The sequence below is a fragment of the Ruegeria sp. N4 genome (genome assembly GCF_056531425.1).
On sequence record NZ_JBQFLT010000007.1, the window covers coordinates 1 to 54,668 of the forward strand.

At 60.5% G+C, this 54,668-nt stretch carries 65 protein-coding genes (1 of these 65 running past the window's edge); 28 read left to right on the forward strand and 37 right to left on the reverse strand.

The genetic code is table 11. From position 1 onward, the window contains the following. The 3 genes from ACR0LW_RS11990 to ACR0LW_RS12000 form a co-directional block, all read right to left on the reverse strand. A partial coding sequence (locus tag ACR0LW_RS11990; protein ID WP_215675807.1) for a GTP-binding protein occupies positions 1–91 on the reverse strand: 91 nt, incomplete at its 3' end. Between the two features lie 115 nt (positions 92–206). Then, the gene (locus ACR0LW_RS11995) at positions 207–797 is read right to left on the reverse strand and encodes a hypothetical protein (RefSeq protein ID WP_480882784.1); all 591 of its coding nucleotides are present in this window, start codon (positions 795–797) and stop codon (positions 207–209) included. A 96-nt stretch (positions 798–893) separates the two neighbouring features. After that, the gene (locus ACR0LW_RS12000; protein WP_480882785.1) at positions 894–3,242 is read right to left on the reverse strand and encodes a DNA topoisomerase IV subunit A; all 2,349 of its coding nucleotides are present in this window, start codon (positions 3,240–3,242) and stop codon (positions 894–896) included. A 214-nt stretch (positions 3,243–3,456) separates the two neighbouring features. Between ACR0LW_RS12000 and ACR0LW_RS12005 the strand changes: the two genes are divergently transcribed. The 6 genes from ACR0LW_RS12005 (at position 3,457) to ACR0LW_RS12030 (ending at position 7,876) form a co-directional block, all read left to right on the forward strand. Then, the gene (locus ACR0LW_RS12005; protein WP_480708601.1) at positions 3,457–4,104 is read left to right on the forward strand and encodes an SH3 domain-containing protein; all 648 of its coding nucleotides are present in this window, start codon (positions 3,457–3,459) and stop codon (positions 4,102–4,104) included. A gap of 68 nt (positions 4,105–4,172) precedes the next feature. Then, on the forward strand, positions 4,173–5,000 hold the full coding sequence (locus ACR0LW_RS12010; RefSeq protein WP_480882786.1) for an SDR family NAD(P)-dependent oxidoreductase: 828 nt from the start codon (positions 4,173–4,175) through the stop codon (positions 4,998–5,000). Positions 5,001–5,080: 80 nt separating this feature from the next. Continuing rightward, positions 5,081–5,284: a twin transmembrane helix small protein gene (locus tag ACR0LW_RS12015; RefSeq protein ID WP_170454604.1), complete on the forward strand. Its 204-nt coding sequence runs from the start codon at positions 5,081–5,083 to the stop codon at positions 5,282–5,284. Beyond that, complete coding sequence (locus tag ACR0LW_RS12020; RefSeq protein ID WP_170454606.1) at positions 5,285–5,857, forward strand: cob(I)yrinic acid a,c-diamide adenosyltransferase; 573 nt, start codon at positions 5,285–5,287, stop codon at positions 5,855–5,857. 331 nt (positions 5,858–6,188) lie between these two features. Continuing rightward, positions 6,189–6,947, forward strand: a complete 759-nt coding sequence (locus ACR0LW_RS12025; protein WP_170454609.1) for an electron transfer flavoprotein subunit beta/FixA family protein — start codon at positions 6,189–6,191, stop codon at positions 6,945–6,947. Continuing rightward, on the forward strand, positions 6,947–7,876 hold the full coding sequence (locus ACR0LW_RS12030; protein ID WP_170454611.1) for an FAD-binding protein: 930 nt from the start codon (positions 6,947–6,949) through the stop codon (positions 7,874–7,876). Before ACR0LW_RS12025 ends, ACR0LW_RS12030 begins: the two co-directional genes overlap by 1 nt. Before the next feature lie 56 nt (positions 7,877–7,932). Here ACR0LW_RS12030 and ACR0LW_RS12035 read toward each other — a convergent pair whose 3' ends face one another. Beyond that, on the reverse strand, positions 7,933–8,745 hold the full coding sequence (locus ACR0LW_RS12035) for a DUF6473 family protein (RefSeq protein WP_480882787.1): 813 nt from the start codon (positions 8,743–8,745) through the stop codon (positions 7,933–7,935). A gap of 162 nt (positions 8,746–8,907) precedes the next feature. On the opposite strand from ACR0LW_RS12035, the gene ACR0LW_RS12040 reads away from it, so the two are divergent. Further along, positions 8,908–9,783 carry a 3-hydroxybutyryl-CoA dehydrogenase gene (locus tag ACR0LW_RS12040; protein ID WP_170454613.1) on the forward strand — a complete coding sequence of 292 codons (876 nt, stop codon included), beginning with the start codon at positions 8,908–8,910 and terminating at the stop codon, positions 9,781–9,783. A gap of 74 nt (positions 9,784–9,857) precedes the next feature. Here the strand turns inward: ACR0LW_RS12040 and ACR0LW_RS12045 are convergent, their stop codons facing one another. The 7 genes from ACR0LW_RS12045 to ACR0LW_RS12075 are packed head-to-tail and all read right to left on the reverse strand — an operon-like array spanning position 9,858 to position 15,280. Further along, entirely contained in the window at positions 9,858–10,757 is a 900-nt protein-coding gene (locus tag ACR0LW_RS12045) for a lysophospholipid acyltransferase family protein (RefSeq protein WP_170520335.1), read from the reverse strand. A gap of 39 nt (positions 10,758–10,796) precedes the next feature. Next, the gene (locus ACR0LW_RS12050) at positions 10,797–11,066 is read right to left on the reverse strand and encodes an HPr family phosphocarrier protein (protein ID WP_170380425.1); all 270 of its coding nucleotides are present in this window, start codon (positions 11,064–11,066) and stop codon (positions 10,797–10,799) included. 16 nt (positions 11,067–11,082) lie between these two features. Further along, positions 11,083–11,475 carry a PTS sugar transporter subunit IIA domain-containing protein gene (locus ACR0LW_RS12055; protein ID WP_170454617.1) on the reverse strand — a complete coding sequence of 131 codons (393 nt, stop codon included), beginning with the start codon at positions 11,473–11,475 and terminating at the stop codon, positions 11,083–11,085. Continuing rightward, the gene (gene rapZ / locus ACR0LW_RS12060) at positions 11,472–12,353 is read right to left on the reverse strand and encodes an RNase adapter RapZ (RefSeq protein ID WP_170520727.1); all 882 of its coding nucleotides are present in this window, start codon (positions 12,351–12,353) and stop codon (positions 11,472–11,474) included. Before rapZ ends, ACR0LW_RS12055 begins: the two co-directional genes overlap by 4 nt. Further along, positions 12,350–12,820 (reverse strand): HPr kinase/phosphorylase, encoded by a 471-nt coding sequence (locus tag ACR0LW_RS12065; protein WP_480882788.1) that lies wholly within the window; start codon positions 12,818–12,820, stop codon positions 12,350–12,352. The genes rapZ and ACR0LW_RS12065 overlap by 4 nt, the downstream gene beginning before the upstream one ends. A 4-nt stretch (positions 12,821–12,824) precedes the next feature. Further along, positions 12,825–14,543: an ATP-binding protein gene (locus ACR0LW_RS12070; RefSeq protein ID WP_480585383.1), complete on the reverse strand. Its 1,719-nt coding sequence runs from the start codon at positions 14,541–14,543 to the stop codon at positions 12,825–12,827. A 32-nt stretch (positions 14,544–14,575) separates the two neighbouring features. Beyond that, positions 14,576–15,280 carry a response regulator transcription factor gene (locus ACR0LW_RS12075; RefSeq protein ID WP_170454625.1) on the reverse strand — a complete coding sequence of 235 codons (705 nt, stop codon included), beginning with the start codon at positions 15,278–15,280 and terminating at the stop codon, positions 14,576–14,578. A gap of 344 nt (positions 15,281–15,624) precedes the next feature. Here ACR0LW_RS12075 and ACR0LW_RS12080 point away from each other — a divergent pair, with 344 nt between their 5' ends. From ACR0LW_RS12080 to ACR0LW_RS12105, 6 genes are all read left to right on the forward strand, one after another. Next, positions 15,625–17,223, forward strand: a complete 1,599-nt coding sequence (locus ACR0LW_RS12080) for a phosphoenolpyruvate carboxykinase (protein WP_170737684.1) — start codon at positions 15,625–15,627, stop codon at positions 17,221–17,223. Positions 17,224–17,588: 365 nt separating this feature from the next. Further along, positions 17,589–17,879: a hypothetical protein gene (locus tag ACR0LW_RS12085; RefSeq protein WP_170454629.1), complete on the forward strand. Its 291-nt coding sequence runs from the start codon at positions 17,589–17,591 to the stop codon at positions 17,877–17,879. 33 nt (positions 17,880–17,912) lie between these two features. Continuing rightward, positions 17,913–18,455, forward strand: a complete 543-nt coding sequence (locus ACR0LW_RS12090; RefSeq protein ID WP_480626884.1) for a hypothetical protein — start codon at positions 17,913–17,915, stop codon at positions 18,453–18,455. A gap of 235 nt (positions 18,456–18,690) precedes the next feature. Continuing rightward, positions 18,691–20,382 carry an acyl-CoA dehydrogenase family protein gene (locus ACR0LW_RS12095; protein WP_480882789.1) on the forward strand — a complete coding sequence of 564 codons (1,692 nt, stop codon included), beginning with the start codon at positions 18,691–18,693 and terminating at the stop codon, positions 20,380–20,382. 205 nt (positions 20,383–20,587) lie between these two features. Beyond that, entirely contained in the window at positions 20,588–21,142 is a 555-nt protein-coding gene (locus tag ACR0LW_RS12100) for a hypothetical protein (protein ID WP_170454633.1), read from the forward strand. Positions 21,143–21,247: 105 nt separating this feature from the next. Further along, entirely contained in the window at positions 21,248–21,640 is a 393-nt protein-coding gene (locus ACR0LW_RS12105; RefSeq protein ID WP_170454635.1) for an META domain-containing protein, read from the forward strand. On the opposite strand, the gene recO is transcribed toward ACR0LW_RS12105, so the two are convergent. Next, the gene (recO, locus tag ACR0LW_RS12110; RefSeq protein WP_480882790.1) at positions 21,624–22,349 is read right to left on the reverse strand and encodes a DNA repair protein RecO; all 726 of its coding nucleotides are present in this window, start codon (positions 22,347–22,349) and stop codon (positions 21,624–21,626) included. The two genes, ACR0LW_RS12105 and recO, sit on opposite strands and share 17 nt — an antisense overlap. Before the next feature lie 179 nt (positions 22,350–22,528). On the opposite strand from recO, the gene ACR0LW_RS12115 reads away from it, so the two are divergent. Further along, entirely contained in the window at positions 22,529–22,918 is a 390-nt protein-coding gene (locus tag ACR0LW_RS12115) for a VOC family protein (protein WP_480882791.1), read from the forward strand. Positions 22,919–22,927: 9 nt separating this feature from the next. On the opposite strand, the gene ACR0LW_RS12120 is transcribed toward ACR0LW_RS12115, so the two are convergent. The 3 genes from ACR0LW_RS12120 to era form a co-directional block, all read right to left on the reverse strand. Beyond that, the gene (locus ACR0LW_RS12120) at positions 22,928–23,251 is read right to left on the reverse strand and encodes a SemiSWEET transporter (RefSeq protein WP_170454640.1); all 324 of its coding nucleotides are present in this window, start codon (positions 23,249–23,251) and stop codon (positions 22,928–22,930) included. 111 nt (positions 23,252–23,362) lie between these two features. Beyond that, a complete protein-coding gene (locus ACR0LW_RS12125; protein WP_480882792.1) occupies positions 23,363–23,692 on the reverse strand; it encodes a DUF1491 family protein in 330 nt (109 codons plus the stop codon). Continuing rightward, the gene (era, locus tag ACR0LW_RS12130; RefSeq protein WP_480882793.1) at positions 23,689–24,597 is read right to left on the reverse strand and encodes a GTPase Era; all 909 of its coding nucleotides are present in this window, start codon (positions 24,595–24,597) and stop codon (positions 23,689–23,691) included. Before era ends, ACR0LW_RS12125 begins: the two co-directional genes overlap by 4 nt. Positions 24,598–24,755: 158 nt before the next feature. Between era and ACR0LW_RS12135 the strand changes: the two genes are divergently transcribed. Continuing rightward, complete coding sequence (locus ACR0LW_RS12135) at positions 24,756–26,132, forward strand: multicopper oxidase family protein (protein WP_480882794.1); 1,377 nt, start codon at positions 24,756–24,758, stop codon at positions 26,130–26,132. Between the two features lie 118 nt (positions 26,133–26,250). On the opposite strand, the gene rnc is transcribed toward ACR0LW_RS12135, so the two are convergent. From rnc to folK, 9 genes are all read right to left on the reverse strand, one after another. Continuing rightward, entirely contained in the window at positions 26,251–26,931 is a 681-nt protein-coding gene (gene rnc / locus ACR0LW_RS12140) for a ribonuclease III (RefSeq protein WP_170455037.1), read from the reverse strand. Next, on the reverse strand, positions 26,928–27,767 hold the full coding sequence (gene lepB / locus ACR0LW_RS12145) for a signal peptidase I (RefSeq protein ID WP_480882795.1): 840 nt from the start codon (positions 27,765–27,767) through the stop codon (positions 26,928–26,930). The genes rnc and lepB overlap by 4 nt, the downstream gene beginning before the upstream one ends. Positions 27,768–27,798: 31 nt before the next feature. Next, a complete protein-coding gene (gene acpS, locus ACR0LW_RS12150) occupies positions 27,799–28,242 on the reverse strand; it encodes a holo-ACP synthase (protein ID WP_480882796.1) in 444 nt (147 codons plus the stop codon). After that, positions 28,239–28,862, reverse strand: a complete 624-nt coding sequence (locus ACR0LW_RS12155) for a LysE family translocator (protein ID WP_480882797.1) — start codon at positions 28,860–28,862, stop codon at positions 28,239–28,241. Before ACR0LW_RS12155 ends, acpS begins: the two co-directional genes overlap by 4 nt. Continuing rightward, positions 28,859–29,605, reverse strand: a complete 747-nt coding sequence (locus tag ACR0LW_RS12160; protein WP_480882798.1) for a pyridoxine 5'-phosphate synthase — start codon at positions 29,603–29,605, stop codon at positions 28,859–28,861. The genes ACR0LW_RS12155 and ACR0LW_RS12160 overlap by 4 nt, the downstream gene beginning before the upstream one ends. Then, entirely contained in the window at positions 29,598–30,296 is a 699-nt protein-coding gene (locus tag ACR0LW_RS12165; protein WP_480882799.1) for a DUF2062 domain-containing protein, read from the reverse strand. The genes ACR0LW_RS12160 and ACR0LW_RS12165 overlap by 8 nt, the downstream gene beginning before the upstream one ends. 16 nt (positions 30,297–30,312) lie before the next feature. After that, positions 30,313–32,445 carry a RelA/SpoT family protein gene (locus ACR0LW_RS12170; RefSeq protein WP_170454659.1) on the reverse strand — a complete coding sequence of 711 codons (2,133 nt, stop codon included), beginning with the start codon at positions 32,443–32,445 and terminating at the stop codon, positions 30,313–30,315. Between the two features lie 29 nt (positions 32,446–32,474). Continuing rightward, positions 32,475–32,828 carry a DNA-directed RNA polymerase subunit omega gene (gene rpoZ / locus ACR0LW_RS12175; RefSeq protein WP_010437681.1) on the reverse strand — a complete coding sequence of 118 codons (354 nt, stop codon included), beginning with the start codon at positions 32,826–32,828 and terminating at the stop codon, positions 32,475–32,477. A gap of 94 nt (positions 32,829–32,922) precedes the next feature. Next, positions 32,923–33,492: a 2-amino-4-hydroxy-6-hydroxymethyldihydropteridine diphosphokinase gene (gene folK, locus ACR0LW_RS12180; protein ID WP_480882800.1), complete on the reverse strand. Its 570-nt coding sequence runs from the start codon at positions 33,490–33,492 to the stop codon at positions 32,923–32,925. Positions 33,493–33,629: 137 nt separating this feature from the next. On the opposite strand from folK, the gene ACR0LW_RS12185 reads away from it, so the two are divergent. From ACR0LW_RS12185 to ACR0LW_RS12215, 7 genes are all read left to right on the forward strand, one after another. After that, the gene (locus ACR0LW_RS12185; RefSeq protein WP_170520280.1) at positions 33,630–34,205 is read left to right on the forward strand and encodes a LabA-like NYN domain-containing protein; all 576 of its coding nucleotides are present in this window, start codon (positions 33,630–33,632) and stop codon (positions 34,203–34,205) included. 187 nt (positions 34,206–34,392) lie between these two features. Further along, complete coding sequence (gene ispH, locus ACR0LW_RS12190; protein ID WP_170633857.1) at positions 34,393–35,343, forward strand: 4-hydroxy-3-methylbut-2-enyl diphosphate reductase; 951 nt, start codon at positions 34,393–34,395, stop codon at positions 35,341–35,343. Then, on the forward strand, positions 35,340–35,792 hold the full coding sequence (locus ACR0LW_RS12195) for a DUF3429 domain-containing protein (protein WP_170737654.1): 453 nt from the start codon (positions 35,340–35,342) through the stop codon (positions 35,790–35,792). Before ispH ends, ACR0LW_RS12195 begins: the two co-directional genes overlap by 4 nt. Further along, positions 35,789–36,382, forward strand: coding sequence for a class I SAM-dependent DNA methyltransferase (locus ACR0LW_RS12200; RefSeq protein ID WP_480882801.1), 594 nt, complete (start codon positions 35,789–35,791; stop codon positions 36,380–36,382). Before ACR0LW_RS12195 ends, ACR0LW_RS12200 begins: the two co-directional genes overlap by 4 nt. Beyond that, positions 36,375–36,842 carry a ribonuclease HI gene (gene rnhA / locus ACR0LW_RS12205; RefSeq protein ID WP_170454671.1) on the forward strand — a complete coding sequence of 156 codons (468 nt, stop codon included), beginning with the start codon at positions 36,375–36,377 and terminating at the stop codon, positions 36,840–36,842. Before ACR0LW_RS12200 ends, rnhA begins: the two co-directional genes overlap by 8 nt. Continuing rightward, entirely contained in the window at positions 36,839–37,462 is a 624-nt protein-coding gene (locus ACR0LW_RS12210) for a trimeric intracellular cation channel family protein (RefSeq protein ID WP_170633864.1), read from the forward strand. The genes rnhA and ACR0LW_RS12210 overlap by 4 nt, the downstream gene beginning before the upstream one ends. A gap of 66 nt (positions 37,463–37,528) precedes the next feature. Next, positions 37,529–38,125 carry a COG3904 family protein gene (locus ACR0LW_RS12215; protein ID WP_480882802.1) on the forward strand — a complete coding sequence of 199 codons (597 nt, stop codon included), beginning with the start codon at positions 37,529–37,531 and terminating at the stop codon, positions 38,123–38,125. Between the two features lie 2 nt (positions 38,126–38,127). Here ACR0LW_RS12215 and speB read toward each other — a convergent pair whose 3' ends face one another. The 6 genes from speB to def (ACR0LW_RS12245) are packed head-to-tail and all read right to left on the reverse strand — an operon-like array spanning position 38,128 to position 41,455. Beyond that, entirely contained in the window at positions 38,128–38,949 is an 822-nt protein-coding gene (gene speB / locus ACR0LW_RS12220) for an agmatinase (protein WP_170520262.1), read from the reverse strand. Positions 38,950–39,008: 59 nt separating this feature from the next. Beyond that, complete coding sequence (locus ACR0LW_RS12225) at positions 39,009–39,245, reverse strand: GlsB/YeaQ/YmgE family stress response membrane protein (protein ID WP_170454679.1); 237 nt, start codon at positions 39,243–39,245, stop codon at positions 39,009–39,011. Between the two features lies 1 nt (position 39,246). Further along, positions 39,247–39,483: a hypothetical protein gene (locus tag ACR0LW_RS12230; protein WP_170454681.1), complete on the reverse strand. Its 237-nt coding sequence runs from the start codon at positions 39,481–39,483 to the stop codon at positions 39,247–39,249. Between the two features lie 6 nt (positions 39,484–39,489). Next, entirely contained in the window at positions 39,490–40,404 is a 915-nt protein-coding gene (gene fmt, locus ACR0LW_RS12235) for a methionyl-tRNA formyltransferase (protein ID WP_480882803.1), read from the reverse strand. Positions 40,405–40,445: 41 nt separating this feature from the next. Next, positions 40,446–40,940, reverse strand: a complete 495-nt coding sequence (gene def, locus ACR0LW_RS12240; RefSeq protein ID WP_480882804.1) for a peptide deformylase — start codon at positions 40,938–40,940, stop codon at positions 40,446–40,448. Next, positions 40,937–41,455, reverse strand: a complete 519-nt coding sequence (gene def, locus ACR0LW_RS12245) for a peptide deformylase (RefSeq protein ID WP_170454687.1) — start codon at positions 41,453–41,455, stop codon at positions 40,937–40,939. The genes def (ACR0LW_RS12240) and def (ACR0LW_RS12245) overlap by 4 nt, the downstream gene beginning before the upstream one ends. A 94-nt stretch (positions 41,456–41,549) precedes the next feature. On the opposite strand from def (ACR0LW_RS12245), the gene ACR0LW_RS12250 reads away from it, so the two are divergent. After that, positions 41,550–42,722 carry a MalY/PatB family protein gene (locus tag ACR0LW_RS12250; protein ID WP_480882805.1) on the forward strand — a complete coding sequence of 391 codons (1,173 nt, stop codon included), beginning with the start codon at positions 41,550–41,552 and terminating at the stop codon, positions 42,720–42,722. Positions 42,723–42,791: 69 nt separating this feature from the next. Here the strand turns inward: ACR0LW_RS12250 and ACR0LW_RS12255 are convergent, their stop codons facing one another. Further along, positions 42,792–43,145 carry a hypothetical protein gene (locus ACR0LW_RS12255; protein ID WP_170454691.1) on the reverse strand — a complete coding sequence of 118 codons (354 nt, stop codon included), beginning with the start codon at positions 43,143–43,145 and terminating at the stop codon, positions 42,792–42,794. 216 nt (positions 43,146–43,361) lie between these two features. Between ACR0LW_RS12255 and ACR0LW_RS12260 the strand changes: the two genes are divergently transcribed. Next, positions 43,362–44,351 (forward strand): glutathione S-transferase family protein, encoded by a 990-nt coding sequence (locus ACR0LW_RS12260; protein ID WP_480882806.1) that lies wholly within the window; start codon positions 43,362–43,364, stop codon positions 44,349–44,351. Here ACR0LW_RS12260 and ACR0LW_RS12265 read toward each other — a convergent pair. Beyond that, positions 44,333–44,695: a response regulator gene (locus tag ACR0LW_RS12265; protein WP_170454695.1), complete on the reverse strand. Its 363-nt coding sequence runs from the start codon at positions 44,693–44,695 to the stop codon at positions 44,333–44,335. The genes ACR0LW_RS12260 and ACR0LW_RS12265 overlap by 19 nt on opposite strands. Before the next feature lie 183 nt (positions 44,696–44,878). Between ACR0LW_RS12265 and cobD the strand changes: the two genes are divergently transcribed. From cobD to ACR0LW_RS12280, 3 genes are read left to right on the forward strand one after another with little or no spacing between them, the layout of a single operon-like run. After that, positions 44,879–45,838, forward strand: coding sequence for a threonine-phosphate decarboxylase CobD (cobD, locus tag ACR0LW_RS12270; protein ID WP_480882807.1), 960 nt, complete (start codon positions 44,879–44,881; stop codon positions 45,836–45,838). Beyond that, entirely contained in the window at positions 45,835–46,755 is a 921-nt protein-coding gene (gene cbiB, locus ACR0LW_RS12275; protein WP_480882808.1) for an adenosylcobinamide-phosphate synthase CbiB, read from the forward strand. Before cobD ends, cbiB begins: the two co-directional genes overlap by 4 nt. Positions 46,756–46,765: 10 nt before the next feature. Next, positions 46,766–47,929 (forward strand): lytic murein transglycosylase, encoded by a 1,164-nt coding sequence (locus ACR0LW_RS12280; protein ID WP_480882809.1) that lies wholly within the window; start codon positions 46,766–46,768, stop codon positions 47,927–47,929. A 4-nt stretch (positions 47,930–47,933) separates the two neighbouring features. Here the strand turns inward: ACR0LW_RS12280 and ACR0LW_RS12285 are convergent, their stop codons facing one another. The 5 genes from ACR0LW_RS12285 to ACR0LW_RS12305 form a co-directional block, all read right to left on the reverse strand. Further along, positions 47,934–48,281, reverse strand: a complete 348-nt coding sequence (locus ACR0LW_RS12285) for an acyl-CoA thioesterase (protein ID WP_170455039.1) — start codon at positions 48,279–48,281, stop codon at positions 47,934–47,936. Positions 48,282–48,502: 221 nt separating this feature from the next. Then, positions 48,503–48,853, reverse strand: a complete 351-nt coding sequence (locus ACR0LW_RS12290; RefSeq protein ID WP_170454704.1) for a hypothetical protein — start codon at positions 48,851–48,853, stop codon at positions 48,503–48,505. A 53-nt stretch (positions 48,854–48,906) separates the two neighbouring features. Beyond that, positions 48,907–52,362, reverse strand: a complete 3,456-nt coding sequence (locus tag ACR0LW_RS12295; RefSeq protein WP_480882810.1) for a chromosome segregation SMC family protein — start codon at positions 52,360–52,362, stop codon at positions 48,907–48,909. Between the two features lie 140 nt (positions 52,363–52,502). Next, positions 52,503–52,898 carry a hypothetical protein gene (locus tag ACR0LW_RS12300; protein WP_480882811.1) on the reverse strand — a complete coding sequence of 132 codons (396 nt, stop codon included), beginning with the start codon at positions 52,896–52,898 and terminating at the stop codon, positions 52,503–52,505. 42 nt (positions 52,899–52,940) lie between these two features. Beyond that, positions 52,941–54,140, reverse strand: coding sequence for an aminotransferase-like domain-containing protein (locus ACR0LW_RS12305; protein WP_480882812.1), 1,200 nt, complete (start codon positions 54,138–54,140; stop codon positions 52,941–52,943). A gap of 150 nt (positions 54,141–54,290) precedes the next feature. On the opposite strand from ACR0LW_RS12305, the gene ACR0LW_RS12310 reads away from it, so the two are divergent. After that, positions 54,291–54,668 carry the 5' portion of a FadR/GntR family transcriptional regulator gene (locus tag ACR0LW_RS12310; RefSeq protein ID WP_480882813.1) on the forward strand. The gene runs 393 nt beyond the window's last position, so the window shows 378 of its 771 coding nt (coding positions 1–378); its start codon is at positions 54,291–54,293; the stop codon falls past the right edge of the window.

The following is a 54,668-nucleotide window of genomic DNA, read 5'->3' on the forward strand; positions in this document are numbered from 1 at the left end:
CTGCGGTCAGCGTGGTCTTGCCGTGGTCAACGTGGCCAATCGTGCCGATGTTGACGTGCGGTTTTGTACGCTCAAACTTTTCCTTTGCCATTCCTCAGGCGCCCTTTTGCGATTTGGGGGACCCTTGGTCCCGTGGTTACATCTGCGCGCGCGAGATATTTGGTTCAGGGGGGAAAATCAAGCACATCCTTGGGGAAATGCACCGATCACGCCGGATTTTGCGTAACCTCGGTGGATTCGAGCGGTTTGATCAGGTCTGGGCGCTTGTCGAACCAACCATTGTCCCTGTGTTCCTCGGCCAGCCATTCCTCGACCCGGTCGGCCACTTTCAGGGCCAGACCGCTCATTTGTTCTTCCTTGGTCCGCTCATTGCCGGACCCTTTCAGCGCGCTGCCTCCGGTCGTGTCTTCAAGAACCTGAAACTGCTTGGCCTTAGCCAGAAATTCTTTCTTGTTCACGTCGTAGACATTGACCAGCACAATCGCTGTGCTTTTGGGGTTGTAGATGACCGGAATGCCCGGAGGGGCCAGCATGTAGCCTTCGAGGCTGATACCGATGTCGTAATCCTGCGCGCCCTCATAGCGACCCAGCCGGATATCCACCGCGTTTTGAATCGCATCTTCCCATTCCTGCGGCGTCGCATCGCGCGAGACCGGGCCTTGTTTGGCTTTCTCGGCAAACGCGTAATTCACCCGCAGCTTGAACTCGCCCAGCGACTCGGGTTCTTCATAAACCTGCGTCTGGGTGCACGCGCCCATCAGGGCCAGTCCGGTGATCAACGTCAGAATGCGAAGCATGGTTTTGTCTCGATAGGCCTGTTTTCTTTGATCTAGCGCACCGATACGGGTTGTGCCAAGCCGTATCGGCAGAAATCCACCCGAGACCTGTTCAGATCACGAGAACTTATAGTCGCGCGGGAACCCGTAAGGCGGCTTTTTCCCAACGCTGGCGCGTTTTGCCAGCCATTGGGACATATCGGCCTCGTGCCGTGTCTTGTCGCCGCCCATGGACCATTTCAGGCCGTCTTCCCAGTTGAAGGTGGTGATGTCCGACAGGCCGCCATCCAGTTCCAATGTGCCCTGCCGACCGCGCGCCATGTTGTATTTCTGCAGGCGCACGCCCTTGCCGCGGGTCATCTCGGGCAGTTCTTCCGCCGGGAAGACCAGGAACTTGCCATTCTGAGACACCACGGCCACGTGATCGCCTGCGACCGGCTTGCAGATCATCGCTGTTTCGTCACCTTTGACGTTCAGCACCTGTTTGCCGTTCCGTGTCTGCGCCAGCACCTCATCCTCTGGCACCATAAAGCCGTTGCCTGCATCCGAGGCCACCAGCAGCTTGCGCCCCGGCTTGTGGATCAGAATGTCGATGATCTGCGCCTCGTTCGGCAGGTCGACCATCAGGCGCAGCGGTTCGCCCATGCCACGCCCGCCGGGCAGGTTGGCGGCGCTGACCGTATAGAATCGCCCGTTCGAGGCAAAGACCAGCAGCCGGTCGGTCGTTTCGGCGTGAAAGATGAAACGCGGGCCGTCGCCATCCTTGAACTTCAATTCGCGCTTCAGGTCGATATGGCCGGTCATGGCGCGAATCCAGCCCATCTGAGAACAGACGACCGTGATCGGTTCGCGGTCGATCATCGCCTCAAGCGGCACTTCCTCAACCTGCCCGGCCTCGGCAAACTGGGTGCGACGCGCGCCGCCTTCGTAGTCTTTGCCGAAGGTCTTCTTGGTCTCTTTCAACTGCTCGGCGATTTTGGCCCATTGCAGGCCCTCATCGGCCAGCAGGTCTTCGAGGTTGGCGCGTTCCAGCATCAATTCGTCACGCTCACGCACCAGTTCCATTTCTTCGAGACGGCGCAGAGAGCGCAGGCGCATATTCAGAATCGCATCGACCTGAACCTCGGACAACTCGCCCTCACCCGGTTTGGGCGAGACATAGTCGGCTTCATTCGTGGCGCGGACATGATCAATGCCCCAATCCTCGCGCATCAGCGCGGCTTTGGGATCATCGTCGTAACGGATGATGTCGATCACGCGGTCGAGGTTCAGGAAGGCGACGATAAAGCCTTCCAACACTTCCAACCGATGGTCGATCTTGCCCAAACGGTGACGCGAGCGGCGCAGCAGCACCTCTTGCCGGTGATCGAGGAAGGCGCGCAGCACTTCCTTCATCGAACAGACCTTAGGCGTCACCCCATCAATCAGCACGTTCATGTTCAGGCTGAACCGCACCTCAAGGTCCGAGTTGCGATAGAGCATGCCCATCAGCACTTCGGGGTCCACGTTCTTGGAACGTGGTTCCAGAATCAGGCGGATGTCATCGGCGGATTCGTCGCGGACATCGGCGAGAATCGGGGTTTTCTTGGATTGGATCAGTTCCGCGATCTTTTCGATCAGCTTGGATTTCTGAACCTGATAGGGAATCTCGGTGACGACGATCTGCCATTGACCGCGCCCCAGATCCTCAACCTCGAACTTACAGCGCAGCCGGAAAGATCCGCGCCCGGTGCGATAGGCCTGCGCGATATTCTCGGGCGGCTCGACAATAACGCCGCCGGTCGGGAAATCCGGGCCGGGCACGTAGTTCAACAACGTGTCGTCGCGGGCATCCGGCGTTTTGATCAGATGCAGACAGGCATCGCAGAGTTCCAAGATATTATGCGGCGGGATGTTCGTCGCCATACCCACCGCGATGCCGCTTGCGCCATTGGCAAGCAGGTTCGGAAACTGCGCAGGCAGCACGACCGGCTCGGTCAGCGTGCCATCATAGTTGTCGCGGAAATCGACGGCGTCTTCGTTCAGACCCTCAAGCAGCGCTTCGGCCACGATGGTCATCCGCGCCTCGGTGTAGCGCGAGGCCGCCGGGTTGTCGCCGTCGATATTGCCGAAGTTCCCCTGCCCGTCGACCAGCGGGTAACGCACGTTGAAATCCTGCGCCAGACGCGCCATCGCGTCATAGATCGCGGCGTCCCCATGCGGGTGATAGTTGCCCATCACATCGCCGGAAATCTTGGCCGACTTCCTGAAACCTCCGGTTGCACTGAGTCGCAGCTCTCTCATCGCATAGAGGATTCGCCGATGAACCGGCTTCAACCCGTCCCGCGCATCCGGCAAAGCGCGGTGCATGATGGTGGACAGCGCATAGGTCAGATAGCGCTCACCAATCGCGCGGCGCAGGGGTTCGGCTACCTCACCCCCGTTATCGGGGGCCTCCATATTGGGGTCGTCGATCGTGTCATTCATACATGATGTGATACGACGCTAGGCCGTCTGGGTAAAGCAAGCAGAGTGCATTTTGCTGGGGACAAGTCGCGCTTTTTGCAACAGGGGGAGACAAGCTGGTGTTTTCCCCGAATTTTCGACTCGGCCACTCAATTATGGTACCATCCCAACAATTGAATGATTGCTGCCAAATTTTTGTTCTGTTGTTGTAACGATTGACCTTGGGGGATGCGCCATGACGCGCCTGATACTGATTACTTTTGCCGCGCTCGGCTGGGCCTTTTACGTGATGAGCGACGGTCCTGACTTCGAACCGCGTGGATTGCGGGCCGATAATCCGCAACGCATGGCGGCGGCCTTCCAGCCAACCCCCGAACCCAAGGCCCCGGCGCCGGTCGAAGATCTTGTAACGCAGGTCAGCTTTGCCCCTGAACCGGCTGTGGAACCCGCGCCTGCGCTTGATGCGCTGGCTCAGCCTGAACCGGCCCTGACCGAGGATGAGACCAAAGCCCTGTTGGCGCAGGTTGCTGCGGGGCTGCAGGCCAATCCGTCGCTGTTTGAAGACCAGACCGTGACGCTGGCACTGGCGTCTTTGGAAGACGGCATAACCTCGTTGCAACAAGTCGCAACCGACGCCGACCCCGAGGTCGTAGAGGTGCCGGCGCTGCCTGAACCCGAAAAAGACATCCGGGAAATCTCGGGTACGCGCGTCAACATGCGCGACGGGCCGGGAACGATCTATCCGATCATTGGCAAGGCCCGGATCGGCCAAAAGGTCGAAGTGCTGAGCGAGTCCGGAACCGGCTGGTTGCGCCTGCGCGTGTTGCCCGGGCAACAGATCGGATGGATTTCCGCATCTCTTGTCCAAAAATCCCAAGACTAAGGTTGCCCGTCATTGTCCTGCCCCAATGCCCGCCATAGCTATTGGTGACATTCTGGGGCGGGATTCTCATGCAGAAATCGATTCTCATTACCGGGTGCTCATCCGGCATCGGCCTTGACGCGGCACACGGTATGCGTGCGCGCGGCTGGCGGGTTTTTGCCTCGTGCCGTCAGCAACGCGATTGCGACCGGCTGCGCGCCCAGGGGTTCGAAAGCCCCAGAATCGACTATCAGGACGCCGACAGCATCAAGGCCGGTCTGGCCGAGGTTCTTGCGGCCACCGGCGGCACGCTGGACGCGCTGTTCAACAACGGCGCGCACGGGCTGCCCGGCGCCGTCGAAGACGTTCCGACAGATGGTTTGCGCCATATCTTTGAAGCGAATGTATTTGGCTGGCACGAGCTGACACGCCAGGTGATTCCCGTCATGCGGGAGCAGGGGCATGGCCGGATAGTGCAGTGTTCGTCGGTTCTGGGACTGGTCGCGTTTCCGTGGCGCGGGGCTTATGTCGCGACCAAATACGCGATTGAAGGCCTCAGCGATACGCTGCGACTTGAATTGCGGGACACCGGTATCCGGGTGATCCTGATTGAACCGGGCCCGATCACCTCGAAGCTGCGGGAAAAAGCGATCCCGATCTTCGAACGCTTTATCGATTGGGAAAACTCGGCGCTGCGCGAGAAATATGAAGAATCGCTGCTCAAGCGGCTCTACGAAAGCTCGGGTCCAGATACGTTCGAACTTCCGGCATCAGCCGTAACGGCCAAACTCGCGCACGCGGTTGAAGCGCGCAGACCAAAGCCCCGGTACTATGTGACCACACCCACCTATATCGCCGGATACCTGCGTCGGGTTCTGCCGACCGCAGCGATTGACCGGATTCTGTCCCGCATCTGAGACGAAATTACTGGTTCGCTTTTTGATCCTGTGGGGCTAGATCAGGTCCAACGAAACTAAAACGCAGACGGTGATACCTGATGGACCTATTGATGGTCGTTTTGCTTCTGGCCATGGCGGCGGTGGTCGTCGTGCTGACCCTTGGCATCGCGAATTTCGGCAAAGGCGGCATGGCGGCTGCAAAGAAAAGCAACAAGATGATGCGGCTGCGTATCCTGTTTCAGTTCATTGCCGTCGTTTTGATCCTTCTCTACGTCTATCTCAGCGGACAGGGAGCGCAGTAAATGGTCGTACTCAACAAAATCTACACCCGCACAGGCGATGACGGTAAGACTGCGCTGGGGAACGGAGAACGTGTCGCCAAATACTCTGGGCGTGTGGCGGCCTATGGCACCGTGGACGAGTTGAATTCCTTTGTCGGCGTGGCGCGGACCGAGGCTGATGGTCCAACCGATGCCGCACTGGCCCGAATCCAGAACGATCTGTTCGATCTGGGCGCGGATTTCTGTCGCCCCGATATGGAAAAGGATGCCGAGGCCGATTACCCGCCCTTGCGCATCGCCCCGGCCCAGATCGACCGGCTGGAGGCCGAGATCGACGCGATGAATGCCGATCTGGAACCCTTGCGCAGCTTCATTCTGCCGGGCGGATCGCGTCTGGCGGCCCAATTGCATGTGTGCCGCACCGTGTCGCGCCGGGCCGAGCGGCTTGCCGTTGAACTGACAAACATGGAGCCGGTGAACGCGGTGGCCGTCAAATACCTCAATCGCCTGAGCGACTGGTTCTTTGTCGCCGCACGGTGCGCCAACAACAACGGCAAAGACGACGTCTTGTGGGTTCCGGGCGCGAACCGCTGAAAGCGGCGAAACGTCCAGTGGACGTTCTGGCGGCCGGAAGGGCAAAGCCTAGGGCTCAATCCCCGCAGGCACGAACGAGCGTTGCCCCGTAACAGGCTGAGACCCAGTTGTTTGACGCCACGACATGCCTGATCCCGCATGCTCAAAAATCGGCCCCACCCCGCACTGTTATTTTCCGCCGTGGCGTCAAAAATTACGAAACGCGACGTCCCGAGCCCCTGACGTGACGATTTTGCCCTGTTGCACCGTGAATTGAGACGCTATTCAGTCGTCCGAGAGCATTGGTGGAGTCGCGTTGCGACTTACCGTTTTTGTGAGGAGAAAGCGCAAAATGAAGGTACTCGTGCCTGTCAAGCGCGTGATTGACTATAATGTGAAGGTCCGCGTGAAAGCGGACGGTAGCGGTGTTGATCTCGCCAATGTCAAAATGTCGATGAACCCGTTCGACGAGATCGCGGTGGAAGAAGCGATCCGCCTGAAAGAAGCGGGCAAAGCTGACGAAGTGGTTGCCGTTTCGATCGGCGTCAAGCAGGCGCAGGAAACCCTGCGGACCGCGCTGGCCATGGGTGCAGACCGCGCCATTCTGGTTGTTGCCGCCGATGACGTCCATCAGGACATCGAGCCGCTGGCCGTCGCAAAGATCCTGGCCAAAGTGGTCGAGGAAGAGCAGCCCGGCATCGTTCTGGCGGGCAAGCAGGCGATCGACAACGACATGAACGCCACCGGCCAGATGCTGTCGGCCCTGCTGGGCTGGTCGCAAGGCACCTTCGCGTCCGAACTGGATATCGAAGGCGACACCGCCAAGATCACCCGCGAGGTTGACGGCGGTCTGCAGACCATCAGCGTCAAGATGCCGACCATCGTGACCGTTGACCTGCGCCTGAACGAGCCGCGCTATGCGTCGCTGCCCAACATCATGAAGGCGAAGAAAAAGCCGCTGGACGAGAAAACCGCCGCCGATTACGGCGTCGACGTCACGCCGCGTCTGGAAATCGTCAAGACCGAAGAGCCGCCGGCACGTGCCGCAGGCATCATCGTAGGCTCGGTTGACGAGCTGGTCGGGAAACTCAAAGAAGCGGGGGCTGTGTAATGGCTGTTCTTCTTCTGGCTGAAGTCAACAATGGCGAGCTGTCGCTGGACGCCACCGCCAAGGCCGTAGCCGCCGTCAAGTCGCTGGGCGACATCACCGTTCTGGCCGCTGGCGGTTCCGCTGCCGCAGCTGGTGAGGCTGCTGCAAAGATCGACGGTGTCTCGAAGGTTCTGGTTGCCGAAGACGCATCGCTGGGCCACCGCCTGGCGGAATCGACCGCAGCCCTGATCGTGTCGCTGGCCGACGGTTACGAGCACATCGTTGCCCCTGCGACCACCGACGCCAAAAACGTGATGCCGCGCGTTGCTGCGCTGCTGGACGTGATGGTGATCTCGGATGCGTCCGGCGTGGTTGACGGCTCGACCTTCGAGCGTCCGATCTATGCGGGCAACGCGATCCAGACCGTGAAATCGAACGACGCCAAGAAAGTCGTCACCATCCGCACCGCGTCCTTTGACGCAGCGGGCGAAGGTGGTTCGGCATCGGTTGAAACCGTTGCGGTTCCGGGTTCCGAAGGTCTGTCGTCCTGGGTTGAGGACAAGGTGGCCGAGAGCGACCGTCCGGAACTGACCTCGGCTGGCGTTGTTGTTTCGGGCGGCCGTGGTGTCGGCTCGGAAGAGGACTTCAAACTGATCGAAACGCTGGCCGACAAGCTGGGCGCGGCGGTTGGTGCCTCGCGCGCGGCGGTGGACTCGGGCTATGCGCCAAACGACTGGCAGGTGGGTCAGACCGGTAAGGTTGTTGCCCCCGATCTGTATGTTGCCGTCGGCATCTCGGGCGCGATCCAGCACCTGGCGGGCATGAAGGACTCGAAGGTCATTGTTGCGATCAACAAGGACGAAGAAGCGCCGATCTTCCAGGTCGCCGACTTCGGACTGGTCGCCGACCTGTTCCAGGCCGTGCCGGAACTGACCGAGAAACTCGGCTGAGCAAAGACCCCAGGTCTTTCAAAGTGACGTTAGCAAAGGCCCGCCATTGGCGGGCCTTATGCGTTCAGGTCCCTCAGGACCGGCACAACCGCCTCAGCAATCTGCCTATGCGCGGCCGGGCCAAGCATGTGTTCTGCCATCGGCTGCTGGAGCGTCCCGAACAGCATATCCTCAAGCGTGTCCGACGCGCCGGACACGGCGGCCGAGCACGCGACTACCCGCGCGGCCTGCGGCCTCAACGCCTCGACCATGCTGGCGTTCACCGGGATGGGGTCGTCCTCGATCGTATGAACCCGCTGAATCTGCAGATGCAGCAGCACCGTCTGTGGGTCCAGCTGTCCCAGAAACGTGCCAAGGGACCGCAACCAACCCTGACGCAGTTCATGTGCGATCACTTCGAACCGTGCATCATGTCTTGCCTGCAGGCGCTTTAGTAAGTGACGCACAAAATGCACTTCGGTGAAGTCGATGTCGGGATACAAATCCAGCAGGTCCTGCGTTGGTTCTAGAAACCGGTCATTGCGGCGGGGATGCACGCGGTAAAACCGGTTCGACTGGCCATGAACCTGAGGCAGTTGGATCACGCATCTCTGCGCCCGGTTTGCCAACCTCAGCAGACCTTGATCGCGCGTCAGCGCCTCGACACCGGCGAACAGGCTGCCAAAATTGGCGCAGGTTTCACCCATTTGCGTCTGCATTGCATCCGGAAACGGAGAATCGACAAAGCGCCCGAAGGTTTCATCCCCGCCGATACAGGCGATAAACGGATGGTCCAGCGCGCAGGGCGGCCCCCTAAACCACAATCTGGTTCCGTCATACTGGCATACGTCATCCTCGGCCATGCCCGAGCCTGTCTGATGATAGCTCATCTCACTCACCCAATTTTCACCCGGTTGCCATCTTGCCGCCCCGGATGTTGAGATTCCCCTAATGTGCGCATTTGAAGCGAATTCGAGCGACCTCAGCCCCTTGCCGCAAGCCCCGAACTGCCGATACTGTCGCCGTAACGCGCAAGGCAAAGGCAGCTGAATATGGATGTGAAATCGGTCGGAGTGATTGGCGCAGGTCAGATGGGCAACGGGATCGCCCATGTGCTGGCATTGGCGGACTATGACGTTTTGCTGAATGATGTCAGTCAGGAGGCCCTGGATCGCGCCTTGACGACGATCGAGGGCAATATGGCCCGGCAGGCGTCACGCGGGAAGATCAGCGATGACGCGATGCAGGCCGCCTTGAAACGGATCACAACGACGCTGGAGCTGCCGCAACTGGGGCAAACCGATCTGGTGATCGAAGCCGCGACCGAACGCGAGACCATCAAACAGGCGATTTTCGAGGATTTGCAGCCGCATCTTCAGCCGCATACGATTCTGACCTCGAACACCTCCTCAATTTCCATCACCCGACTGGCCAGCCGCACGGACAGGCCCGAACGGTTCATGGGGTTCCACTTCATGAACCCGGTGCCGGTCATGCAGCTTGTCGAGTTGATCCGGGGGATTGCCACGGATGAACCAACGTTCAAAGCCTGCAAGGCAGTGGTGGACCGTCTGGGCAAGACAGCCGCAAGCGCCGAGGATTTCCCGGCCTTCATCGTCAACCGCATTCTGATGCCGATGATCAATGAGGCCGTCTATACCCTGTATGAAGGCGTTGGGAATGTGCAGTCCATCGACCAGTCCATGAAGCTGGGCGCGAACCATCCGATGGGGCCCTTGGAACTGGCCGATTTCATCGGGCTGGACACCTGCCTGGCGATCATGAACGTGCTGCATGATGGCTTGGCGGACACCAAATATCGCCCCTGCCCGCTGCTGACGAAATATGTCGAGGCCGGTTGGCTGGGCCGCAAGACCGAACGCGGGTTTTATGATTATCGGGGCGAAGTGCCTGTTCCGACGCGGTAACAGGGGGCCAGCCCCCTCGCCCGGATGTTATCCGGGCTCACCCCCGGGATATTTCTGGCCAGATGAAGGGCGGATCAGGGTTTGTCTGATGTTCCCAGAGACATGGTACGGTTTCTGAGCCACGCCATGAAGCCGCGCGGATCGCGTTCGAGCAACTGCATGTCGTCGTCATTGATCGGCTCGCCGATAACCGGAGATTGCGGTTTTTTGCAGGACCGGACGATTTCGTGCAGCAGCAGACCCTGCCGCAGGATCGGCGACAGTTTGTTGGCGATCTGATACCAGCGCGAGTTGCTGCCGGGGAAGAAGATCGGCAGCACTTGCGCACCCGAGCGTCGGATCATCTTGGCGGTGAAAACATTCCATTCCCGCTCGATCGCCGGGCCGAACCAGTCGTCCGAGGACATAACAACGCCCGAGGGGAACAGGGCCACAACGCCGCCGTTTTTCAGATGCTCCATGGCCTTGCCGCGCATTTCAAGCATCTTGGCCTGTGCTTCGGGGTCATGCGGAAAGGGAACCGGAATCATGAATGAGGTCGCAGCCTCGTCCAGCCCGGTCAGCACGGAACGGGTCAGGATGCGATAATCGCTGCGCACGCGTCCGATCAGTTCGGCCAGGATCATGCCGTCCACCATGCCGTGCGGATGGTTGGCCACGACAACAACCGGGCCTGTCTTGGGGATGCGGGCGATCTGGTCTTCGGGTGTGGTCAGGTCGATGCCCATGGTTGCCAGAGCACCGCCCCAGAACCTTTGGCCCCGATAGTATTCGTTCTTTTTCTCGAACTTGTTGACCATCCGCAAAATGGTCAGTTTGCCGGTGCACCATTCGATGGCGCGAATGGCGGTCGAGGTCCAGGCATCGTCGAACGAGTTCGCGTAGGTCAGGGTTCTACGGTCGTAGATTTCGCCCTGGTCTTCGGTCCCATCAACCACCGGGCCTGTCTTGGTCTCGTGCGTTGTTTCCGCCAATTCCTGGTCTTCCCGTTTTTTCTGTCCCGCGGGGCAGCCTTAGAACCCCTCTCCAAACTTGTCATTCACAAGCGTTTCCAGAGCTTCTGCCAATGCCTCAGCATCCGGCCCGGACGTCTCGACGTCAATAGTCGTTCCGCGCGAGGCTGCCAACATCAAAAGGCCCATAATGCTGTCTCCGGATGCAGAAAGGCCGTCTTTGGACACTTCGGCGCTGGCGTCAAAGCCTTCCACAACCTCGACCAGCTTGGCGGACGCGCGGGCGTGCAGGCCCTTTTCGTTAATGATTTTCAAGCTTCGGTTGGTCATTTCAATGAGTCCGGTCTTAATCCAATGTCACATTTTGCGCATTGATGTACTTGCGTCCAGCCTCCATCGCCTGCCGCACGGCATCAGGGACCGGCAGGTGGCGGCTTTTGGCCAATTTGATCAGCATGGGCAGGTTGGCCCCATAAAGGATTCGGCGATCCTGAGGGGCACAGGCCCGCAGGCTGAGATTCGAGGGGCTGCCGCCGAACAGATCCGTGACGATCACAACGCCGTCGCCCAGGTCCACTTCATCCGCGGCACGACAGATTTCAGCCTGTTTTTCGTCGCGGTCATGATCGGCCTCGATCGCAATGGCTTTCAGGCCGGGCTGCGGCCCGACCACATGCTGCATGGCGGCCAGATATTCCTGAGCCAAACCCCCATGCGCTACGATCACAATCCCGATCAATCCGGCCTCACATTCAACGATCGACGTTCCATCTCGCGGTGCCTAATTGCCACCTGCTGCCCCCCTTCCGCAAGGGCCTTTGCGACCGCTTCCGCCATCGCCACCGATCTGTGCTGCCCGCCGGTGCAGCCGAAAGCCACAGACAGGTGCGCTTTGCCTTCGGCGCGGAAGGCTGGCAGCAGCAGGTTCAGCAGATCTATGACGCGGTCAAAGAACGGCGCGTAATTTGCATCTGACTGGACATAGCGCGCCACATCCGGGTTTCGACCATCCTCGGACCGCAATTCGGGCCGCCAATAGGGGTTGGCGAGAAATCGGCAGTCAAAAACCATATCCAACCCGCGTGGCAGGCCGCGTTTATACGAGAAGGACTCGATTGATACTGCCAGATGCCGCCCGCCCTGAGGGGCAAACCAGCGCTCGACCTCTTCGCGCAGCTGATGCACGTTCAGGGTGCTGGTGTCGATCAGGGTGTCGGCAATCTCGCGAATGGGGGCCAGCAGCTCTTTCTCACGCCGCACACCGGTTTCCGGCCCTGCATCCTGGGCGACAGGGTGACGCCTGCGGGTTTCCGAAAAGCGGCGCAGCAGGACTTCGTCGCTGCAATCAAGGTACAGAACCGTCAGATCCACCTGCGTCATCCGGCCCAGCTTTGCGGCCAGTTCGATAAACCCGATAGTCGAGAAATCGCGGTTGCGCGCGTCGATACCCAGCGCCATGGGCCGGTCAGGCTCGGCGCCTTCAAGCAGTCGCGCCAGCAGGCCCATGGGCAGGTTGTCAATCGCTTCGAACCCCAGATCTTCCAGCACGTGAATGGCGGTCGAGCGGCCCGCGCCCGATGGTCCGGTCACCAGAACGATTCGCTTTTGCGATGTCATTTGTTCGGCCATTCCGGGTCTACGCGTCCCATTCTAAGAAGTTGCATCAGGGCTGGTGCCAAATTGGGCACGCCTGCGCCGCGAAGCAAGGGAACAGTTTGCCTCAGCAACGGGGTCGTGGCGGGTTCCGGCAGGCGTGCGGGTTCGGGCTGGTCAAGGTCGAGGACAAGGCGCAGCGGCACAGGCTCTGTATGTTGCGCCCGAAGCAGGCCAATCCCTCGCGCCTCGACCAGACCCGCGATTTCGGGGACTGCGGAGGCGATGATCTGATCGTCGCGCATCGCCAGATCAATGCGATCGTCGCCAACCAGCGCAGCGCCCAGAGCCATCATCTGCAGCGCCAGCGACGACTTTCCGGCCCCCGATGCGCCCACAATCAGCAAGCCGTGGCCACCTGAGGCGACGCAACTGGCGTGAACGCGGGCGCTGTCCCGGTTCACCGCATCTGTCAGGGACGGAATGGTCATGACCTCAGACAGGCAGCCCCACGACAAAACGGGCACCCAGCGGGTCCGAGGTGACGTCCGCTTCGGTCGGGCGGATGTTTTCGGCCCAAATCACACCGCCATGCGCCTCGACAATCTGTTTCGAGATCGCCAGCCCAAGGCCCGAGTTGTTGCCGAAATGCTCAGCCGGTCGTTGCGAATAGAACCGTTTAAAGATTTTGGTCAGGGCCTGTTCCGGGATGCCGGGGCCGGTATCTTCGACCACCACAAGCACGCGATTGTCGCGCTGGCGGACCCAGACCCGGATGGCGTCGCTTTCTTCGCAGAAGGAAATCGCATTGGTGATCAGGTTGACGAAAACCTGTGCCAATCGCGCCTCGAGCCCGTTGATCACAATCGGATCCGACGGCAGGTCGGTGATGTAGTCGATGCCCTGCGAGCGGGCATCTTCACCCAGAAACTGCCCGATATTGCCCAGCAGCTTGAGCAGGTCAAAAGGTTGTTCTTCTTCCTTGACCAGTTCCGCGTCCAATCGCGAGGCATTCGAGATGTCGCTGACCAGCCGATCCAGCCGCTTTACATCATGCTCGATCACACCAAGCAATTTTTCGCGCTGATCATCGCGTTTGACCATGCGCAGCGTGCCGACAGCAGATTGCAGACTGGCCAGAGGGTTCTTGATCTCATGCGCAACGTCAGCGGCAAATTGTTCGTTCGCATCGATCCGGTTGTAAAGCGCAGTGACCATGCCACGCAACGCACGGCTGAGCCGACCGATTTCATCCGGTCGCGCGCTGAGGTCCGGGATGCGGATACGCCCCGGATTGACCCCGGTGCCCCGGTCCTTGCCCATTTCCGCCGCCGAGGCGAGGTCGGCCAGCGGGTTGGCAATGGTCGAAGCCAAAACAAGACTCAGACCGACTGAGACCAGCAGGGCGACGACAAACATCTGCAAAATGCGCTCCTGCTCGCGCCTAGCCAGCGCGTCAATCTCACCGGCAGGGCCGGATATTGCGACAGCACCGGCTGGGATGCCTTCGTAGAGAATAGGTGCCGCGGCCACGATCACAGTGTCGCCCGCGTCATCCTGCACTGCCTTTACCTGATTTTGACCCGCCAAAGCTTGTGGGACTATGGCCTGAACCTGCTGCGCCAGCGTCGGTGCCTCGGAGTCGGACGACCAGTTGAAAACCCGCGACAGACCCGTCCAGACCGCGTTGAGTGCATCGCTGATGACGGTGCCTCCGGTCTGCATATCCGCGTCCGATCGCAACAGGATGGGCATGTCAGATGCCTGTGGCGCGCCGCGGGTCCAGCCGATCAGGGTACCGCGGGAGTCGTAGACAAACACCTCTCCCCCTTCGGGCAGGCGAAGGCCGGATAGCGTGTCTTTTACATCAAGCTGGGCCGCATCGCGTGATGATTGCACCGCGCCCTGCCGCAGCTGCGTCTCAAACACGTTGCTGACAAGATGCGCGTCTCCGATCAGGTTGCGCGCGGTCTGCTGCACCTGCTCGGATCGCGAGTCATCCAGGTAAAGCAACCCCGTGACAAGGATCACAAGGGCAATCAGGTTGAACGTGATGATCTTGCGGGCCAGAGGCGAGCCACGCAGCGAAAACAGGTTTCTGCGGGATCGTTTTGCGCTTAACTCTGCAGACTCGGGGTCTTGCGGGATGACCCAGTCATCCCCAAGAACGACATCACCGTCGCGCAATTCATTGGCTTGTTCGGTGTCGCGCACGGGACCCCATTACCCCTTGTAGATGGCCGCGCCTATTCTTCGTTGTATCTGTATCCGATACCATAAAGGGTTTCGATAGCCGAAAACTCGGGATCAGCAGCACGCATTTTCTTGCGCAGCCGCTTGATGTGGCTGTCGATGGTGCGGTCGTCCACATAGACCTGATCGTCATAGGCCACATCCATCAACTGATCCCGGCTTTTGACAAATCCCGGACGCTGCGCCAGCGCCTGCAGCAACAGGAATTCGGTCACGGTCAGGGACACATCCGTCCCCTTCCAGGTGACCGCATGGCGCAGCGGATCCATACGCAGGTCGCCGCGTTCCATCACTTTGGTATCGCCGGTGTTGGCGGCCGAAGCGTCACCGCTGGTTGCCTCTTGCCGCCGCAGCAACGCGCGAATGCGCTCGACCAGCAAACGCTGCGAGAACGGCTTTTTCACGTAGTCGTCCGCGCCCATGCGCAGACCCAGAACCTCGTCAATCTCATCGTCTTTCGAGGTCAGGAAGATCACCGGCATCTGCGTCTTTTGGCGCAGGCGCTGCAGCAGATCCATGCCATCCATGCGCGGCATCTTGATATCCAGAACGGCCATGTCCGGCAGCTTTTTGTTAAACGCGTCCAGCGCGGCCTGACCGTCATTGTAAGTTTCAACCTCGAACCCTTCGGCCTCGAGCGTCATGGATACGGACGTCAGAATGTTTCTATCGTCATCCACCAGTGCAATCTTTGACATCGGGCTTACCCCTATTCCTGCTCACTTACGCAATAATACGCTTTTTTGTAAGGCATTGTTGGCGTTTTTGATGCGCCGAATCAATGCGTAACTGCGAATCGTGCCATTGTTGCGGCAGCTATGAGGCAAAAATGCCTTGCTGCCCGCAAAATGCTGCCCGGTTTTCCGACAGGAAATCTTTGGTGGCGCTAAACTTTAACTTGGTTGCGCTAACTGCGCCAAACCGTCCTGTTCATGCCCCAAACGACCGTGATAAGACCCGCCCATCGGCCGGTATGTCCCGGCAAAATGCCCCAAGAGCGCACCCGGCCAACCGCCGCCGCGCCGCACAGGAGAAGATACGCATGACATCTGGACGGGTTAACCCGCAATTCCGCCTCGAAGATCAGGGCATCGAGGGTTTGGGCAATGTCTATTACAACTTCATGGAACCGGCGCTGATCGAAGAGGCCCTCAAGCGGGGCGAAGGCACCCTTGGCAATGGCGGGGCCTTTCTGGTCACTACCGGTAAATTCACCGGCCGTTCGCCCAAGGACAAACACGTCGTCAAAACCGACAGTGTGGCCGACAGCATCTGGTGGGAAAACAACGCGGCGATGAGCCCGGAAGGTTTCGACGCCCTTTATGACGACATGGTCGAGCATATGAAGGGTCGTGACTATTTCGTGCAGGATCTCGTCGGCGGGGCCGATCCGGCCTATTCGATCAATGTGCGCATGGTGACCGAACTGGCCTGGCACAACCTGTTCATCCGCCACCTGCTGCGTCGCCCGGATCGTGAGGATCTGGACGAGTTCATCGCAGATTTCACTGTCATCAACTGCCCCAGCTTCCAGGCCGACCCGGCCAAGCACGACTGCCGCAGCGATACCGTGATTGCAATGAACTTCGACCGCAAGCTGATCCTGATCGGTGGCACGGAATATGCAGGCGAGAACAAGAAATCCGTCTTCACCCTGCTGAACTACATGCTGCCGGAAAAAGGCGTGATGCCGATGCACTGCTCGGCCAACCACGCGGTTGGCAACCCGGTGGATACTGCCGTGTTCTTCGGCCTGTCGGGAACCGGCAAGACCACTCTGTCGGCGGACCCGTCGCGGATCCTGATCGGGGATGACGAACACGGCTGGTCGGATCGCGGCACGTTCAACTTCGAAGGCGGCTGTTATGCCAAGACCATCAACCTGAGCGCCGAGGCCGAGCCGGAAATCTACGCGACGACCAGCAAATTCGGCACCGTCATCGAGAATATGGTCTTCGATCCCGAAACCAAGGAACTGGATTTCGACGACGATTCGCTGACCGCGAACATGCGCTGCGCCTATCCGCTGGAATATATCTCGAACGCGTCGAAAACCGCGCTGGGCGGGCATCCGAAGAACATCATCATGCTGACATGCGATGCCTTCGGCGTGCTGCCTCCGATCGCGCGGCTGACACCGGCGCAGGCGATGTATCACTTCCTGTCGGGTTTCACCTCGAAGGTGGCGGGCACCGAACGGGGCGTGACCGAACCGCAGCCGACCTTCTCGACCTGCTTTGGCGCGCCGTTCATGCCGCGCCGTCCCGAGGCCTATGGCAACCTGCTGCGCGACAAGATCGCCCAGCATGGCGCGACCTGCTGGCTGGTGAATACCGGCTGGACCGGTGGGGCTTATGGCGTTGGCAGCCGGATGCCGATCCGCGCGACCCGCGCGCTGTTGACCGCGGCTCTGGAAGGCTCGCTGCGCGACGCCGAGTTCCGCAAGGATGCCAACTTTGGCTTTGACGTCCCGGTCACAGTGCCCGGCGTCGCTGAGGTTCTGCTGGATCCGCGCCGCACCTGGGATGATCAGGAAGCGTTCGACAAACAGGCCGCAAAGCTGGTTCAGATGTTTGCCGAAAACTTCGAACAATATGTCCCCTTCATCGATGAGGACATCAAAGCCGTCGCAATCGGCTGATCCGGATAAAGGGGCGTCCGCGCCCCTTTTTTCTGCGTTTGCGAATCCACCAATGATCAACCCAAAGTTGCATCTGACGCACCTCACGAACAAATTTATTGTTCTGAATGCCTGGTTGGGATAGGGATTTGGGTCATTAAACCGAAAAGACCCGGCGCATTTGCACCGGGCCGAAACTTAAAAGACCTTTGGGTTGCCTAAGCCAGCACACTCACCTCGGCAAATTGGGCAACCTAATCAGACTGGTAGTCTACTGGCATGGGGATGAGTGTCAATATGGGACTTGCTGACATATCTCGCGATCAGCGTGTTCTGAACCGTCGTGACTGGACGGCGTTTGGCACGGACAAAGACAGGTAAGAATTATGACCGAAATCTCGAAACTGACCGAACTGCGCAAGCTGATGCAAAGCATGGAGCGAACGCTGGGGCTGGAAAAGCTATCCCCGGTTGAGCGTGACATCTACTACGCCGCCGAGGAACTTTCCAAGGCCGATCAGGAGGTTCGCACCTTTGGTCTGATCGAACACACATTGGTTCAGAGCGTCTCGCGCCCAACATTTTTCCGCGCGCTGAAATCTCTGGTCGAAAAAGGCTATCTGTCGCAAAGCGGCAATGCCAACCGGGGACGTTATATCGTACATGCGCCCAGATAAGCTGGGCCTTGGGCGCATCGGTGGCTAGTTCCGGTGCGCAAGTGGGCCTCTGAAACCTTCTTTGCCTCTTTGGCCTATGTGGTCGCGTCGTTCCTCACCTTCGAGGTTCTGATGCCGCTTCAGAACATGTTCTTTCCGGAATACCCAAGCCGGGCCAGCCTGCTGTTCCTGCCCCATGGCGTGCGCGTGCTTTCCGCCTGGCTGTTGGGCTGGCGCGCGATCTTTGCTCTGCTGCCCGGCGTTTTTCTGGTCTTCGCCTTTCTGGGGGGAACGGATGTTTTCCTGCCCAGCCGCCTGATGGCGATGGCAATCGCTGTCACGACCGTTCCGGTGGTCTTCTACCTGCTGAAATGGGCCGGATGGGACCTGTTCCCACGCCCCGACAAAAAGCCCTGTTGGATTTGCGTGATGGGCGTTGGGATCATCACATCTTTTCTGGTCTCGGGCCTGACCAATTTGGCCTTTGGCAGCGCGACGGTCGAATATATCGCCTTTTTGATCGGCGACATCTCGGGTCTTTTCTTCCTGATGCTCGGGCTCTATTTCGCCTTTCGCTTTGCCGACAAACGGCGCTGAGGAGCTGTCATCGACAGACGGTTGACGCCCCCGGGCCTGCGACAAATACCCCCAATTTGACCCCGGCCCGGCCCGGTGGAAATCAACGGATTTGCCGCTAATTCTCCCAATGAACCCTTTCTGCACTGCAAAACGATCGGGAAATTTTCGAACTTTATCGCCACGTAATACGTATTTTTGTTGCGCTGCATGTGCAAAATGATATGACCAGACGACCCAGAAAAGGACACGATTCATGGCCCATGACGGACAGGATATGACCCAGATGACCACACACGCGATTTTGCCCGATCTTCTGACCTTGACCCGGCAGGCCGTCCCGGCTGTCGAAGCCGTTTTCGAGAAGGCGCGCAATTCGGTTCGCGAGATGGTGACATCCGACGGTCGCGTGTCCGGCGCCCTGATCGAAGCCAACCAGACCGCCGCCCATGGGCTGGCCTGGCTGGCCACCTACTACCAGTCGTTGAAGCAGATGCAGCGCTGGGCCGAAGCGTTGGACGCAGACGGCAAGTTCGGCGAAATCGAGCAATTGCTGCACCAGATCGCCTTTGGGGAATACCTGCATCAGGTCGCGGGCGGCATCCCAATGAACCAGGGCGAGCTTGTGCGCCTGCAGGATCTGGGCCTTGGCTGGGACGCGCTGTCCAGCTTCCAAAGCTCCGAAATTCAAACTCTGATGGCGCAGGCCAACTCGCAAGCCGCGCGGACGCGGCTGGTCGAGCTGATGGAGGCGCAAGCCGGTTCTGCCATGTTCGGGGCCTCGGGCCTTGACGAAGAGCTTGAAATGATCCGTGACCAGTTCCGCCGTTACGCGGTCGAAAAGGTCGAGCCCAATGCCCATGAATGGCACCTCAAGGACGAATTGATCCCGATGGAAATCATCGAGGAACTGGCCGAAATGGGCGTGTTCGGTCTGACCATCCCCGAAGAGTTCGGCGGCTTTGGTCTGTCCAAAGCTTCGATGTGCGTCGTGTCCGAGGAACTGTCGCGCGGCTATATCGGCGTCGGCTCGTTGGGTACCCGGTCCGAGATCGCGGCCGAGTTGATCCTGGCGGGCGGTACGGATGAGCAAAAGGCCAACTGGCTGCCTAAACTGGCCAGCGCCGAGATTCTGCCCACCGCTGTCTTCACGGAACCAAACACCGGCTCGGATCTGGGCAGCCTGCGCACCCGCGCGGTCAAGAATGCCGACGGTGACTACGAGATCACCGGCAACAAGACCTGGATCACCCATGCGGCCCGCACCCATGTCATGACCCTGCTGGCGCGCACCGATCCTGACACCACCGATCACCGTGGCCTGTCCATGTTCCTGGCCGAGAAAACCCCCGGCACGGATGACGCCCCCTTCCCCACCCCCGGCATGACCGGCGGCGAGATCGAGGTGCTGGGCTATCGCGGCATGAAGGAATACGAGCTGGGCTTTGACGGCTTCACGGTCAAGGGTGAAAACCTGCTGGGCGGCGAAGAGGGCAAAGGCTTCAAACAGCTGATGGAGACGTTTGAATCGGCCCGCATCCAGACCGCTGCCCGCGCCATTGGCGTGGCCCAAAGCGCGCTGGATATCGCCATGCAATACGCGCAGGATCGCAAACAGTTTGGCAAATCGCTGATCAACTTCCCGCGCGTGTCGGGCAAGCTGGCAATGATGGCGGTCGAGATCATGATCGCGCGCCAACTGACCTATTTCTCGGCATGGGAGAAGGATCACGGTCACCGCTGCGATCTTGAGGCGGGCATGGCCAAGTTGCTGGGCGCGCGCGTCGCTTGGGCTGCCGCCGACAACGGGCTGCAAATCCACGGCGGCAACGGCTTTGCACTGGAATACAAGATCAGCCGCGTTCTGTGCGACGCACGCATTCTGAATATTTTCGAGGGAGCTGCCGAAATTCAGGCACAGGTCATCGCACGACGTCTGCTCGGCTGACCGAATTCGGCACTCCTGTTTCCCCAACTGACCCGGCCTTTGCGCCGGGTCTTTTTCTTTCGTTGACCGTTTTGCCTGGATCCAGGGTGCCGCGCCGATGGGAATTGGATGTGATCCGCCGAGGTCGGAACTTCCCCTTTGAAATTGACCCGAAACCCGGTTAGAGCGCCCCGACGACCCTCAAGACGGTTTACAGGCACCCGAAATGACCAGACGACTTTTTTTGCTTTTGGCGACCTTGGTATCCTTTGCCTTGGCGGGGTGCGCAAAGACCGTGCCAATCGCCAGCCAGACCGATGTCGATGCGCTGGCACAGGCCATTCAGTCCCTTGGACCAAATGTCGATCCGGTCGAGGCGCGTACGGCGGCGCAGATTTCCTACAGCTACTCTCGGCAACTGGCGCAAGAGTGGAACGTCACCGACCCTGCGATCATTCACAACGCAAAGATCATTAACGGCCTTCGCGAAAAGGGCCTGTGCAATGACTGGGCACAGGCCATGACCACACGGTTGCGGCAGGAGAATTTCCGGACGCTGGACTTGCACTGGGCCACATCCCCACCGACAGAGTTTCGGATCATCCACCATTCGGCCCTGATCAGCGCCAAGGGGGATTCGATGTATGACGGCCTGATCCTGGACCCCTGGCGCCAAAGCGGCGCATTGTTCTGGGCGCCCGTCCGAGAGGACACAAGATACAACTGGCGTCCACGGCTGGAGGTGCGAGAGCAATTGCTGAGCGGCGAACTGGCGTTCTAGCATCGCCCTTCTCGCCTGTCGCACAAGCGCTCGCAACGGCTTGACCAGCCGAAACGAAGCGGCCTAAACGCGTATTGCAAAGGCTCGTGACCGAAGGAGGTTGCAATGATCCGCTATGCCTTGATCCTGCCGCTGATGGGGCTGTTTCAATGCCAACAGGACGAAACGGTGGCTGCCTATGGCGCAGACGGTCAGACCTGGAAGTTGCAAGAGATCGATGGTCAGCCCTATTCCGCCAACGCTCTGCTACAGTTCCCGGAAGAGGGGCGGATCGCAGGACAGGCCCCCTGCAACAGCTATCAGGGCAGCCTGAACGCGCCATACCCGTGGTTCGAGGTTCAGGACCTGAGCGCCACACGCGCCGCCTGCCCCGAGCTTGAGCAGGAAGGCATGTACTTTGCCGCCCTGCTGACCATGACCCAATCCGAAGTGTCCGGCGATGTTCTGATCCTGCGCAACGACGACGGGCACGAGATGGTGTTCACAGCCGCCGAGTAAGCTGATCCACAAACCTTGCCCGCGCTTCGGGCAATGGTGTGTGCCCCAAGGCCGGGGCCACGCGATGGTGCAAGAAATACCCTGTCGTTTTCAAGGCATCGACGATTTCGGTATCCGGTGCGGCCCCCTCGCCGCGCAGGCAAGGCGGCAGCGGCAACAACCGGTCGGCCCAATCACCCGCCCCTGCCGCGCTAACCGCCCGCCCGGTCTTGGGCGAGACAAAGACCAACCCCTCGGAGGATCCGGTCACAGCACAGGTGGTCAGGTCCAGCCCAAACCCCAACTCCTCAAGCAATGCCACTTCCCAACGCAGATAAGCAAGCGGCCAGATGTCGTCCTGCCCAAGAAGGTCCATAAGCTGTTCTGTCTGCTTGTAGATAGCGGGATGCGGCTCGCGTTCAGGCAGGCAGAAGGAAAGCAGCGCGACCACCGCATTCAGACCCGCCAAGGCCAGCCGCCCCGAAAACGCCGCCGCCGCGCGGGATCGCAGCGGCTCGACCTGAAATGTGCCGATATGCTCTTCCAACCGGGCCCGCCACAGCACGTCCAACTGCGCGCCCGGCTGCAGGATCGGGGCGATCTTGCGGCTGGTACCACCGCGCACCACCCCGGCGTGGCGTCCGTGGGCTTCGGTAAAGACCTCGACAATCGCGGCGGTTTCACCGTGGCGGCGAGAGGTAAGAAGTATGCCGTGATCGCGCCAGTCCACGTTTGGCCTCGTTAGGTCATCAGATATGTGCGCAGGAAATCTCAACGCTGTTACAGGTTCAAGATAGAAACGGATCAGGGTGGTTTTACAGGCCTCCAAAAACACGTTGCGTGAAACCTGTTAACGCAGTAATGTTCCCTTATTATTCCCTTTATGTTCTCAACGTTAGGATTCAGCAGATGTCCCTGAACTACGTCATGATCGGCTCAAACGATGTCGAAAAAGCCCGCAGCTATTACGACGCGGTTGTGCCCAAAATCGGCGGCAAGGTCATCGCGGAATATATGCCACACGCGGTCTGCTATGAACTGCGGGGCGGTGGGTCCATGTGGGTCGCGACGCCATTTGACAAAGAGGTGGCGACAGTCGGAAACGGAAACATGGTTGGTCTGCTGTGCGAAAGCAAAGCGGAAGTGGGCGAGGCGCATGCGGCGGCTCTTGCCAATGGGGGATCAAACGAAGGTGATCCGGGTGACCGGCCTCAGTATGGTCCTAACTTCTATGCCGGTTACGCGCGCGACCCGGACGGGAATAAGATGAGCTTTGTCTATTTTGGCGATGCAAGCTGAACGCGCGCCTCAGAAGGTCATACCCGCGTGGATCAGAATGCCGATCACCATCAGAAGGTTCAGCACCATCGAAATCCCGTTGCCCACATAGATGGGCAGTTTGCCGACGACCAACCCATAGGCAAACCACAGAAACGACAGCGCAGCATAAAGGGACCAGGACAGCAGAGATTGGCCGGTCGCGTGCTGCGAGTGGGTGAAATAGAGCTTGATCAACTGCGGAAGCGTGGCAAAAGGACCCACGACTCCGATGAAAACCATGAACCCCTCGAACCGCTGCATCCAGTGACCGAGCTCGGATTTTTCCAGTTTCTCCGCAAGCGTTTCAGCCAAGCAAACACCTCATTGTCTTGCGATATTCCTAAGTCAGGCCAGTTTCGCCGACCACATCCTGCATCAAAATAGTCGCTTTGAGCGGCGCGTCAAAGACCCATCCGGACGGGGTTACTCCAACCCCTCTTCCCCGAGCAAATGCCGTCCCTGCCGATCTTCGACCTCGATTACCCAAAGGTCGGGATCAAAGCGACATTGGCGCTGGATGGCGTCGTCAACGTCGCTTTCGGGACCAGAGGAGAGTTCAATCCACTTCCGCTCACCGCTCATCAGGTCAAAGCTGCGCTGGAACGCGACGGCTTGACCGTCCAGCGTGTTTAGTTTGACCAGTACTGCCCCGGCGGTGTTGTCCCCATGGGCGACGACAAAGGCCGGAATTTCCTGAAAGCGCAGCCGTGCCAGATAGGCGTGGACCCAGAACTCGGCTGTCAGGCGGGTCATGCGTTGCCGTCTTTGAAATCCAGACCCATTTCCGAGTAGCGCTCGGATTCCTCAAGCCAATTGGGTCGGACTTTGACCTGCAGGAACAGGTGGATTTTGCGGTCGAGGAACTCTTCCAGTTCCGCCCGTGCGGCCTGACTGACGGCCTTGATGGTCTCGCCACGTTTGCCCAGAACAATCCCTTTGTGACCGTCGCGCATGACGTAGATGATCTGATCGATCTTGGCCGAGCCGTCCTTGCGCTCTTCCCAGTTCTCGGTCTCGACGGTCAATTGATAGGGCAGTTCCTGATGCAGGCGTAGGGTCAGCTTCTCGCGCGTCATCTCGGCGGCGATCATGCGCAGGGGCAGATCGGCGATCTGATCTTCGGGATACAGCCACGGGCCTTCGGGCAGTTCCGAGGCGAGCCACCTGCGCAGGTCGTCAACCCCGTGACCCTTTTCAGCGGAAATCATGAAGGTTTCGGCAAACGGATAACGCCCGTTCAGGTCGCTGGTCAGCGCCAGCAGCTTCTCGGATGGCACCTTGTCGATCTTGTTGATCGCCAGCGCAACAGTGCGGCCCTGTCCGATCTCTTCCAGCCCCTCTAGGATACGCTCGACCCCTTCGGTGATCCCACGATGGGCCTCGACCATCAACACAACGACATCGGCATCCGCGGCCCCGCCCCACGCAGCGGCGACCATGGCGCGGTCCAGACGGCGGCGGGGTTTGAACAGGCCCGGCGTGTCGACAAAGACCAGTTGCGCGTCGCCCTCCATCACCACGCCGCGAATGCGCGCGCGGGTGGTCTGCACCTTATGCGTCACGATCGAAACCTTGGCCCCGACCATGCGATTCAGGAGGGTGGATTTGCCTGCGTTGGGCTCTCCGATCAGGGCGATAAATCCGGCACGTGTGGTCATGTCTCTGGCGATCCTGTTTGCAAGTGCGCACCCCTATAGCAGAATGGCGACGCGGGCCAGAGGGATTTGTCGCATTGCGGCCATGCGTTTGCGGTGACACCTTCGGATCACGCCGCGCCAGATCCAGCCAGGCATCCTCATTTTCAAAGAGGCAAGACATGAAACGTCGTGAGTTTCTAATCGGCAGCGCAGCCGCTACAGGCGCGGTGGGTCTGGGTGGTTTCGGGCGCGCGTCAGGTGCTGAGGAACTGGTTATTCAACCGGCCAGTTTTACCCTGCGCGATCAGGCCACAACCGGCATGGTCAGCGTGTCACCCGATGCGCCGCCCCCGGTGCTATATGGCAAACAGGGTGAGGTGATGCGGCTGCCTGTGCGCAACACGCTGCCCGATTACACCGCGATGCACTGGCACGGGTTGCGTATCCCGAACGGGATGGACGGGGTGCCTTATCTGACCCAGATGCCGATTGGGCCGGATGAAGTGTTTGAGTATGAATTCACCCCACCGGATGCGGGCACATACTGGTACCACCCGCATTGCATGACGATGGAGCAGATGGCCCATGGTCTGACCGGCGTCATGGTAATTGCCGAGGCGGAAGGCCCGGGTTTTGACAGCGAACAGGTGATCAATCTGCGGGACTTTCGGCTGGATGATGACGATCAGTTTCTGCCGGCTTATACCGCGCGCGGGGCGGCCCGCGCCGGGACGTTCGGAAATGTGCCGACGGCGAACTGGCTGACGGAACCTGTCTACGATCACGTGGCGGGCGGGCTGGTGCGGTTGCGGGTTCTCAATTCCGATACCACCCGCATTTACAAGCTGCACCTGACCGGGGCCGAAGCGCGGATCATTGCCTGGGACGGACATCCGGTTGAGGTCGACCTGCCGATGCCCAGTGCCGAGGAACCCTTGTTGGTTGGTCCGGGTCAGAGGGTCGATTTTGCCGTTTCGATGCCGGATGGTGAGGGGCAGATTGTTGATCTGATGGCAAAACTGCCGGGAAACCCGCCACGCCCCATGGCCAGACTGCGCGCCATCGGCAGATCGGTTGCGCGGGATTTGCGGGACTTGCGCCCCCTGCCCGCCAATCCGCTTGCCAAACCAGATCTGACGCGGGCTGAAGTGCATGAGTTCGTCTTTGGCTGGACGCCCGAGGGTGGGACGCCGAATAACGGGTTCTGCGGATCACTGGGTTACAATTTCTGGTCGATCAACCGAACGCCGTGGTCGGGCGACGCGGCGCAGGATGTGGGGCCTCTGGCCACTTTGGAGTTGGGCAAAAGCTATGTTCTGCGGCTGCGCAATGAATCACCCAATCTGCATCCGATCCACCTGCACGGGCTGGCCTTTGTGCCACTCACGTCGAACCAGCGCAAATTACCGCCTCTGATGACGGACACGATGTTGTTGCTGAAGGATGAGGTGGTCGAGATCGCGCTGGTTGCGGACAATCCCGGCGACTGGGCGTTTCATTGCCATGTGATCGAGCATCAGAAAACCGGGCTGACCGGGTTTATCCGGGTTGTTTGAGGGTCGAATTGGCTGCGCCAATCCGACCGGAAGGAGGCCAGCCCCCTCGCCCGGATTTCATCCGGGCTCACCCCCGAGATATTTTTGGCCAGATGAAGAGCGGATCCGGGTTTGGCCGTTATTTCGGCAGGTCGTTGAGCAGAGCTTTGGCCGCGGCTTGTTCAGCTTGACGTTTGGATCCGGCAGTTGCTTGGGCCTCGGTCCCGTCCTGCAGGCGGGCGGCGATGGTGAAGACCGGGGCGTGATCGGGGCCGCTGCGTTTGATTTCGACATAGGATGGGGGCTTTTGACCCCGTGCCTGAGCCCATTCCTGAAGCGAGGTTTTGGCGTCGCGGGCGTCGGCCTCGACCGTGTGGATACGATCCCCCCAAAGCGCGAGGATCACATCGCGTGCGGCTTCGAAACCGGCGTCGCGGTAGATGGCAGCGATCACCGCCTCCATCGCGTCGCCCAGAAGGGCCTGTTTGCGACGACCACCTGACAGCATTTCGGATCGACCCAGTTTCAGGACCGCGCCCAAATCGATCTGACGGGCGACATCGGCACAGGCCTCTTTGCGGACCAGCGCGTTGAAGCGGGGGGCCAGTTGGCCTTCGGTGGCCTTCTTGTCGGCCTCAAGCAGCGCCGTTGCCATCACAAGACCCAAAACCCGGTCACCGAGGAATTCGAGCCGTTGGTTATCCGGTCGCGTGGCCGAGGAGACCGAGCCATGGGTCAGCGCGCGCAACAGCAGTTCGGGGTTGGTGAATTCGTACCCCAAACGCTGCTGGAACGCCTTTATCTCGGCCGATAGCTTCAATTGACCGCCTTGAAGAAGCGATCGCCGCGCCATGTCCAGAAGAACAGCATGGACCGCCCTGCGGACGAGAACATGATCCGGTCGGCGCGACCGATCAGGTTTTCGTAAGGCACATAACCGACACCACCAGCGGATTGCGGAAGGCGGCTGTCGCTGGAATTGTCGCGGTTGTCACCCATGAAGAAATAGTGACCCTCGGGCACCGTATAGATGCCGGTATTGTCAGACCCCTGATTGCCGATATTCAGAACGTCGTAGGATACGCCGTTGGGCAGAGTTTCAATCAACCGGGTTTTTTCACAAGTGCCGCCGATCCCGACAGGGCCGTTTTCGCAGCGCGGGCGCAGGCGTTGCGGGCCCTGCGGTTCGGCGATTTCGGTGAACACGCCATCGGGCTGCTGCGGAATGGGGGTACCGTTCAGGATGATCTGCCCCTGACGCACCTGGATACGGTCGCCCGGCAGGCCGATCAGACGTTTGATATAGTCACGACCCGTGACCGGGTGGCGGAAGACGATGACATCGCCACGGTCTGGTTCGCCCGCCCAGATGCGGCTGTTGTCGTCGCCTTGCATCCAGCCACAGAGATCTTCGGCGTCAATGTTCAGACCGACGCTGGGAATGATCAGGCTGGGACAGGACGCGTAGGAATAGCCATAAGCCATTTTGTTGACGAACAGGAAATCCCCGATCAGAAGGGTCTGCTTCATCGAGCCGGACGGAATCCAGAAGGGCTGAAAGAACAGGGTGCGAAAGACGCCCGCAATCAGCAGGGCATAGACGATGGTTTTGATCGTTTCCCACACGGCGTTACCTGATTTGGCTTCCTCGGCCATACTGCTCTCCGGTCTTTTGGATTGTTGGGTGCTACATGCGGGTCGGTTGGGGGTGAGTCAAGGCTGCGTCCGGGTCTGTGACGGCACGTGCCTCGATCACCACAAAGGCTTGGGCCCAAGGGTGATCATCCGTCAGGGTGACATGGATGATGGCCTCGTGCCCTTCGGGGGTCATTTCCTTGAGGCGCTCGGCCGCCCAGCCGGTCACGTGCATCACGGGCTGGCCGGTTTTGAGATTGGTGACGGCCATATCCTTCCACGCGATCCCCATGCGCAATCCGGTGCCCAACGCCTTGGAGCATGCCTCTTTCGCGGCCCAGCGTTTGGCGTAGGTTCCGGCGGTGTCATGGCGGCGCTCGGCCTTGCGCTGTTCGATCTCGGTGAAGACGCGGTTGCGGAACCGGTCACCGAAGCGGTCGAGCGTGCCCTGAATGCGGTCGATATTCGCGAGGTCTGTGCCGATGCCGAGGATCATGACAACCGTACCGTCAAAATCTTGTAACTCGCCACCCCGAAGAACCCGGCAAAGGCCAGATCAAACCAGCGGCGGGCGCGGCGGTAGGTGCGGACCATACGCTCGGACGAGAACAGGAAGGCGTAGCCGATGAAGATCAGCAGAGAGCCCGCGTAGAGCATAGCGAAATAACCCAACAGCATCGCAAGGCTGGCGTCGTTCGGCGCAACAATTGCGTAGATCGATCCCCAGCTGAGGATCGCCTTCGGGTTCGTCAGGTGGATGGCCGCGCCTTTTGCAAAGATCGTCGGCAGAGATCCTGTGACCGGATTGCCCAGTGCCACCTCGTCGGAAGTCATTGCCCGGCGCAGGGCCTTGAGGGCCAGCCAGCCCAGATAGGCAACGCCGATATAACGGATCACTTCAAACGCCCAGACATTGGCCAGCATGATTGCCGACAGGCCCAGCGCGGCGGCAATGCCCCAGGCGGCAGAGCCCGCGCAGATGCCCATCGCAAAGACCAGACCGACGCGGCGGCCTTCGTTCATGGCGGTTCCGGCGATGCCCATGGTCGCCGGGCCCGGAGAGCCTCCGGCCATCAGCCAGGCCAACCAGATGGCTATGAAGCCAGGCGTGATCACGCCCGCGCCTCGTCCATCAGGCGGCGCATTTCGGTAATGGCAGGGGACAGGCCCAGAAAGATCGACTCGCCGATCAGGAAATGGCCGATATTCAACTCGCGCACCTCGGGGAAGGCCGCGACCGGTTGTACCGTGTCGTAGGTCAGGCCATGGCCCGCGTGAACCTCAAGGCTCAGCGAATGGGCGAAGGTGGACATCTGGCGCAGGGCCTCCAGCTCGCGGGCGGCGTCTTCCATGCGACCTTCGGCATGGGCATCGCAATAGGCGCCGGTGTGCAGTTCGATCACCTCGGCCCCGATGCGGTGGGCAGCCTCGATCTGGCGCTGGTCAGCGGCGATGAAGATCGAGACACGGCAGCCGACATCGCGAAGAGGGGCGATGAAATGGGCCAGCTTGTTTTCCTCGCGCGCGACTTCAAGCCCGCCTTCGGTGGTGCGTTCCTCGCGCTTTTCGGGGACGATGCAAACGGCATGAGGTTTGTGACGCAGGGCGATTTTCTGCATTTCATCCGTCGCGGCCATCTCGAAGTTCAAAGGCACCGACAGAACCTCCATCAGCCCGTCGATATCGGCGTCCGAGATATGGCGGCGGTCTTCGCGCAAATGGGCAGTGATGCCATCGGCCCCGGCCTCTTCGGCCAGTTTGGCGGCGCGCAGCGGGTCGGGATAGGCCCCGCCACGCGCGTTGCGCACGGTGGCCACGTGGTCGATATTTACGCCCAGACGCAAGTGGTTGTCAGACATCACGCGATTCCTTTTTCACGGTTTGACCCGAACCTAGAGCCTTTTGCACGGAAACGTCAGGCTTTGCTTCGGCCAGACGTTTGATTTCTTCAAACTTCGCCTTGATTTTGGCGCGTCGGCGATTCTGATAGCTGCGGATCAGGGGCAGGCTCAGATAGCCACAGATCAGCCCAGCCAGAATGCCGGGCAGGACACCACCGATCATGTAGGGATAGAAAACCTCGCGGTAGAAAACGCTCAGACCGTGCCAGTCGGCAATGCGGTCGGTGAACATCGCGAGGAAATTGTTCTTGAGGTCCCCCATCGCGTCGGCAAATTTGCCCATCAGGCCGCGGGTTTCGCTTTTTTCGAATTCGGTGCCCAGCAGGAAATGCCCCGTGTGCAGGCAGATCACACCGATTGGAACATAGGTCAGCGGGTTGCCGAAGAACGTGCCGCTTAGGGCGGCCAGTATGTTGCCGTTGATCAGCCGGGCACCAATGGCGGCTACGACGAAATGCAGGCCGTAAAACGGGGTGAAGGCTGCAAAAACGCCTGCTGCAATGCCACGCGCAATACGTTCAGGCGAGTCCGGCAGGCGACGGACGCGGTGTTTGACATAGTGAAACGCGCGTGTCCAACCGCCACGCGGATAGACAAATTCCGATGCGATCTGGACAGGCGAGCGTCGATCTCGGCGCTTGAAAACCACTCCTGATCACCCCTTCTCAGCCGGCCGAAACGGGTGTTTTGGCCCGGTCCCGGTATCGCTCGACAGCGGCAACGTCGCTTTCAGCCTCAAGCGTCAGCATCAGGGAATGCAACTGTTCCAGATCGCGCAGTTCCACATTGATCAGCAGGCGGTAAAAATCCGGTTTCCGGTCAACGAATTCCAGGTTCGAGATATTGGCCTTTTTCTCGCCGATCAATGTGCAAATGCGCCCCAACACACCGGCGTCATTGCCGATGGTCAGATCCAGCGTTGCGCCATAAACGGCAGGGTGCGTGCCGGAATGCCAGTGCAGATCGACCCAGCGTTCGGGCTCATTTTCAAACTCGCCCAGACGGTCGCAATCAATGGCGTGCACGACAACGCCCTTGCCGCGATAGGTGATCCCGACGATGCGCTCACCGGGCAGAGGCTGGCAGCAGGGCGCGCGGTCGAACTTCTGCCCCGGTTCCAGGCCGATCACCGCGCGGCGCAGCGGGATGGCGTCACCTTCGTCCTTGGTCAGTTCGGGGTAAACCGCCTCGACCACGTCATGGGCGGTCAGTTCGGCGCTGCCCAGACGGGCCAGCAATTCGTGGCGATCCTTCAGGCGCAGGTGTTTGGCGGCGGTGTCCAACGCTTTGTCGGTTGCCTTGCGCCCCACATGTTCAAAGCCCGAACGCGCCAGTTCCTTGCCCAGCTTGATGAATCGCTCGCGGTCGACTTCGCGCAGGGCACGCCGGATGGCCGTGCGGGCCTTGCCGGTGACAGCGATCTCAAGCCATGTGACCTGCGGCGTCTGACCATCGGCGGTGATGATGTCCACCGATTGACCGTTCTTGAGACGGGTCCACAACGGCACGCGGATGCCATCGACCTTGGCCCCCACGCAGGCATGGCCAATGCGGGTGTGGATTGCATAGGCAAAATCGATCGGCGTCGCCCCACGCGGCAGCTTCACCACGTCGCCCTTGGGCGTAAAGCAGAACACCTGATCGGAGTACATCTCAAGCTTCACAGCCTCGAGGAAGTCCTCGTGATCCTCCTCATTATCGAACTGCTCGGTCAGGTTGGAAATCCACTTGGCCGGGTCAACGGCAAACGGGTTTTCCGTGCGCACCCCATCGCGATAGGACCAATGCGCCGCAACGCCGGTTTCGGCCACATCATGCATCTGACGGGTGCGGATCTGCACCTCGACCCGTTTGCCATCGCGGCCCGACACCGTGGTGTGGATCGAGCGGTAGCCGTTTGATTTCGGCTGACTGATGTAATCCTTGAACCGCCCCGGCACCGCGCGCCAGCGCTGGTGAATTGCGCCGAGGGTGCGATAGCAATCCTCTTCGCTGGGCGTGATGATGCGGAACCCGTAGATGTCGGACAGGCGGGAAAAGCCCTGATCCTTTTCCTGCATCTTGCGCCAGATCGAATAGGGTTTCTTGGCGCGGCCAAACACCTCGGCCTCGATCCCGGCCTTGTCCAGCTCGTGCCGCATGTCGCCGGTGATGCGGTGGATCACATCTCCGGTTTCCCGTTGCAGCGTGATGAAGCGGCGGATGATCGATTGACGGCCTTCAGGGTTCAGGACACGAAAGGCGAGGTCTTCCAACTCCTCACGCATCCATTGCATCCCCATCCGGCCCGCAAGGGGTGCGTAGATATCCATTGTCTCGCGCGCCTTGATCACCTGCTTTTCCGGGCGCATCGCCTTGATCGTGCGCATGTTGTGCAGACGGTCTGCCAGCTTGACCAGAATGACCCGCAGGTCCTTGGACATGGCCATAAACAGTTTGCGGAAGTTTTCCGCCTGCTTGGTTTCCCGGCTGGACAGTTGCAGGTTGGTCAGCTTGGTGACACCATCGACAAGCTCGGCAACCTCATTCCCGAACAGATCGGCCACCTTGCCATAGCTGGCCTTTGTGTCCTCGATCGTGTCGTGCAGCAGGGCCGTGATGATGGTCGCATCATCCAAACGCTGTTCGGTCAGAATAGCGGCAACGGCAACGGGATGGGTGAAATAGGGCTCGCCCGAGTGGCGGAACTGCCCCTCGTGCATCTGCATACCGAACTCATAGGCCCGGGCGATGCGATCAGCATTAGTCTTGGGGTTGTAGTTGCGGACCAGCGCAATCAGGTCGTCAGCAGAGATCATCCGGTCCGCACCTTCGTGTAGCTTGGGGCTTAGCCCTGGCCTTGAGCCTCCATCAGAGCGCGCAGAAGCTTCTCTTCGGACATATCGTCATCCGCAGGCTTGTCGGATTCCGCACCCATCAGCAGCGCCATCTGATCTTCTTCCGGCTCGTCCACCTCGATCTGGGTCTGGTTGGCCTCGATCAGACGCTCGCGCAGTTCGTCCGCGCTTTGGGTCTCATCGGCGATCTCGCGCAGGGAAACGACGGGGTTTTTGTCGTTGTCACGATCCACAGTGATCGGACCGCCGGCAGAAATCTCGCGCGCCCGGTGGGCCGCCAGCATCACCAGTTCGAACCGGTTTGGAACCTTGTCAACGCAATCTTCAACCGTCACGCGGGCCATGGGGCGCTCTCCGTTACTGAATCCATGTCAGGAAGAGGCTTATCTAAGACCGATTGCCCGCCTTGACAAGCACGAAATGCCGCAAAAGCAGGGATCACAGGGGCGTGACGGCCAGAACATCCCCGGCAGGCAAAGCTGCAACCATCTGTGTGACTGTCTGCTGCAACACCGGGTGGCACCAATCCGGCGCAATATCCGCCACTGGCACCAGCACAAATGCCCTGTCCTGTAGGCGGGGATGGGGCAGAATCAACTGATCCGGCGCCGCCTTCCGTTGTTCATCCGGGGCCAGATCCAGCCAATGCGCATAGGTGGCCTTGTCAGGCAGAACCCTATCCGCATAGCACACCAGATCCAGATCAAGCGTCCGCATTCCCCATCGCTGTATCCGCTCGCGCCCAAACTCATGCTCGACCGCATGCAGCACGTCCAAAAGCTCTGGCGGCGAAAGGTCAGTGTCGATCGCCGCCGCCGCATTCACGTAATCCGGCCCCGCCCCTGCCGGGAAACAGGGGGTCGCAAAAAACCGGCTGACAGCGCGAATCACCACCCCATGACGTGAAAGCGCGTCAAGGGCTTGACGAAGTGTCAATTCGGGCCCTGATTCTCTCAAATTGAGATTTGCCCCTAGGGCAACTATCGCATTTGGCGGGGAATCGCTCATGTATCCTCCTGAATTCGGGGCACTGCATACTTGCGATGATCGGTAAAAGCCCTAATTATAGGCATATCACAGCGCGACATTTTTACACCCACACTCACATCACTCAACGCGCTGCATTATACCGGAAGGGACTATTTATGTTTTATAAGGACGAACGGCTAGCGCTGTTCATCGACGGCTCAAATCTTTATGCCGCCGCCAAAGCACTCGGGTTCGACATCGACTACAAACTTCTGCGGCAGGAATTCATGCGCCGTGGCAAGTTGCTTCGGGCCTTTTACTACACAGCGCTACTTGAAAATGACGAGTATTCACCGATCCGCCCATTGGTGGACTGGCTGCATTACAATGGCTTCACCATGGTCACGAAACCGGCCAAGGAATACACCGACAGCATGGGGCGTCGGAAAGTCAAAGGAAACATGGATATCGAACTGACTGTCGATGCCATGGAGCTTGCACCACGGGTCGATCATATCGTGCTGTTCTCGGGCGATGGGGATTTCCGCCCGCTGATCGCCAGCCTGCAGCGTCAGGGCGTGCGCGTTTCGGTTGTCTCGACCATCCGCAGCCAGCCGCCGATGATCTCGGACGAGCTGCGCCGCCAGGCGGACAACTTCATCGAACTGGAAGATCTGCGGGACGTCATCGGCCGCCCTCCGCGCGAGATGCCCGCTGAACCGCGCAGCGTCGCGGTTGCCTCGGGCGGCTGATCTTTCGGCCCGACATCGATGGAAAAATTTGCGCGGTCAGGATTCACCACCCTGGCCGCGCTTCCTTAACTATGGATTGGTTCTGAAACATCGTCTGGCTAGCACCGATTCATGTCAGATCAATGACGCTGTCCTGTCTGGACCAAGGCCGGGAAAAGACTTACCTGTGCAGTAAGGAGACAGCGACATGACCAAGCCGCCACTGACACTGTATCTGGCCGCCCCGCGCGGCTTTTGCGCAGGCGTAGACCGTGCCATCAAAATCGTCGAGATGGCGCTGCAGAAATGGGGCGCACCCGTCTATGTGCGCCATGAAATCGTGCACAACAAATTCGTTGTCGACGGACTGCGCGAAAAAGGCGCTGTTTTTGTCAGCGAACTGGACGAATGCCCCGATGACCGCCCGGTGATCTTTTCCGCGCATGGCGTACCGAAATCGGTACCAGCCGAGGCGTCTCAGCGCGAAATGATCTATGTCGACGCGACCTGCCCGCTGGTTTCGAAAGTGCATATCGAGGCGCAGCGCCACTATGAGGCCGGGTTGCAGATGATCATGATCGGGCACAAGGGGCACCCCGAAACTGTCGGCACCATGGGGCAACTGCCTGAAGGCGAGGTGCTGCTTGTCGAAACGGTCGAGGACGTGGCCGAGGTTCAGGTACGCACACCGGACAAGCTGGCCTTTGTCACCCAAACCACCCTGTCGGTTGACGACACCAAGGACATCATCGCCGCGCTTCAGGCAAGGTTCCCTTCTATCGTCGGCCCCCACAAGGAAGACATCTGTTACGCCACCACCAATCGGCAAGAGGCCGTCAAGGCCGTCGCCCCAAAAGCAGACGCTTTGCTGGTGGTCGGCGCGCCGAACTCGTCAAACTCACGCCGATTGGTCGAGGTCGCATCGCGCGCCGGATGCACCTATGCGCAGCTGGTGCAACGCGCGCCAGACATTGATTGGCGCGCGCTAGAGGGGATCAAAAGCGTCGCGATCACGGCCGGGGCCTCGGCCCCCGAAGTGCTGGTGAACGAGGTTATCGATGCGTTTCGCGAGCACTACGATGTGACAGTTGAACTGGCCGAAACCGCCAAGGAAAACGTCGAGTTCAAAGTCCCCCGTGTTCTGAGGCAACCCGCGTGAACGGCGTACCCAAGTCGGCACTCTATTTGGGTCTGGCGGGCCTGATCCCGTTTGTCTGGGGCGCATTGACCTATCTGAACGCGGACCTGCAAGCCTGGGGCACGCGCGAGATCGGGCCACGTTTTGTTGGCCCCTACGTTCAGTTGTTCTATGGCTCAGTGATCCTCAGCTTCATGTCGGGCGTGCTGTGGGGCTTTGCCACTAAGACCTCGGGCAGCAAGGCGACGGTGGGCTACACGCTGTCCGTCCTTCCGGCGCTTTGGGCGTTTTTCATGACCGGAGGCGGCCCGGTGACCGCCGGCACCAATCTGATGACCGGCTTTGCCGGGCTTTTGGTGCTGGACGCGCTGTTCTGGTACTGGGGTCTGGCCCCGAACTGGTGGATGCGGCTGCGTATTCTGCTGACCGTCATCGTGCTTATGTGTCTTGCCGTTGGAGTTTACCTATGAGCGACCGCGACACCATTTCCGTCTATGACGCGCAGGCCGAGCGCTATGCCGAGCTGACGGATGACGACAATACGGGCGACCCACAATTGACGCGATTTATTCAGGCCGTGCCCGAAGGCGGCAGAGTTCTGGATCTGGGCTGCGGGCCCGGAACGTCCGCCGCGCTGATGGCGCAAGCCGGGTTGCAGGTTGACGCGACGGATGCGTCCGCCGAAATGGTCAAGCTGGCCTCGGCCCATCCCGGTGTCTCGGCACGCCATGCCAGTTTTGACGGGCTAGAGGCTGACGGGATTTACGATGGCATCTGGGCCAATTTCAGCCTGCTGCACGCCACGCGCGCAGCCTTCCCCACGCATCTCAACGCCATTCACCGCGCTTTGAAACCCGGTGGTGCGTTCTTCATCGCCATGAAACAGGGGGAAGGCGAAGGCCCCGACCGGTTGGGGCGCTATTACAGTTACTACTCCGAGGACGAATTGAAGACCTATCTGAAAGACGCAGGGTTCACCATCACCGAACAAAGGCTTGGCAGCGGCACCGGGCTGGACGGTTCGGTCTCTGACTTCATTTCGCTGGCCGCGCATGCCTGATCTGTTTGCCTATACGGATGGCGCCTGTTCCGGCAACCCCGGACCGGGCGGCTGGGGCGTGCTGCTGCGCGCGATGGATGGGGAAACCGTTCTGAAAGAACGCGAATTGAAAGGTGGTGAGGCCGAGACCACCAACAACCGGATGGAATTGCTGGCCGCGATCAGCGCGCTTGAAACGCTCGAGCGGCCCTCGACCATCACCATCGTCACCGACAGCGCCTATGTGAAAAACGGTGTGACCGGGTGGATTTTCGGGTGGAAGCGGAACGGGTGGAAAACCTCGAACAAAAAGCCCGTCAAGAATGTGGACCTGTGGCAGAGGCTGGATACCGCGCAAGACCGGCATGACGTGACGTGGGAATGGGTCAAAGGTCATGCGGGCCACCCGGAAAACGAAAAAGCCGATGAGCTTGCCCGTGCAGGCATGGCCCCGTTCAAACCCAAAAAGGCACAGGCGTGAGCGGTCTTGCGCTGCTCGACTATGCCTCGGTTCTGATTTTTGCCCTGACCGGTGCGTTGGTGGCCAGTCGCGCACAGCTTGATCTGGTGGGTTTTGCCTTCATCGCCTGTCTGACTGCCGTGGGCGGCGGCACCGTGCGCGACTTGCTGCTGGATCGGCATCCGGTCTTCTGGGTCGGCCAGCCCGATTACATCCTGATCGCGGTTGCAGCGGCGGTGCTGGTGTTTTTCACCGCGCATCTGGTTGAAAGCAGATACAACTGGCTGGTCTGGCTGGACAGTTTCGCCCTGTCCATTGCCGTTGCGGCGGGCACCGGTGCGGCCCTGTCGCTGGGACAGTCCGGTACCATTGTTGTATTGATGGGCGTGACCACGGGATGTCTGGGCGGATTGATGCGGGATGTGGTCTGCAATGAGGTTCCGTTGGTCCTGAAACAGGGGCAGCTCTATGTGTCCTGCGCCTTTGCGGGGGCTTTGACTGCCGTATTGGCGACAAAGCTGGGATTGGATGGCCTTCTGACGCTGGGCCTGTGCGCCTTGGTCTGCTGGGCGCTGCGGGCTGGCTCGCTGCTGTTCGGCTGGCAATTGCCCGTCTATAAGGCCCGCCCACCCCGCCAATAGCGCCAAGATGGACGGCTCGCCCCTGCGCTGCTACCAAGTGCAAAACCATTCGGAGCGCGGATTCAGATGAAAGCAATGTCGGTTCTGGCGGGATTGTCCCTGTTGGCGGCCTGCGGCGAGTCCTACACGCCAGTAAGTTTCGTCGCCCAAGGCGATCAGATCATCGCCACGGGCACGATCGATCACACCACATTGGATGCGTTCGAAGATGCAATCGAACAGAACCCGCAGGCCTCGACCCTTGTTCTGCAGTACATCGAAGGTTCGGTGGACGATGACGCCAATGTCGTCTTCAGCCGCGTTGTCCATGACGAAGGATTCAACACGGTTGTCCCCTCGGGCGGTCTGGTCGCATCAGGCGGCACCGATCTGTTTCTGGCTGGCCATAAACGCACCTTGCACCCCGGCGCCTGCGTCGGCGTTCACAGTTGGAGCGGGTCGGGAATTGTCGCAACCGAGTTGCCCGAGGATGACCCGGAACACGACCGCTATCTGGACTATTTTCAGGACATTGGCGTGGATGACGAGTTTTACTGGTTCACGCTAGAAGCCGCCCCTGCGGACCAGATGCACTGGATGACCGCTGCCGAGACCGACCGGTTCGACATGACCACGCGCGCAGCACCCCGGCTGGGCTCAGCCTCTGTCTGCGACGAGCGATAGGTTCAGCGCGTCAACAACCTTGCACCGATCTCCTTAACGAATTTCGCGGCCACCATCGCGGTCATGCCATAGGGGTCGCGGTGGGGGTTCAATTCGACGATATCAGCGCCGACCAATTGACCCTCGAACCGGTGGATCAAGTCGATCACCTCGCGTGTGCTCAGCCCGCCGGGTTCGTGGTGGGACACGCCGGGCGCAAAGGCCGGGTCCAGCGCGTCCAGATCCAGCGACAGGTAAACCGGCCCATCGAAAGACAGGTGTAAGTCCGCGCGCCAGTTGCGCATGTCGATAACTTCGACGCCGAACTTGTCGGCCTGTTCGCGTTGATGCGCGTTCATGGTGCGAATGCCGACCTGCACCAGACGGTTGATCTGACAGCTTTCCATCACCCGCGCAAAGGGGCAGCCATGACCCAGCGGACCGATATCCTGCGTGTCATAGAGGTCGGGATGCGCGTCGATATGCAGGATGTTCAGCCCCTCATACCGCTCGGCATGGGCCTTGATCAAAGGGAACGCGACCGAGTGATCGCCGCCCAGCGACAACAACCGCGCCCCGGTTGAAATGCGCTGCGCGGCCCCGGCTTCGATCCGGTTGATGGGCTCCTGCCCGCGCATCTCGAACACGTCCAGATCGCCGGTATCCCTGAAACGTTCGGTTGCGCCAAGGTCGGTGCCACCCTCGGCCGTCAGATTGGCGGCACCCGAATGCAGCGCCTCGCGAATGCGTCCGGGTGCGAAGGCCGGACCTTGCAGAAAGGAAGAGTGCAGGTCCAGCGGAACGCCCATCAGGGCGACGTCACCGGGGTTCAGATCATAGGACATGGGCCACCTGTCATCAGATTTTCTGTGATCTGGCGGGTGATGCCGAGAAAGGTCAAGGCCTAACGGCGGCGGATGACCTGCCACAGCCAGATCACCAGCAAAGCCCCCAGCACCGCGCCGACAAAACCTGACAACCACCCCATCATCGTCGCTAAAGCGCGCAGCAGGAAACCCCCGACCAGAGCGCCCACGATACCGATCAGCATTGTCGTGGGGATATCAGCCTCGATCCGCATCAGGCGGGTGGCCAGAAAACCCGCAGCCGCACCGATGACGATCAGAGCGATGACGGGCATGTCATCTCCTCCAATGGGTCGGCACGATGATCAGCGCGCCGATTGAGGACAAAACCGCATTCAGCCCCGGTGGGCCAAAGCTGATACCGAACATGATGCGCACGAAATAGAACAGGAAAGCCCCACCGACGCAGATGATGATCGATTGAAGATAGCCGTTATGGGTAAAGCCGGTTTTCTCGGACAGGTATCCGACGATCCCGGCGATCACGACTGTACCCATTAGGACCATGAACATTCAGTGTTACTCCGATGTCAGCCGTGTGCCGATTGGGATCGGCCAGCCGCGCAGAAAGGTTTCCCGATCCTGCGCACCTTTACCAGCCCTTTGCAAGCGCAGCAGCTCGACCGCGCCCTGCCCGCAGGCCACATGCAGATCACCGTTCAGCACCTGCCCCGGCTGGCCCTGCCCGTCTGCCCGGCGCGAGGCCAGCAATTTGATTCGCTCGCCCTCCATTTCGGTCCAGGCCCCGGGGAATGGCGACAAGCCACGAATCTGGCGGTCGATCTCTTCGGCCGAGCGCGACCAGTCGATCCGCGCCTCGGCCTTGTCGATCTTTGAGGCATAGGTCACGCCGTCCTCTGGCTGCGGCTCGGGCGTCAGATCGGACAGGCGGCTCAGCCCCTTAGCGATCAGATCCGCACCCATAACTGACAGGCGGTCGTGCAGCTGGGCTGTCGTTTCCTCAGACTGAATCGGCGTCACTTGCCGCAGCAGGACCGGGCCGGTGTCCAGCCCGGCCTCCATCTGCATGATACAGACCCCGGTTTCCGCATCCCCTGCCATGATCGCACGATGGATCGGAGCCGCGCCGCGCCAACGCGGCAACAGGCTGGCATGGATGTTCAAACAGCCCTGCGCGGGCGCATCCAGAATGGCTTGTGGCAGGATCAGCCCATAAGCGACGACAACCGCCACATCGGCGTTCAATGCGGCAAAGGCGGCCTGTTCCTCGGGTGATTTCAGCGATACCGGATGGCGGACCATCAGGCCCAGCGCCTCGGCCCGGGCATGAACCGGGGTTGGTCGATCCTTCTTACCGCGACCCGCCGGGCGCGGCGGTTGGCAGTAGACAGCGGCGATCTCATGCCCGGCATCGACCAGCGCATCCAGAACCGGGACCGAGAAATCGGGCGTACCCATGAAAATGACGCGCATGATCGGCTCCAGATTATGCGGGTGCCGGGCTGAAGCCCGGCCTACGTTGATTTTCGCGCCTTGCGCAGCAGCATGTCGCGTTTGACCTTGCTCAGCCGGTCGAAATACATCCGCCCGTTCAGATGGTCGATCTGATGCTGAACGCTGGTGGCTTCGATGCCCACAAAATCGCGACGGTCGATCATTCCGTTTTCGTTCAGAAACTTGACCGTCACAGCGCGCGGGCGCTTCACCTTGGCCGACATGCCGGGCAGGTTTGGGCTGGCCTCCTCATGTTCGCGCAATTCAATCGAACTGTGCAGGATTTCCGGGTTCGCAAGCCGCACGGCCCGGCCCCGCTCGGTCGAGCCATCTACCACGGCCAACCGTAGCATCACCCCGATCTGGGTGGCGGCAAGGCCAACGCCCGGCATCGCCTCCATTGTGTCGATCATATCGTCCCAGATCGCTCGGATGTCGTCGGTGATTTCGGCAACATCCTCAGCTTTGGTGCGCAGGCGTTTGTCAGGCCACGGCAGGCAGGTGCGAACCGTCATGTGCGCGCCTTTTCGCGTTTCAGCTTCTGCATCTTGCGCGTGATCATCTGCCGCTTCAGCGGCTTGAGGTAATCGATGAACAACTTGCCGTTCAGATGGTCGATCTCATGCTGTACGCAGGTGGCCCAAAGACCGTCGAACGTCTCGTGCTGGGCGTTACCGTTCTGATCCATCCAGGCCACATCCACGACCTTGGGGCGCGTCACCTCGGCATATTGTTCGGGGATCGACAGGCAACCCTCCTCATACACATTGGTTTCATCCGACGAGGCAATGATCTCGGGGTTGAACATGACCAGCGGGCGCGGGGCCTCGCCCTCTTCCTTGACGCAATCCAGCACGATCAGCCTATCCAGCACACCGATCTGCGGCGCGGCCAGACCGATACCGGGCGCGTCATACATCGTCTCCAGCATGTCATCGGCCAGCTTGCGCAGCTCGTCCGTCAGGTCAGCCACGGGCGCGCAGACCTTTTTCAGGCGGGGGTCGGGATGGATCAGGATATTGCGTTTCATGGGGCTGATTTAGGCCATCGCGCCCGCCGCCGCAACGCCCCCCTTGCACATGCCCGATTTGCCGTTAGCTTTCGGCCAGAGAAACGGAGCTGACATGACCTTCAACACCCTGATCGACCGCCGCGGCACCCAGAGTTCAAAATGGGACAAGATGGAGCAACTCTATGGCGTTTCGCCCGAGGACGGGCTGGCCATGTGGACCGCCGATTCCGATTACCAGACAGCCCCCTGCGTGATCGATGCGGTCCGGCGCGCTGCGGATCATGGGGTGTTTGGCTATTCGTGGAAGCACCCCGAGTATCTGGCCGCGGTCCAGTGGTGGATGCAGAACCGGCATGACTGGCCGATCGACTCCGATTGGATTCTGACCACGCAAGGGCTGGGAAATGCAATCGCCCTGTGCCTGGACGTCTGGAGCGATCCGGGCGACGGCGTGGTGATTTTCACCCCCGTCTACCATGAATTCGCGCACAAGGTGAACAAGTCCGGCCGCCGCGTGGTGGAATGCCCGCTGGTCCGAGATGGCGACAGCTATGGGATCGATTTTGAGGACGCTCAGTCGCGGCTGGACGGGTCGGAAAAACTTTTGCTGTGGTGCTCGCCCCAGAACCCCTCGGGGCGCGTGTGGACACCCGATGAACTGAAGGCGGTTGCTGCATTCGCGGAACGTAACGGGCTGATACTGGTATCAGACGAAATCCATCACGATCTGGTTTATCCCGGAGCCAAGTTTGTCCCGATGGATGTTGCAGCACCCGAGGCGCGCCCCTGGACCGTGACCCTGACGGCAGCGTCAAAGACCTTCAACATAGCCGGACAGCGCACCGGCAATATGATCATCCCCGACCCAAAACTGCGCGCGGCGATGAATCACCGGTTGGTTACGCTGGACTATGACCCCGGCGCACTGGGTGTCGCCATGATTACCGCCGCCTATTCGCCGGAAGGGGCCAAATGGGTCGATGCCCAGGTCGCGCATCTGGACGGCAACCGCCGCCTGTTTGACGCCGCCATCGCGGATATCCCCGGCCTCTGGTCGATGCCCCTGCAGGCGACCTATCTGGCCTGGGTCGATTTCTCGGGCACCGGTATGGATCATGCCGAATTTGTCCGACGCCTGCGCGAGGACGCCCGGATCGCCACGTCATCCGGCCCCGGATTCGGCACGGGCGGAGAAACCTTCGAACGGTTCAATCTGGCCACCCAACGCGCGCGGGTGGAAGAGGCCTGCGCCCGGTTGAAACAGGCGTTTGGGGATCTGCAATAAGCCTGCACTCGCTGGGCCGGATTGCTGCAGCGGGACCGACCGACAAAACCCGGCCCGAGAGGTTTCGCCCTACTCCTCGTGCCCCAGCAACGCGATTGGGGCATCCGGGGCGCGGTAGAAATCCAGCGGCGCTTTGTCATGGGCGGCGGTGCTGCGCTTGAATTCGTATCGCATTTCGCCACCCTCTTCCTCATCCGCGATGATCAGGCACTGATACAGGTGGTTGGCCCCGTCGTAGATATCGACCAGCCCGCGCAGGCGCGGCGTGGTTTCGGCCTCGACCGTAAAACCGTCCTTCCACAGTTTAAGGATTTTGTAGCGATTGTCGCCAATCTCTACCCGCAAACGGCTGGATTTCTTCAGGGATGCGATTCGCGCAGCGTCCAATTCGGCGCGAATCTCCTTGGAAACATAGGTACTCATCAAAAATATCCCCCTTGAATGCATATTATTGTGAACACCGATACGTAAAAATCCAGTGAACTGCGTCACATAGGCTGAACCGACCAGCGAAATGTTGCGCGGACATCTCAGGCCTGTCTGTGCGCAAACGCAGGTTGGTTGCGCAAAAGCTGGGATAGGAAGGCCAGCCTCTGCGCCCTATCTTTGCCCTGACACTTGGGATGCGGAGGACGCGCGATGGGCCTGCTGGTCGACGGAAAATGGCACGACACCTGGTATGACACCAAATCCACTGGCGGGGCATTCAAACGCAGCGCCGCGCAGTTTCGCAACTGGCTGACCGCCGATGGCAGCGCAGGCCCGTCGGGCAAGGCGGGCTTCAAGGCGGAGCCGGGCCGCTATCACCTCTATGTCTCGCACGCCTGCCCCTGGGCGCATCGCACGCTGATCTTCCGCGAGCTAAAAGGCTTAAGCGATCTGATCCCGGTCTCGGTCGTGCATCCTGACATGATGGACAAGGGCTGGACGTTTGAGACGGACGATCACGGCGCAACAGGCGACGCCCTCTACGGTCTGGATTTCGCCCATCAGATCTATACCAAGGCCGATCCCGGCTATTCCGGTCGCGTTACGGTCCCGATCCTGTGGGACAAGCAGCAACAGACCATCGTGTCGAACGAAAGCTCGGAAATCATCCGCATGTTCAATTCCGCCTTCGACGGGATCACAGGAAACACCGATGATTACTGGCCCGAGGCGATGCGCGACGACATTGAAAAGGTCAACGCCCGCATCTATTCCGACGTCAATAACGGCGTCTACAAATCCGGATTTGCCACCACGCAAGAAGCCTATGACGCCGCCGTTCATCCGCTGTTCGACACGCTGGACTGGCTGGAAGACCGGCTGAGCCAGAACCGCTATCTGATGGGGGATCGCGTGACCGAGGCTGACTGGCGGCTGTTCACCACCCTGATCCGCTTTGATCCGGTCTATCACCTGCATTTCAAATGCAACAAAAGGCGGCTGGTCGATTATCCGAACCTCTGGGCTTATACCCGCGAGCTATACCAATGGCCGAGCGTTGCGCAGACGGTGAACATGAACCATATCGTGCGGCACTATCACTACAGCCATGACAGCATCAATCCGCACCGGATCATCCCGGTGAACCCGGCGCTGGACTACATGGAACCGCATGGTCGTGGTCAGCGACCCGCCGCGTAGTGTTCAACCATCGCCGCCAGATCCTCTGGCGGCGTTGCACTTTGCACATAGGCACAGGCATTGGGGCTGTGGGCAAAGATGGACCCGTCCGAGAAAAACGTGGTGTTGGTGACAAAGATCACCCGCGCCTCGGGGCGACGATAACTGGCGAAATCGGCCACGGCCAGCGCACTGCCGCTTTCCAGCACCAGATCCAGCACGATGATGTCAAAGGCCGTGCCATACAGCGCGAGGATCGCAGCCTCTTGCCCGGCGACCAGTTCAACCTCGGCACCTTGTCGTTCCAGATGCCTTTTCCAGACCCGACCAAGGTCGGGGTTACTCTCAACAATCAGAACTTTCATTTGCAACAACCTCGGCACTTGGTATGGTGAGTGGTGCCGACCCCCGTGGTCTGTGATCCCGTGATTTCCTTAACAAAGTGTTAACGATGGTGCCGACACGCGCTGTTCACGCGGATTTGCTTGTCAAAACGGCAAAAATCCGCTTGAAGCAGGTCGAATCCGGCGTTTGGGACTTATGGCGCGATGACTGACACCAATTTGAACCCGCGCACCAAACGCGACCACGGCGGCGGGCTGGACGACGCGATCAAGCGATATGGCGGCACGCGGGACGGATGGATTGATTTGTCCACCGGAATCAACCCACACCCCTATCAGGTCTCGGACCTGATCGCGTCAGACTGGACGCAACTACCCGATCACGGCGCGTTCGAACGGCTCAGCGAGGCCGCGCGCCGCTTTTGGTCCGTCCCGGACGCCGCCGCGATCCTGCCCGCGCCCGGAGCGTCAGCCGTAATCGCGCGCCTGCCCGCACTTGCCGCACCCGGTCGGGTTCAGATCACGACGCCAACCTATAACGAACACGCCGCCGCCTTTTCCGCACAAGGCTGGCAGGTGCATGCGGATGCCCCGGCTGAGGCCCGCGTCATCGTGCACCCCAACAACCCGGACGGGCGGCTTTGGCAGGAGGCCGACGCCAACGCCCCCCTGACAGTGATCGACGAGAGCTTTTGCGACGTAACCCCCGAAGCTTCCTTGATCCATTTGGCATCTCTTCCCGGTATCATTGTTCTGAAGAGCTTTGGCAAATTCTGGGGGCTGGCCGGGCTGCGCCTGGGTTTTGCCATTGGTCAACCGGACGCAATCGCCCGGTTGAACGACCTGACCGGGCCATGGGCGGTATCCGGCCCCGCCCTGCGCATCGGCACACGCGCCTTGCAGGACGAGGGTTGGGCCGCGCAAACCCGCACAAGACTGGCGCAGGAGGCAAACCGTCTGGACAGCATGCTGACGGGCAAGGGGGCGTCGCTTGTGGGCGGAACGTCTCTGTTCCGTCTCTATGATGTCGACAACGCTCAGGCCTGGCAGGACCGTCTGGCGCAGGCTCATATCTGGAGCCGTGTCTTCCCCTATTCCAAAACCTATCTGCGCCTCGGCCTGCCCCCCTCGGACGGCTGGTCCCGGCTGGACGCCTCGTTATGAGCGCAGCGCTGCTGCTGTTCTGCGCCCTGTGTCTGGACGCAGCGTTGGGTGAGCCTGATTGGCTGTGGTCGCGCCTGCGCCATCCTGCGGTGCTTATGGGAAATGGGGTTGGCCAACTCGACAAACGCCTGAACCGGGGCGGAAACAAACGCCTCAAGGGCGTGATCGCACTGGTTCTGCTGGTCGGTATCGCCGGGGCTTTGGGCTGGCTTCTGGCATTGCTGGGACCGGTGGCCGAGGTCGTGATTTGCGCAATCCTTCTGGCCCAGAACTCGCTGGTTGCCCATGTCCGCGCCGTGGGCGACGGGTTGCTTGACTCGATCACCGAAGGGCGCGCCAAAGTCGCCATGATCGTCTCGCGCGATATCTCCGACATGACCGAGGCTCAGGTCGCGCGGTCAGCCATCGAAAGCGCCGCCGAGAACCTGAGCGACGGCGTCATTGCGCCTGCTTTCTGGTTCCTGATCGGGGGGCTGCCGGGGCTGCTGATCTACAAGGCCGTCAACACCGCAGACAGCATGATCGGGTACCGAAACGAAACCTATCGCGACTTCGGCTGGGCCTCGGCCCGGTTTGACGATCTGCTGAATCTGATCCCGGCGCGACTGACCTGCCTGATGATCGTCGCACTTTCGGGCCAATGGTCCCGCTGGACCGAGATCATCGCGGACGCGCGCCGCCATATCTCACCCAATGCCGGATGGCCCGAAGCGGCAATGGCGCGCGCGCTGGGTATCGCCTTGGCCGGACCTCGCAGCTATCACGGGCAATTGCGCGATCTGGCCTGGGTGAACGGGGATGCAAGGCGCGAGATCGGCGCGGCAGAGGTTTTCCGCGCATGCCGTATGCTGTGGGCCGTCTGGGGGCTTGCACTCGGCCTCGTGTCAGTGTGGGTTGGGGTCACGCTGATTTTCTAAAGGACACCTTATGCGCTTGTTGCCTTCTCTGTTCGCCGCCGCCTTGTTTTCGGCACCCGCTTTTGCCCAATGCGGTGGCGGGTTCAGTCAGTTCGTGGGCGACCTGAAAACCGAAGCGGTGCAGAAGGGTTTTGATCAGGGCACCGTCGATGCGTTCTTTCAGGGCGTTCAGCAGGACGGCGCCGTGCTGCGGGCTGACCGGGCGCAGGGCGTGTTCCAAATGCCTTTCATTGATTTCTCGCGCCGCCTGATCTCGCAAAACCGGATTGACCGCGGCCAGTCCATGTCGCGCAAATACGAGGCCGTGTTTGACCGGATCGAGCGGGAATACGGTGTCTCGCGCGGCGTGTTGCTGGCCTTCTGGGCGTTTGAAACCGATTACGGCGCGGTGCAGGGCGATTTCAACACCCGCAATGCGCTGGTGACGCTGGCCCATGACTGCCGCCGCCCCGAGCTGTTTCGCCCGCAGATCTTCGCCGCGATCGAGCTATTCAGCCAAGGCAATTTCAACCCGCAGCGCACGACCGGAGCCTGGGCCGGTGAGATCGGTATGGTTCAGATGCTTCCGCAGGACATTCTGGACAATGGTGTAGACGGGGATGGGGACGGTCAGGTCTCGCTCAAGACCTCGGCCCCCGATGCGCTGATGTCCGGGGGCAAGATGCTGTCCCATCTGGGCTGGCAACCCGGCCAGCCCTGGTTGCAGGAAGTCACCGTGCCCGCGCAGATGGACTGGTCCCTGTCAGGCCCCGGCAAACCGCGTTCGGTGGCCGAGTGGCAGGCAATGGGCATCGAGGCACGCAGCGGATCTTTGGCCGATCTGCCTGCCTCACTGATCCTGCCGCAGGGCCACAAGGGTCCTGCCTTTCTGGCCTATCCGAATTTCGACGTCTATTTCGAATGGAACCAAAGCTTCGTCTACGTCCTGACCGCCGCCTATTTCGGCACCCGTCTGGAAGGCGGCCAGATATACAACGCGGGCAACCCGACACCGGGCTTGTCGGATGCCCAGATGAAACAGCTACAAACCAAGCTAAGGGCGCGCGGGCATGACGTCGGCAAGATCGACGGCATTCTGGGCGCAGGAACGCGGTCAGCCGTTCAGGCGGAACAGGTGCGGCTGGGATTGCCGGCGGATGCTTGGCCGACGGCGGAGTTGTTGGGGAAGTTGTAGCCCATTAATCGCCTTGATCGCTTTCAAAGACAGGTCGCGGTGCACCTGTATCGTCCAAAGCAACAAATACGAAATCCGCGTCGGTTACCTTTTGACCATTGTGGGATTGTCTCGGGCGTGCCCAGACATCCACATGCACACGCATGGATGTGCGACCAATTTTAACCAGCGTTGCGTAAAGCGTCACTTCATCCCCAACCTTGACCGGTTGCAGGAACTGCATTGCTTCGACCGATACCGTCGCTGTTCGTCCCTGTGCCACGCGCGCCGCCATATTGCCCGCAGCCAGATCCATTTGCGACATCAACCACCCACCGAAAATGTCACCCGCCGGGTTGGTGTCAGCGGGCATCGCAATGGTGCGAATGACAAGAACGCCGTCATCCTGCTGGCGACCATGCGATCCTCGTTTTTTTCCAAGTGCGAGCCGTGTGTCGGTGTCTTCAGTCACAGATCAAGTCCTTCGATGGGCAGATGTCAGGCAAGTATCTCGTCAGTCTGACAAGTTTAGCGTTCAAACTAAAGAGACGACCTATTTGCATGGTGGTTAAAGGCTGACCACATTGCCGACTATCACTCCGGCCGCACCGGATACCGATCCCCCTTCTCATCTATCAGAATTAATCGATCTCCACTGCGCACGTACAAATCACACCGGCTGAATCCATTACGATAGGCAATGCAGACGCTGCCATCCTCGGCGATGCTGTAGGTGCCGAAGGCCGATTCTCCGCTGGCATAGGTGTAGGAATACGCCCCGCCCGCCGAAAACTTGGATTGACCGTCATCGTAAAAGGTCAGCGTGCGGCCCGCCAATGCGTCCAGTTCCTCGGGGCTGAGGGGGACGTCGCCGGGTTTGGTTGGCCATTCAGCCGCCGCAAGCGGGCTGGCCAATAGCAGGGCAAGGATCAGAATACGTCTCATGCGCCCAAGTTAGCCCGATATCTTCGCAACGTTCATAACGTTGCGGTGAGCGGTCAGGCGACCATCTGCTCGGCCTTCTTCAGATCGACCGAGACCAGTTGGCTGACGCCCTGTTCCTGCATGGTCACACCGAACAGCCGGTCCATCCGCGCCATCGTTACCGCGTGGTGGGTGATGATCAGGAACCGCGTGTCGGTCTGGCGGCACATCTCGTCCAGCAGGTCGCAGAAGCGGGTGACGTTGGCGTCGTCAAGCGGCGCGTCGACCTCGTCCAGAACGCAGATCGGGGCGGGGTTGGCCAGAAAGACGCCAAAGATCAGCGCCGTCGCGGTCAGGGTCTGTTCGCCACCCGACAGCAGGCTGAGGGTCGAGAGCTTTTTACCCGGCGGCTGGCACATGATCTCAAGCCCCGCATCCAGCGGATCGTCGCTTTCGACCATGACCAGATTGGCCTCGCCACCGCCAAACAGGTGCTTGAACAGCATGGCGAAGTTCGAGTTCACCTGCTCAAACGCGGTCAGCAGCCGTTCGCGGCCTTCGCGGTTGAGGCTGGCGATGCCGCTGCGCAGGGCCTTGATGGCCTCTTCCAGATCGGCCTTTTCGCCGTTCAGGGTGTCGAATTCTTCCTGAACTTCCTTGGCATCCTCTTCGGCGCGCAGGTTCACCGCGCCCATCGCGTCGCGCTGGCGCTTGTGGCGGTTTACCTCGGCCTCAAGTGCGTCGGCGGCGGGCATCTGGTCCGGGTTCACGTCCAACTGGTTCAACAGTTGGTTTGGCGTCAGTTGCTGATCCTCGGCAATCCGCTCTGCTGCGGCGACAACGCTTTCCTTGGCCGCATCGCAACGCGCCTCGGCTGCAGCGCGAGTTTCCCGCGCCTCTGAGGCCAGTCGCTCGGCCTCACGCTCGGCCAGCACAACTTCGCGCTGCTGGGTCTCGGCCTCGGCCAGCTTGTCGGCGGCCTCGGCGCGGCGGGCCTCGGCGGTTTCGATCAGCTCGTTCAGTTCCTCGCGCGCCTCGGCAATCTCGCCGGGGGCGGCCATGGCCTCGGTCAGTTCCTCTTCCGAGCTTTTCTTGCGTTCGGCCAGTTCCGAGATGCGTTTTTCGGCGGTTTCCAGACGGTGCTTCCACCCGCTGAGGTCTTTAGTCACCTCCTGACTGCGGCGCGTCCGCGCCTCACCCTCACGGCGCAATTCGTCATGAGTCGAGCGGTGGGTCAGCATGGTGATCCGCGCCGCCTCGACCGTCTGTTTGATATCCTCGACCTGCGCGCGGGCGCTGTCGAGGTCGCCCAACCCGGTCAACGCGCCTTCGGCCTCGCGCAGTTGCGCGCGGGCGGACATGGCGTCCTCTTTATGGCGGTCCACGGCCAGCGTCAGCGTTTCCAGCTTGCCCTGTGCCAGATTGCGGTCGGCCTCGGCCCGGCTGAGCAGGCGGGCGGTTTCGGCCATGCGCTGATCGGCGGCGCGGCGGGCTTCGCGCGCGCGGCGGTCGGCTTCGGTGACATCGGCCAGTTGCTGCGACAGTGCCTCATGCGCGGCGCGGGCGCCATCGGCCTGCGCCTCGGTCCGGGCCAGTTCCTGTTTCAGCGCTTCCAGCTTGTTGAGCTGTTCCAATCGCAGGGCCGCCGCGCTTGGTGCATCCTCGGCCCAGGCGCGGAACCCGTCCCAGCGCCACAGATCGCCCGAACGCGACACCAGCCGCTGACCCGGCTGCAACGACGCCTGCAACCGCGCGCCTTGATCCGCATCGACCAAACCGATCTGCGCGATCCGACGGCTGAGACGATCGGGGCCAGAGACATGCAGTGCCAGAGGCTCGGCCCCCTCGGGCAACGGCTGATCGCTGTCATAACCCGCAACCTGCACCCAGCCCGACGGGCCATCCCCTTCGACCAGAGGCGCGCGCAGATCGTCGGCCAATGCCGCCCCCAGCGCCTTTTCGTAACCGGGTGCCACGCGCAGCAGGTCCAGCACCTGCCCGCCTTCTGCCGTATCCCGTTCGACCAGCTTGGCAAGCGCCGTGGTCTCGGCGCGGATCGCGCCCAATTCGCCCTCGGCCTCGGACCGTTGCGCGCGGGCTTCGGCCTCGCGGGCCTGCGTGTCGTTACGCAGCTCGTCAGCAGCGGCCAGCGCTTCTTCGGCGGCCTCGGCGGCCTCGCGGGCCTCTTCTTCGCCCTCTTGCGCGGCCTCAAAAGCCTCGCTGGCGCGGGTCAGGGCCGATCTGGCCTCATCCACGGCCGAGCGGGCCTTTTCTTCCTCACCCTCAGATCGGGCCAGCGTTTTGCGGCTGTCCTCGACCAGACGCTGCGCCGACTGGTGGCGGGCGACGAGGCGGGCCATATCCTCGGTCTGTTGTGACAGGTGATCCTCGCGGTCCTGCAGCACCGATGCGGCCTCGCGCGCAATCTCAGCGGCCTCAGAGACCTTGTCGTCATGCCCCTCGGCGGCCTTGGCCAGTTCGCGGGCTTCCCATTCCAGACGCTCGATCATCTCACCCGCGTCGCGGTTCAGACCGGCCTCGCGCTCGATATCGTTGCCCAGTTGCCTGATCCGGTTGGTCAGCGTCTCGATGGTCTGACGCGCACGGGTTTCCTGATCCGAAAGCTGATCGCGCTGCACCTGCTGGCGTTGCAGGACGGCGGCGGCGATGGCCTCTTCCTCGCGCAGGGGCGGCAGGGTTTCTTCGATCTCGGCGCGTTTGGCGGCTGCGGCGCGGGCTTCGGCCTCGGCCCGGGACGCTTCGGTCAGGCGTTCGCGCAGCTTTTCCTCGGCCTGCTGGCGGGCCATGTCGGCCTCTTTCCAGCGGCGATACAGCAACATCCCCTCGGCCTGCCGCAATTGCTCGCCAATTTCACGATACCGCGCAGCCTGACGCGCCTGACGCGCCAGTTGTGCCAGTTGCGCGCCCAACTGTTCCAGCACGTCATCGACGCGGGTCAGGTTGGTCTCGGTCCCTTTCAGCTTCAACTCGGCCTCGTGCCGCCGCTGATAGAGGCCGGAGATTCCCGCAGCTTCCTCAAGAATACGGCGACGGGCACGGGGTTTGGCGTTGATCAGTTCGGCAATGCGGTTCTGCCCCACCAGCGCCGGGGAATGCGCCCCGGTCGAGGCGTCGGCGAACAGCATCTGCACATCGCGTGCCCGCACGTCCTTACCATTGGTCTTGTAGGCGCTGCCCACATCGCGGGTGATGCGGCGTATAATCTCAAGCTGGTCGCTGTCATTGAACCCCGACGGCGCGAGGCGTTCCGAGTTGTCCATAGTCAGGACCACTTCGGCAAAATTGCGCGCGGGCCGGGTGGCGGCACCGGCAAAGATCACATCCTCCATCGCACCGCCGCGCATGGATTTGGGGCGGTTTTCGCCCATGACCCAGCGCAGCGCCTCAAGCAGGTTCGACTTGCCGCAGCCGTTGGGGCCCACCACACCGGTCAACCCGTCCGCGATGATCAGATCGGTCGGATCCACAAAGCTTTTGAAGCCGGTCAGTTTGAGTTTGCTAAAGCGCAAAAGCGACGAGTCCCTTGATTCCTGTTGTCAGGAAGTCTGCGCAACGGAGGGGCGAGGTGTCAACGTGATTGCGCAGGATATGGGATATTGGCCCGACTTATCCACAATATCTTGCCGAATTACGTAAATAATCGGGGTTTTCAATACGGCGTACACTCGAACACTTCGTAGGCATAGCCGCTGGACGCGCCATAGTTGATACATTCGTAATTGGGTCGCGAGATGGCGGTCAGCAGCAAGCGTTCCCCCGCCTCGCGATCACAGCCCAAAACGCCGACCGTCACTGCCGCATCACCCAGCACATCCAGGATCGGGCAACCCGACACCTGCGCCATGGCCAGCGCTGCATGGTCCCGGATCGGGCCAAGGCGTGGGGCGTATTGTGCGTTGACGCGGACCGCCTCGGCCAGTTCGCCGCGTACGCGCACGTCAAACACACTGCCGTTTACGGCAACGCGCGTGACAGGGACGTTGCGAAAATGGAGCGTGCCAGCCGAACAGGCCGCAAGCAGTAAGAGGGCGAGATACCGGATCATGCCGCAGGGTTGCAGCAAATTGGTTAACAGATCCTTTCCGCGTCAGGCCCGCAGCACGTTGCCCAACCTTTGGATTCCCTCGCGGATCGTTGCCTCATCCGAATTGGAAAAGCTCAGCCGGATGGTGTTGGCCCCGCTGCCGTCCGGAAAGAACGCCTGACCGGGCACAAACGCCACTTTCTCGGTCGCCAACGCACGCGCCAGCAGGTCGGACCCGTCTGTGCCCACCGGAAGCGTGACCCAGATGAACATGCCGCCCTCCGGGTGGGTCCAGACCACACCATCCGGCATGTGCTGCTGCAAGGCGGCCAGCATCGCATCGCGCCGCGCCTGATAGGTTGCGCGGACCTTGGGGATATGGGTTTCGAAACACGCCTCGGCCACCTGATGCACAGCCATCTGGTTGATGGTGGCCGAGTGCAGATCAGCGGCCTGTTTCATCAGCACCATCTGCGAGATGACCGGCTTGGCAGCGACCACCCAGCCCATCCGCAATCCCGGTGACAGTGTTTTCGAAAAGCTGCCGCAATAGATCGTACGGCAGTTTTCAATCGTTCCTTTCTGCGCAAGTTCCAGCGCCAGAACCGGTGGAATAGCCTCGCCATCATAACGCAGGGCCTGATAAGCCCCATCCTCGATCACCGCGAAATCCAGCTCTTCGGCCAGGTCCAACAGCGCCTCGCGCCCGCGCAAATCCACGGTCTCTCCGGTCGGGTTCGAGAAATCCGGTGACAGATAGGCGAACTTGACCGCCCCATCCCCCGCAGCATCGCGAAATTCGGCGGCACCGCGATTGCCGTTGATGCTGAGCCGGTTAAAGCGCGGCTCATAGGCGTTGAAAGCTGCCAAAGCCCCAAGATAGGTCGGCCATCCGACCAGGGCGGTATCGCCCGGCGACAGGAACAGCTTACCAAGATAGTCCAGCGCCTGTTGCGAGCCCGAGGTGATCAGGATGTTGTCGACCTCGCACTCGACCCCGATCTCCCGCATATGGCGGACCAGCCACTTGCGCAGCGGCGCATAGCCTTCGCTGACCGAGTATTGCAGCGCCTGCGCCTGCGTATCGGGCCCAAGCGCCGCCTGGAACGCCTGCGAAAACGCATCTGCCGGGAACAGGGCCGGATCGGGGATTCCACCAGCGAATGAGATGATGCCGGGCTGGTCCAACAGCTTCAGCAATTCCCGTATCTCGGACGCTTTCATTCTGGACGTGCGGGTGGCGAATAGGGTCTGCGCGGTCATGAGGCTCCTCCGATCTCAATTCGGGCAGCCTATGCAGAACAGCATTAAAGTCAACAATGCTGACCTAATGTTTCAATCAAAGTGAAACCGCCCTTCTTGAACCCGAACCCCCACTGTGGTCATATGTTTTGACCAATTTCGGACGTGTATATGCCCTTTCAAAAAGTTCAGACCGAAAAGCTGTCGAGCGCAGTTGTCCGGCAAATCGAATTGCTCATCCTGCGCGGCATCCTGCGCCCCGGCGAGCGTCTGCCGTCGGAACGGGAACTGGCCGACCGCATGGGCGTGTCGCGCCCGTCTTTGCGGGATGCCATTTCCGATCTGCAGGACCAAGGGTTGCTGACCGCAAAGGCCGGATCCGGTATCTATGTGGCCGAGGTTTTGGGCTCGGCCTTTTCCCCGGCCCTGATACGATTGTTCAGTAGCCATGACGAGGCGGTGTTCGACTATCTGTCCTTCCGCCGGGATATGGAGGGGCTGGCCGCCGAGCGCGCAGCGCGGCTTGGGTCCACCAGCGACCTCAAGGTG

Bases quoted from the DNA above. Each gene is read 5' to 3' on its own strand.
- ispH (WP_170633857.1), top strand. From the start codon at position 34,393: ATGACCAAGCCGCCACTGACACTGTATCTGGCCGCCCCGCGCGGCTTT.
- speB (WP_170520262.1), bottom strand. From the start codon at position 38,949: ATGTCCTATGATCTGAACCCCGGTGACGTCGCCCTGATGGGCGTTCCG.
- ACR0LW_RS12080 (WP_170737684.1), top strand. From the start codon at position 15,625: ATGACATCTGGACGGGTTAACCCGCAATTCCGCCTCGAAGATCAGGGC.
- ACR0LW_RS12170 (WP_170454659.1), bottom strand. From the start codon at position 32,445: ATGATCTCTGCTGACGACCTGATTGCGCTGGTCCGCAACTACAACCCC.
- fmt (WP_480882803.1), bottom strand. From the start codon at position 40,404: ATGCGCGTCATTTTCATGGGTACGCCCGATTTCTCGGTCCCGGTTCTG.
- ACR0LW_RS12225 (WP_170454679.1), bottom strand. From the start codon at position 39,245: ATGCCCGTCATCGCTCTGATCGTCATCGGTGCGGCTGCGGGTTTTCTG.
- rapZ (WP_170520727.1), bottom strand. From the start codon at position 12,353: ATGACATCGCAAAAGCGAATCGTTCTGGTGACCGGACCATCGGGCGCG.
- ACR0LW_RS12115 (WP_480882791.1), top strand. From the start codon at position 22,529: ATGTCCCTGAACTACGTCATGATCGGCTCAAACGATGTCGAAAAAGCC.
- ACR0LW_RS11995 (WP_480882784.1), bottom strand. From the start codon at position 797: ATGCTTCGCATTCTGACGTTGATCACCGGACTGGCCCTGATGGGCGCG.
- ACR0LW_RS12040 (WP_170454613.1), top strand. From the start codon at position 8,908: ATGGATGTGAAATCGGTCGGAGTGATTGGCGCAGGTCAGATGGGCAAC.
- ACR0LW_RS12005 (WP_480708601.1), top strand. From the start codon at position 3,457: ATGACGCGCCTGATACTGATTACTTTTGCCGCGCTCGGCTGGGCCTTT.
- ACR0LW_RS12105 (WP_170454635.1), top strand. From the start codon at position 21,248: ATGATCCGCTATGCCTTGATCCTGCCGCTGATGGGGCTGTTTCAATGC.
- ACR0LW_RS12030 (WP_170454611.1), top strand. From the start codon at position 6,947: ATGGCTGTTCTTCTTCTGGCTGAAGTCAACAATGGCGAGCTGTCGCTG.
- ACR0LW_RS12075 (WP_170454625.1), bottom strand. From the start codon at position 15,280: ATGTCAAAGATTGCACTGGTGGATGACGATAGAAACATTCTGACGTCC.
- ACR0LW_RS12185 (WP_170520280.1), top strand. From the start codon at position 33,630: ATGTTTTATAAGGACGAACGGCTAGCGCTGTTCATCGACGGCTCAAAT.
- ACR0LW_RS12085 (WP_170454629.1), top strand. From the start codon at position 17,589: ATGACCGAAATCTCGAAACTGACCGAACTGCGCAAGCTGATGCAAAGC.
- ACR0LW_RS12020 (WP_170454606.1), top strand. From the start codon at position 5,285: ATGGTCGTACTCAACAAAATCTACACCCGCACAGGCGATGACGGTAAG.
- lepB (WP_480882795.1), bottom strand. From the start codon at position 27,767: ATGGCCGAGGAAGCCAAATCAGGTAACGCCGTGTGGGAAACGATCAAA.
- ACR0LW_RS12125 (WP_480882792.1), bottom strand. From the start codon at position 23,692: ATGACCCGCCTGACAGCCGAGTTCTGGGTCCACGCCTATCTGGCACGG.
- ACR0LW_RS12160 (WP_480882798.1), bottom strand. From the start codon at position 29,605: ATGTCTGACAACCACTTGCGTCTGGGCGTAAATATCGACCACGTGGCC.
- cbiB (WP_480882808.1), top strand. From the start codon at position 45,835: ATGAGCGCAGCGCTGCTGCTGTTCTGCGCCCTGTGTCTGGACGCAGCG.
- era (WP_480882793.1), bottom strand. From the start codon at position 24,597: ATGACCACACGTGCCGGATTTATCGCCCTGATCGGAGAGCCCAACGCA.
- ACR0LW_RS12215 (WP_480882802.1), top strand. From the start codon at position 37,529: ATGAAAGCAATGTCGGTTCTGGCGGGATTGTCCCTGTTGGCGGCCTGC.
- ACR0LW_RS12260 (WP_480882806.1), top strand. From the start codon at position 43,362: ATGGGCCTGCTGGTCGACGGAAAATGGCACGACACCTGGTATGACACC.
- ACR0LW_RS12290 (WP_170454704.1), bottom strand. From the start codon at position 48,853: ATGAGACGTATTCTGATCCTTGCCCTGCTATTGGCCAGCCCGCTTGCG.
- acpS (WP_480882796.1), bottom strand. From the start codon at position 28,242: ATGATCCTCGGCATCGGCACAGACCTCGCGAATATCGACCGCATTCAG.
- ACR0LW_RS12265 (WP_170454695.1), bottom strand. From the start codon at position 44,695: ATGAAAGTTCTGATTGTTGAGAGTAACCCCGACCTTGGTCGGGTCTGG.
- ACR0LW_RS12065 (WP_480882788.1), bottom strand. From the start codon at position 12,820: ATGACCATTCCGTCCCTGACAGATGCGGTGAACCGGGACAGCGCCCGC.
- folK (WP_480882800.1), bottom strand. From the start codon at position 33,492: ATGAGCGATTCCCCGCCAAATGCGATAGTTGCCCTAGGGGCAAATCTC.
- ACR0LW_RS12280 (WP_480882809.1), top strand. From the start codon at position 46,766: ATGCGCTTGTTGCCTTCTCTGTTCGCCGCCGCCTTGTTTTCGGCACCC.
- ACR0LW_RS12010 (WP_480882786.1), top strand. From the start codon at position 4,173: ATGCAGAAATCGATTCTCATTACCGGGTGCTCATCCGGCATCGGCCTT.
- def (WP_480882804.1), bottom strand. From the start codon at position 40,940: ATGACGGTTCGCACCTGCCTGCCGTGGCCTGACAAACGCCTGCGCACC.
- ACR0LW_RS12135 (WP_480882794.1), top strand. From the start codon at position 24,756: ATGAAACGTCGTGAGTTTCTAATCGGCAGCGCAGCCGCTACAGGCGCG.
- ACR0LW_RS12285 (WP_170455039.1), bottom strand. From the start codon at position 48,281: ATGCCCGCTGACACCAACCCGGCGGGTGACATTTTCGGTGGGTGGTTG.
- ACR0LW_RS12015 (WP_170454604.1), top strand. From the start codon at position 5,081: ATGGACCTATTGATGGTCGTTTTGCTTCTGGCCATGGCGGCGGTGGTC.
- ACR0LW_RS12250 (WP_480882805.1), top strand. From the start codon at position 41,550: ATGACCTTCAACACCCTGATCGACCGCCGCGGCACCCAGAGTTCAAAA.
- ACR0LW_RS12000 (WP_480882785.1), bottom strand. From the start codon at position 3,242: ATGAATGACACGATCGACGACCCCAATATGGAGGCCCCCGATAACGGG.
- ACR0LW_RS12025 (WP_170454609.1), top strand. From the start codon at position 6,189: ATGAAGGTACTCGTGCCTGTCAAGCGCGTGATTGACTATAATGTGAAG.
- ACR0LW_RS12230 (WP_170454681.1), bottom strand. From the start codon at position 39,483: ATGTTCATGGTCCTAATGGGTACAGTCGTGATCGCCGGGATCGTCGGA.
- ACR0LW_RS12050 (WP_170380425.1), bottom strand. From the start codon at position 11,066: ATGACCAACCGAAGCTTGAAAATCATTAACGAAAAGGGCCTGCACGCC.
- def (WP_170454687.1), bottom strand. From the start codon at position 41,455: ATGAAACGCAATATCCTGATCCATCCCGACCCCCGCCTGAAAAAGGTC.
- ACR0LW_RS12300 (WP_480882811.1), bottom strand. From the start codon at position 52,898: ATGATCCGGTATCTCGCCCTCTTACTGCTTGCGGCCTGTTCGGCTGGC.
- ACR0LW_RS12255 (WP_170454691.1), bottom strand. From the start codon at position 43,145: ATGAGTACCTATGTTTCCAAGGAGATTCGCGCCGAATTGGACGCTGCG.
- ACR0LW_RS12095 (WP_480882789.1), top strand. From the start codon at position 18,691: ATGGCCCATGACGGACAGGATATGACCCAGATGACCACACACGCGATT.
- cobD (WP_480882807.1), top strand. From the start codon at position 44,879: ATGACTGACACCAATTTGAACCCGCGCACCAAACGCGACCACGGCGGC.
- rpoZ (WP_010437681.1), bottom strand. From the start codon at position 32,828: ATGGCCCGCGTGACGGTTGAAGATTGCGTTGACAAGGTTCCAAACCGG.
- ACR0LW_RS12035 (WP_480882787.1), bottom strand. From the start codon at position 8,745: ATGAGCTATCATCAGACAGGCTCGGGCATGGCCGAGGATGACGTATGC.
- ACR0LW_RS12200 (WP_480882801.1), top strand. From the start codon at position 35,789: ATGAGCGACCGCGACACCATTTCCGTCTATGACGCGCAGGCCGAGCGC.
- ACR0LW_RS12305 (WP_480882812.1), bottom strand. From the start codon at position 54,140: ATGACCGCGCAGACCCTATTCGCCACCCGCACGTCCAGAATGAAAGCG.
- ACR0LW_RS12100 (WP_170454633.1), top strand. From the start codon at position 20,588: ATGACCAGACGACTTTTTTTGCTTTTGGCGACCTTGGTATCCTTTGCC.
- rnhA (WP_170454671.1), top strand. From the start codon at position 36,375: ATGCCTGATCTGTTTGCCTATACGGATGGCGCCTGTTCCGGCAACCCC.